The sequence below is a fragment of the Saprospiraceae bacterium genome (assembly GCA_016717265.1).
In the GTDB taxonomy this organism is placed as follows: domain Bacteria; phylum Bacteroidota; class Bacteroidia; order Chitinophagales; family Saprospiraceae; genus Vicinibacter.
The window spans coordinates 403,700-461,370 of record JADKFX010000001.1; the positions used below are offsets into that span (position 1 = coordinate 403,700).

Consider the following 57,671-nt stretch of genomic DNA (forward strand, 5'->3'; position numbering starts at 1 on the left):
CTGTAAAGTTTATGACATGACTTGCTGATGAGTTTCCTGTTGTACTAAACAAACAACTAGAAAACACGGTGCCCACACCATCATTCATACCTAAATAATGCTGTGTTATACATCCACAACAACCACCACAATCAGCGTTTCGTGTCGTATTTCTATTGAAAGTTAAACTTACTGCTGCACCCGGTTTTACAGTAGCATTGCTTGTACCAGTACCCGCAAGATTGATCGAACTAAATACAGAAGTTCTGCCTAATGCATTATAAATACTTGGATTGGCAGCACAAACACCTATAGAAGGCGGACCGTCTACAGAAACATTAAATGTGCAAGAAGCTGTATTTCCATTTAAGTCAGTTGCAGTAGCTGTTACCAGCGTATTTCCAATTTCTGAACAGCTGAATGTAGATTTAGATAAGCTAACAAATACAGAGTCACAATTATCACTTGATGTAGTAATGCCTCTCATGACTTCATCAAGGATAGCATATTTCCATGCGTAACCTGCAGAAATATTATTTCCAGCATCAATATAAGTTTGCATACCAACGATCACTTGTCCGTTTGGTGCTAATTGCTCAGCTTGAAGTGATCCACCAACACCACCAGCAATAGGCATAACAGTATTTGTAGAGTTTGGACTTAAAGCAAGTATGGAAGCAAGGGTTTTCGATCTACCGATCAAGCCATCTACTGCACAACCAATATAATTCCGGAAGCCTACTAATGCTTCCCCTGGATTTGCCATGACTGTAATATTAGAGGTTCCAGTAGCAGTCCCATTATAACAAGTTACGCTGGTAGCTGCACCAAAACTTCCATCTGGATTTACTGCGCGACAATGCAATCTGAATCTGCTATTTACATTTCCTCCATAACCATTTCCATAATCAGATTCATAACCCACAGCTACAGAACCTGCAGGACAATTACACATTGGGCCTGCGGTTGCTGGATTAGGACATACTCCCGGTGCAATGCTTTTCGTTTGAGGAGCTAATTCTTTTGGAGTTGGTGCTTTCGGCAATAAGGTAATGGAAGAACCTCCATACATAATCGTTACATCACGACAAACAATAATAGGTGGTGTCACTTCGGTACAACAAGCTGGTAAATCAAATGCTTCTGTGCCATCGGCAACGCTATTACTGCTTCCCTGAATTGCACTTACGCCCAAGCCTCTTTTTGCAAAAGCTTTCCAAATGATACATTTATTCATACCACCATATAAGGCGTCATCAGCAGCTAGGATTGCATTTCTTCCATCTACGAAACCAGGATTACAGGGTTGTATAGCCATTCCAAGGTTCACTAAATTCATAGCTTCATCAAATCCAGTAGTTGATCCGTGAGCAACTACTAATCCATTTACTAATTCCCATAACATGGTACACCAAACATAACCTACACCATGAGGTATTGCTGAAGTCTTAATCGTATTATAAGTAGACGGGTTAACACCCATGTTTGTAGAATATTTTGTAGGACGAATTCCAGTACCATTCGTTGGCTGATTTAATACATAGGTTCCAATGCCCCGATCACTTGCGGATCCAGTCCAGGTAGTCATTAAACCATAATAATCACTCCAACCTTCACCCATTTGTTCAGCGTTACCTAAACAACCGACACCAGTAAAGCGATTTGAAATACCATGTGCATATTCATGTGCAATAACACCATTATCAAAATCTCCATCTTTTAAAGGTGAAGCTGTTGTCCATAAAAACATTTGCATTCTTGGTCTTTGTCCATCTACAGGTGTAAAAAAATTTGCATTATTACTACCTCCACCATCTTGAGCTTCAGCTCTTACATCATCATTACCGATTCCACCGCGTCCATAATTATTTACCTGGAAATTTCCATTTGCCTCATCAAAACCATATTTGTAGGCAAAATCATGGATATAACTATTCCAATAAAATAAATTAGTCACAGCAGCTGGTACATAGGTATTGGGTTGTTGACTTAAGTCCACAGGAAAATCAAATACTAAACCTGCACCACCATCTGGTTCAGAACCAGCATCCGGAACATTATCTGCATTTACATCTGTATATGCATGGACATTATTTCCTCTCGTAATTGTATATTCTGGACCGGCAGCACCATTGGTATCATGCCATCCGAAAGGAGAAGCCACTAAATCATTCGGATCAGAAACTAAGGTTCTGCCACCATGATTCGGACTTTCAATAGGCTCCTTATATACTCGGTATTGGCTCAAAGGAGCAGCCATAAAAGCTGCTGAATGAGTAGCCTCTTGTTTATGCCCAATATGACTTTTATGTGTCTCAACCCCTTTACACGGAGCATCAAAATTGCAATGTAATACTAAATTGTTTTTATTTAGAATTGCACCCGTGATTGCATCTATTCTGGTAATCCAATTATTCTGAGCATTGCGTTCATAAATGTTTACTTCCCAGGATAAATGAATGCTACCATCTTCCATAGGCTGCCATATAAGTCTTACGGGTATGTTTTCTAATGAAAGTGTACCTTTATCATAAACTACTTCTTTCGCAGCACCCCCTTTGTTTTCCATCATTTTAAGGGTTCCAACAATTGGGTAACCATGATGTTGGGCTACTTTTGTCACAGCATTCCCTTGATTTAAAACCGGTACTGAACTTCCCACTTTAGATTCTGCCCTTTCACAAAAACGATTCGCCCAGCTTACCACTTGATTTCCTTTAATGTGTACGCTTAATACGGCATTATAAATTGGTATTCCAAGGTAATTTTGCTGAAAATACACATTTGTTAAATCTGCTTTCTTAAAATAAGTTTGTCGTAAAATGGTAGCTTCGGAAATATCCTTTGGTGTAAGCTTTAATTCAGTTGCTTTCTCTGATAAAAATTTACGCGCAATATCCACTTTGGTCTGAGCATGAATAAAATTCAAGGAAAATAATAGCAATATCAAAATGCAGTAAACATTCCGACCATGCCAGTAATTCGAATGAAACATCTTTACCAGATGCTTAAAGGTAGCTTTACAATTCATAAATAATTTATTAGTTAATTGAAATTAATAGACTTACACAGCTTGATTATAGAGCCTTATTTATACATATAAGAATTCTATTACCAGATCGGTTGATTTGAGGATCCGTAAAACTAAACCAATTGGTAAGAAGGAAAAAATTTTATCATATATATTTTTTACATATATATGTATTCTGTTATATATGAACTATTTTTGATATTTTCCTATATACTTTGGAACTTTGTTTACTGTTTAAACTTTCAAGAGCCGATCAATCTTAAATCCCTTTTCAATTGCTTAAAAACAATTGCTGAATGTTTACATTACTATTTGGTAAAACTGCCAAATGGTAGTGAGGCTATTGAAATGTTGGCCAATATTAATAATAACTTCATTTTAGGCGTAGCTTTTTGCTATCACAGTATTTCAAATAGTATTTACAAGCCCTCCGGTTTTATTTTAAAATGACCCAGTATAAATGGATCGTTTCAAGCTATCAATGCACGCATCATTATCATTGTGCAAGAACCCATGTTGCCAAAAATAGATGAAAGAAAATTTGACAGAGCTTAGGGTAAAACTACTTTCGAAATTAGGGTAAGAAAGCTTAATGAACTAAAACCCTGAGAAGAAGATCATAGGTTTCAAAGTTTATAAATTAATACGTTTGATTTTATTGCAAAAAAAAAATTGGAGCTCATTTATAACTCCAATTTTTTTCTTTTCTACTTATTTGTAAAATTCAATTCAACCCACTATTCCTTACAAATATTTAATTCGCAGTTTATTTTTTTATATCTAATGATCCTATTTTTCTATCATCAACTGTTCCGTTTTTTGTTTTGTTCCATCGGATACGCGGATCAAATAAATTCCTGAATGGACTTTTAATTTTTCGAAATCCAGGCCTAGATTATTTTGATTTGCAGATACTATTACTCTGAATACTAACTTTCCATTCAAATCAAACATCATTACTTCTTTTTTGACTTTTTCAAAACCTTGAATATACAATTCTGTAAAATCATTTGAAGGATTTGGTACAAATTGCAACTTTAATGGCATGATTTCTACTCCATTTAATTCAGTTTGATGGTTTTCAAATTGTCCATTTTCTTCTTTTAAATCTGTGATTTCCTTTCTTAAAGACCCTCCGGGCAATGTATGAAACCATCCGTTTACTGCAGTTGAAGTACTGGTTCCACAAATGGTTCTAATTTGATAGTGAAAGAAACGATCTGCATCTAATCCTGTAAAATTATGTTCTAAAGATGGACCTGTTTTATTTGCCCAAGCACTCCAAGTAGACCAAACTCCAGGAGATATTTCCCATCGAATTCGCAATTCATAAAGACCACCTGTGGAGCAGGTTCCCGTTTGTGCTTTCCACTTAATTTTTGCTGAATTTGTAGTTGTATCTCTATGATAAACCTGAATTGGATATTTACAGCTATTTGCAAAAACAGTCACTGTCATGGAACAGCTTGCGGTGTTTCCAGATGCATCTGTCGCTTCAAATATATTTATAGTTTGTCCGACAGGAAATGAAGCATTCTGTGCGAGGCCTGCGGTTTGAGTCAATTTTGCTCCTTCAATTTCAATAATTGAATAGCGAAGAGCCGAAGTATTTAAATCGTTCCAGCAGCCTCCAGTTTGAAATTCCAAGTGATTTTCACTAGTCCCTCCATTCGGTTCACCGACACAAAAATTACTATATGCATAAGCTTCACAATTATCCCATTTCCAAACACCATTTGTTACAAAATCATTCCCGCCAATCCAACTAAATCCTGCACCGCTTGATGCAATTGCAGCATTCTCAGCAGCTGAAGAAATAACCGCTAAATGAGCACCTGCAGTTTTCGCATTATTAAAAGCAGTTGAAAAATTAGTTAGGCCATTTGATTGATAATACCTACTATTTCCAAAACTTGCTTTATAAGTATAACCAACGGGTGTACTTGGTAAACAATTATCTGACATTACAGGACTTGCATAACAAACGATTGCTGAACATTGTCCTACGGTTGCCGTTGCACTTGCATTTGTACATGAAATGGTTGGCTTGTCAACCTCGTTTATTGTAATCGTAAATGAACAAGAATTTGTGTTACCATTTGCATCTGTAGCTTTATACGAAATCGTATTCACACCAATTGGAAAAACGGATCCGCTTACTAAACCCGCAATTTGCATTGTGGTAGCACTTCCGCAATTATCGGTTCCAATCGGAGCAATATAGTTTAATTTCTTCCCACAAGAATCCAATCCGTTGTTTGTAACAATATTCGCAGGACAAACAATTGTTGGAATTTGTGTATCATTAATGGTAATTGTAAAACTACAAGTTGCAGTATTATTACTTGCATCTGTAACTTTAAATGTATTTGTTGTTGTACCAATTGGAAATACAGATCCACTTGCTAATCCTGAAGTTTGACTTGTAGTTACACCTGCACAATTATCGGTTCCTATTGGCGCAAGAAAATTTAATTTCTTGGCGCAACTATCTGTTCCATTACTAAAATTTAAATTTCCTGGACAACTGATTACTGGATTTTGGGTATCATTAATCGTGATTGTAAAACTACAACTTGCAGTATTGCTATTTGCATCTGTAACTTTAAATGTATTTGTTGTTGTACCTACTGGAAATACAGATCCACTTGCTAATCCTGCTGTTTGAAGGTTAGTTGCACCCGCACAATTGTCGGTTCCGGTCGGAGTTACAAAATTTATTTTCTTCCCACAGGTATCTGTGCCATTATTAAAATTTAAATTTCCTGGACAACTGATTACTGGATTTTGGGTATCATTAATCGTGATTGTAAAACTACAGCTTGCAGTATTGCTGTTTGCATCTGTAACTTTAAATGTATTTGTTGTTGTACCTACTGGAAATACAGATCCACTTGCTAAACCTGTAGTTTGAATGTTTGTTGCACCCGCACAATTGTCGGTTCCGGTCGGAGTTACAAAATTTATTTTCTTCCCACAGGTATCTGTGCCATTATTAAAATTTAAATTTCCAGGACAACTTATAATTGGATTTTGAGTATCATTAATGGTGATTGTAAAACTGCATGTTGCAGTATTGCTATTTGCATCTGTAACTTTAAACGTATTTGTTGTTGTACCTACTGGAAATACAGATCCACTTGCTAATCCTGAAGTTTGAATGTTAGTTGCACCCGCACAATTGTCAGTTCCGGTCGGAGTTACAAAATTTATTTTCTTCCCGCAGGTATCCGTGCCATTATTAAAATTTAAATTTCCAGGACAACTTATAATTGGAAGTTGTGTATCATTAATGGTGATCGTAAAACTGCAAGTTGCAGTATTATTACTTGCATCTGTAACTTTAAATGTATTTGTTGTTGTACCTACTGGAAATACAGATCCACTTGCTAAACCTGTAGTTTGAATGTTAGTTGCACCTCCACAATTATCGGTTCCTATAGGAGTTACAAAATTTATTTTCTTCCCGCAGGTATCTGTGCCATTATTAAAATTTAAATTTCCCGGACAACTTATAATTGGAAGTTGAGTATCATTAATGGTAACTGTAAACATACAATCATCCATACCGGCAATATTTGTTGCAGTTGCAGTTACTGTAGTCACACCAACATTAAAATTAGACCCTGATGCTTGACTATAGGTAAATACTATAGGATCCGTTCCCGTTGCTGTTGCAACAAAACTTTGAGCAGCATAACATTGGTTAAGCTCATTGTTTGCAACTTTATTAGTCGGACAGGTAATTACCGGAGGAAATGCAAAACAATAGGATATTGTTTGAGGTACATTTACATTATCAATGGTCACAATATCTGCTTGTGAATTTGTTAGAATACAAACTCTTATCTGCAATTTATTTCCTGTAATACCTGTTTTAGTGACTGTGGTTGAACTTATTTGATCCACAGATGGAAATGCATATTGTATTGTTCCAACACCTCCTCCAAACACGTTAGGAATTACTACAAAAGAACCTCCATTAATGCTGTATTGCACAGAAATATAATCTTCATCATCGATTCCATTCCAAGCTATATCAACTGAAAACTGAACAGTACCTGAACTTGATATATTTAATTCAGGACTAATCCAACAAATTTCCTGATCGGTGTCACTTGTTTCTAATTTTCCACTTGCCGTTGTAGAAAAGGAATCCCCATTATCCCGGCCTATACCGGTTACCGGCTCATCTAAAGTCCAGGGAGACATCGTCCAATTTACTCCAAAAAAATTATTTATTTGGTTCGTTAAATATCCTTTATTAATAATGCTAAATGTTTCTGAATAAGGACCATCAGCACTTGTCCCAATTACATACGTTGCGGTAGAAGTACAAGCTGGACTAGATGCATCTGTTACGGTTACAGTATAAGTTCCAGCTAATTTGCTACTGATATCTTGTGTATTAGCGCCTCCGGTCCAGGTATAGGAATATGGTTGATTTCCGCCACTCGGAGTTAAATCGATTGCCCCATTTGCCAAGCCACAAGAAGCAGGATAAATAATCGCTGATTGTGTAATCGGAGCGCTTATGATGGAAGCAGCTGCAGTTTGAGAGCAACTCGCTGCGTCTGTAACTGTGACTGTATAGGTTCCAATAGCAAGTCCACTTAAATCCTGTGGATCGTTGTCTGGCATTTCTGCTCCATCGTTACTCCAATCATATGTGTAGCCAGGAGTTCCACCACTTACGCTTAAGTCAATAGAACCTGAATTAGGTCCATTACAAACGATATTCTTTACTGTTGTATTGAGTACTGGCTGAGTACAATTAAGGGTAACACCTGCCTCGGGTACTTCCACGTTATCAATGGTCACGAGTTCGGCATTGGCGTTGGTTAAAACACATACTTTTATTCTTAAAGTACCACCACCAGTGATTCCAACATGATTAATCATAACATTGTCATTAAATGGACCCGGAGGTCCGGAAAATGGATAAGCAACCGTTGCACATGGATTACCACCTTTTACATTGGGAACCAACGTATAAGCGCCTCCATTCACACTATAAAATACTTTTATATAATCACCAAAACAACCCCCGGCAGCAATATCAACATCAAATCCTACCCAACTGAGATCCATTTTTAGACTCACAGGATTAGCTGCAGCTGTATTAATGAGTGGACTTTCCCAACAAACTTCTTCATCTAAGTCAATGCACTCCAGCTTCCCTGCGGCAGTGGTATTGAAATAATCTGTAGGATCTCGAAGATCTGCGGTCTGACAAGTACCTGCGGTATTCCATGAGGTCAAGGTCCATATCATACCTCCAAAGTCATTGCTGCAATTAATTTTATATCCTTTGTCAGCAGTTCCAAAGCTTTCTGAATACTGTGCTTGCAAATTTGTGAAAATCAGGACAAAAAAGAGGAATAACAGGATGTTTTTCATTTTGATGTGTTTTTAAAAATAATTACAAATTAAGGTATGCAAACTTTTAAGCCTCAACTATCATATAAAATAAACTGAGCATAGTGTTTGAAACGTCAAATCTAGCTCAAAATCACCCAAATTGAATTGATCAATATTAAATTCATATTAAATTTTATCAAAGGACAGGCTGGATTTCAAGGTTACATATAAGTATTGAAGATCTAGCTGACCCCTTTTCTAGTGAAAATCTTTAGATCATTTTTGACAAAAAAAAATTGGGGCTGATTTAAAGCCCCAATTTTAATCTTTTCTTTTTAAGTGATTGAATTAAATTCAATCACATGATACTAAGTAATAAGTTCTTTGTACAACAGTATTTAATATAGATAGAACCTATTTTTCTATCATCAACTGTTCCGTTTTTTGTTTTGTTCCATCGGATACCCGAATTAAATAAATTCCAGTATGGACTCCTAATGTTTTTAAGTCTAATTCAATCAAATTGTGTTTAGCTTCTACTTTCAATTTGAAAACAATTTTACCATATAAATCTAACATCGTGATTTCTTTTACCCGCTGATCAAATCCTTCAATTTTAACAGTTGCAAGATCTCTTGCTGGATTTGGTACAATCTCTAAGGAAACCGGTCCATAATCGTATTCTTCATCCGGAATCGTAAGTTCGCGTATCCGGTTTTGCTGAGGACCAAAAGCTGGTAAAGTATGAAACCATCCATTTACACTAGCTGAATTCGTTGTACCGCATTTGCTTCTGATTTGATAATGATAAAATGAATTCTCATCAAGTCCAGTAAACTGATGTAATAAACCGGGCCCACTTGCTGTTACCCAGCCAGACCAAGGTCCCCATACACCAGGACTTAATTCTTTGCGAATTCTTAAATTATATGCGGTAGCACATTTTCCAGCTTTCCATTTGATTTTTGCTTTATCAAATGTTGTATCGGTATGGTAAACCTGAATTGGTTGACCACAAGTATATGCTACTACTGTCACTTGTTGATTGCATGTTGCTGTATTTCCACTTGAATCTGTAACCGTCCATTTCACAGTTGTAATTCCAACTGGGTATGTGGCCGGTGAGTTATTCGTTAATGGATATTTTATCGCGCAATTATCAGAAACTACAGGAGTGCCTAATGGCACAGATCCGGCCGGAACAGTGCACTGATTTGGCAGTGTAATCACCAATACATTTGGCGGACAAGCAATATGAGGTGGTTCATTATCAATAACCTGAACCGTAAAACTACAGATGGCTGTATTTCCTGCTGCATCTGTTGCTGTCCAGGTAATTGTTGTCGTACCTTTTTTCAAGAATAATCCATTTAAAGACCCACTTCCGCTACCAGTTGTTGATCCCGTCCATGTGAATGTTTTAGAAACTACACCACAATTGTCTGAAGCGGTTCCATCAAATTCGGTACCCGTTATTAAATATTTACATAAGCCTTCTGTGGTTCCTCTAGTTGTATTTGCTGGACAAGTCATCGTCGGTGGTGTGACATCTTTTCCGGTTAATACCGTAGTACAAGTTGATGAATTTCCATTTCCATCATTTACAGTTACGGTTATTGTATGCGTCATATTATGGGCAGATGATAAAATAGTAGCTACAGTTGGATTTTGACTCCAGGTAAAGCTGCTTGCGCAATTATCTGTTGCACTAACACCATCAATAAGGTTTGGAACGACCAATTGGCAACTTGCATTTAGATTTACGTTTTGTGCAGATTCACAAATTGGTGTTGGTGGTGTAACATCATTTCCAGTTAATATAACGGTACATGTTGAAGAATTTCCATTTCCATCATTTACTGTTACTGTAATCGTATGTGTTGTTCCTTCACCAGAGGCTAATAACGTACCAGCTGATGTACTCTGACTCCAGGTAAAGCTTGCAGAACAATTATCTGTTGCACTTGCGCCATCAATTAAATTCGGTACTGATAATTTGCAATTCGCATCCAAATTAATGGTTTGTGGTCCTTCGCAAATTGGTGTTGGTGGTGTCACATCATTTCCAGTTAATACAACGGTACATGTTGAAGAATTTCCATTTCCATCATTTACTGTTACTGTAATCGTATGTGTTGTTCCTTCACCAGAGGCTAGTAATGTTCCAGCAGATGTACTTTGACTCCAGGTAAAGCTTGCAGAACAATTATCTGTTGCACTTGCTCCATTTGTTAAATCTGGTACTAATAATTTACAAGTATTATCCAGATTAATGGTTTGTGGTCCTTCGCAAATTGGTGTTGGTGGTGTAACATCGTTTCCAGTCAATTCAACCACACAATAATCACTATTTCCATTTCCGTCAAAGGCCGTAACTGTAATGGTATGCGTTGTTCCTTCTCCAGAAGAAAGCAATGTTCCTGCAGTTGGATTCTGTGTCCATGTAAAACTTACAGAACAATTATCGAATGCAGTTGCTCCATCAATTAAATTCGGTACTGATAATTTACAATTCGCATCCAAATTAATGGTTTGTGGTCCTTCGCAAATTGGTGTTGGTGGTGTCACATCATTTCCAGTTAATATAACGGTACATGTTGAAGAATTTCCATTTCCATCATATGCTGTTACAGTAATCGTATGTGTTGTTCCTTCTCCAGAGGCTAGTAATGTTCCAGCTGATGTACTTTGACTCCAGGTAAAACTTGCTGAGCAATTATCAGTTGCACTTGCACCATTTGTTAAATCTGGTACTAATAATTTACAAGTATTATCCAGATTAATGGTTTGTGGTCCTTCGCAAATTGGTGTTGGTGGTGTAACATCATCTCCGGTTAATACAACAGTACATGTTGAAGAATTTCCATTGCCATCATTTACCGTTACGGTAATCGTATGTGTTGTTCCTTCTCCGGATGCTAGTAATGTTCCAGCCGATGTACTCTGACTCCAGGTGAAGCTCGATGAGCAGTTATCTGATGCACTTGCTCCATTTGTTAAATCCGGTACTAATAATTTACAGGTTGCATCTAAAGTAATTGTTTGTGGTCCTTCGCAGATTGGTGTTGGTGGTGTAACATCGTTTCCAGTCAATTCAACCACACAATAATCACTATTTCCATTTCCGTCAAAGGCGGTAACTGTAATGGTATGTGTTGTTCCTTCGCCAGAAGAAAGCAATGTTCCTGCGGTTGGATTCTGTGTCCATGTAAAACTTACAGAACAATTATCGAATGCAGTTGCTCCATCAATTAAATTCGGTACTGATAATTTACAATTCGCATCCAAATTAATGGTTTGTGGTCCTTCGCAAATTGGTGTTGGTGGTGTCACATCATTTCCAGTTAATACAACGGTACATGTTGAAGAATTTCCATTGCCATCATTTACAGTTACAGTAATCGTATGTGTAGTTCCTTCACCAGAGGCTAGTAATGTTCCAGCTGATGTACTTTGACTCCAGGTAAAGCTCGCTGAGCAATTATCCGATGCACTTGCACCATTTGTTAAATCTGGTACCAATAATTTACAAGTATTATCCAGATTAATGGTTTGTGGTCCTTCGCAAATTGGCGTTGGTGGTGTAACATCATCTCCAGTTAATACAACAGTACATGTTGAAGAATTTCCATTTCCATCATTTACCGTTACGGTAATCGTATGTGTTGTTCCTTCTCCAGAGGCTAGTAATGTTCCAGCAGTTGTACTCTGACTCCAACTAAAGTTTCCGAAACAATTATCAGTTGCACTTGCGCCATTTGTTAAATCCGGTACCAATAATTTACAGGTTGCATCTAAAGTAATTGTTTGTGGTCCTTCACAGATTGCAACAGGTGGTGTGGTATCATCTCCAGTTAATACAACGATACATGTTGAAGAATTTCCATTTCCATCATTTACCGTTACGGTAATCGTATGCGTTGTTCCTTCTCCGGATGCTAGTAATGTTCCAGCAGATGTACTCTGACTCCAGGTGAAGCTTGCAGAACAATTATCTGTTGCACTTGCTCCATTTGTTAAATCTGGTACTAGTAATTTACAGGTTGCATCTAATACAATTGTTTGCGGACCTTCACATGTTGCAACAGGTGGTGTAGTATCATCTCCAGTCAACACAACAGTGCATGTTGAAGAGTTTCCGTTCCCATCATTTACAGTTACTGTAATAGTATGCGTTGTTCCTTCTCCGGATGCTAGTAATGTTCCAGCAGATGTACTCTGACTCCAGGTAAAACTTGCAGAACAATTATCGGTTGCGCTTGCACCATTTGTTAAATCCGGTACTAATAATTTACAGGTTGCATCTAAAGAAATTGTTTGCGGACCTTCACAGCTTGCAACAGGAGGTGTGGTATCGTCTCCAGTTAATAATACTGAACAAGATGATGAATTTCCATTCCCATCATACGCAGTTACAGTTATTGTGTGTGTTATTCCTTCTCCGGATGCTAATAATGTTCCTGCATTCGTACTCTGACTCCAGGTAAAGCTTGAAGAACAATTATCTGTTGCACTTGCTCCATTTGTTAAATCTGGTACTAATAATTTACAGGTTGCATCTAAAGAAATTGTTTGCGGACCTTCACAGGTTGCAACAGGAGGTGTGGTATCGTCTCCAGTTAATAAAACGGTACATGTTGAAGAATTTCCATTTCCATCATTTACCGTTACGGTAATCGTATGTGTTGTTCCTTCACCAGATGCTAGTAATGTTCCAGTAGTTGTACTCTGACTCCAGGTAAAGCTTGCAGAACAATTATCGCTTGCACTTGCTCCATTTGTTAAATCTGGTACTAGTAATTTACATGTTGCATCTAATACTATTGTTTGTGGTCCTTCACAGGTTGCAACAGGTGGTGTTGTATCATCTCCAGTCAACACAACAGTGCATGTTGAAGAATTTCCATTGCCATCATTTACAGTGACTGTAATTGTATGCGTTGTTCCTTCTCCAGATGCTAGTAATGCTCCTGTTGCAGGATTTTGACTCCAGGTAAAGTTTCCGAAACAATTATCGGTTGCACTTGCCCCATTTGTTAAATCCGGTACTAATAATTTACAGGTTGCATCTAATACTATTGTTTGTGGACCTTCACAGCTTGCAACAGGTGGTGTAGTATCATCTCCAGTCAACACAACAGTGCATGTTGAAGAATTTCCATTGCCATCGTTTACCGTTACGGTAATCGTATGCGTTGTTCCTTCACCAGATGCTAGTAATGTTCCAGCAGATGTACTCTGACTCCAGGTGAAGCTTGCAGAACAATTATCTGTTGCACTTGCGCCATCAACTAAGTTTGGCACCAACAATTCACAAGCACTATTTAATACTATAGTTTGTGGTCCTTCGCAAATTGGTGTTGGTGGCGTTGCATCATCTCCAGTTAATACAACGGTGCATGTTGAAGAATTTCCATTTCCATCATTTACCGTTACGGTAATCGTATGTGTTGTTCCTTCTCCGGATGCTAATAATGTTCCTGCAGATGTACTCTGACTCCAGGTAAAACTTGAAGAACAATTATCTGTTGCACTTGCAGCATTTGTTAAATCTGGTACTAATAATTTACATGTTGCATCTAACACAATTGTTTGTGGTCCTTCACAAGTTGCAACAGGTGGTGTTGTATCATCTCCAGTCAACACAACGGTACATGTTGAACTGTTTCCATTTCCATCATTTACTGTTACGGTAATCGTATGCGTTGTTCCTTCTCCGGATGCTAATAATGTTCCTGCAGATGTACTCTGACTCCAGGTAAAACTTGAAGAACAATTATCTGTTGCACTTGTGCCATCAATTAAGTTTGGTACTAATAATTCACAAGCACTATTTAATACAATAGTTTGTGGTCCTTCGCAGATTGGTGTTGGTGGTGTGGCATCGTCTCCAGTTAATAACACTGAACAGGATGATGAATTTCCATTCCCGTCATATGCTGTAACAGTTATTGTGTGTGTTGTTCCTTCGCCGGATGCTAATAATGTTCCAGCATTCGTACTCTGACTCCAGGTAAAGCTTGCAGAACAATTATCTGTTGCACTTGCAGCATTTGTTAAATCTGGTACTAATAATTTACATGTTGCATCTAACACAATTATTTGTGGTCCTTCACAAGTTGCAACAGGTGGTGTAGTATCATCTCCAGTCAACACAACAGTGCATGTAGATGAATTTCCATTACCATCATTTACAGTTACTGTAATGGTATGTGTTGTTCCTTCTCCGGATGCTAGTAATGTTCCTGCAGTTGTACTCTGACTCCAAGTAAATGTTGTTGCACAATTATCTGTTGCACTTGTACCATTTGTTAAATTTGGTACTAATAATTTACATGTTGCATCTAATACAATTGTTTGTGGTCCTTCACAAATTGGTGTTGGTGGTGTAGCATCATCTCCAGTTAATACAACGGTGCATGTTGAACTGTTTCCATTTCCATCATCTACAGTTACTGTCACAGTATGCGTTGTTCCTTCTCCAGATGCTAATAATGTTCCAGCAGTAGGATTTTGACTCCAGGTAAAGGTCCCTAAACAATTACCGGTTGCGCTTGCTCCATCAGTTAAATCCGGTACTAATAATTTACATGTTGCATCTAACGCTATTGTTTGTGGTCCTTCACAAGTTGCAACAGGTGGTGTTGTATCATCTCCAGTCAACACAACGGTGCATGTTGAACTGTTTCCATTTCCATCATTTACCGTTACGGTAATCGTATGCGTTGTTCCTTCTCCGGATGCTAATAATGCTCCTGCTGCAGGATTTTGACTCCAGGTAAATGTGGTTGCACAATTGTCTGTTGCACTTGCATCATTTGTTAAGTCTGGAACCAATAATTCACAATTACTATTTAACACTATAGTTTGCGGTCCTTCACAGCTTGCAACAGGTGGTGTGGTATCATCTCCAGTCAACACAACAGTGCATATTGAACTGTTTCCATTTCCATCATTTACCGTTACGGTAATGGTATGTGTTGTTCCTTCACCAGATGCTAGTAATGTTCCAGTAGTTGTACTCTGACTCCAGGTGAAGCTTGCAGAACAATTATCGGTTGCGCTTGCGCCATTTGTTAAATCTGGTACTAATAATTCACAAGCACTATTTAAAACTATTGTTTGTGGTCCTTCACATATTGGTGTTGGTGGTGTGGTATCATCTCCAGTTAATACAACAGTACATGTTGAACTGTTTCCATTTCCATCATTTACCGTTACAGTAATGGTATGTGTTGTTCCTTCTCCGGATGCTAGTAATGCTCCTGCTGCAGGATTTTGACTCCAGGTAAATGTTGTCGCACAATTATCAGTTGCGCTTGCACCATTTGTTAAGTCTGGTACTAATAATTTACATGTTGCATCTAATACAATGGTTTGTGGTCCTTCACAGGTTGCAACAGGTGGTGTTGTATCATCTCCTGTCAACACAACGGTACATGTTGCACTATTTCCGTTTCCATCATTTGCAGTTACGGTAATGGTATGTGTTGTTCCTTCGCCAGAGGCTAGTAATGTTCCAGTAGAAGTACTTTGACTCCAGGTAAAACTTGCAGAACAATTATCTGTTGCACTTGCTCCATCAATTAAGTTTGGTACTAATAATTCACAAGCACTATTTAAAACTATTGTTTGTGGCCCTTCGCAAATTGGTGTTGGTGGTGTGGTATCATCTCCAGTTAATACAACGGTACATGTTGAACTGTTTCCATTTCCATCATTTACTGTTACAGTAATGGTATGTGTTGTTCCTTCGCCGGATGCTAATAATGCCCCTACTGTAGGATTTTGACTCCAGGTAAATGTTGTTGCACAATTATCTGTTGCACTTGCTCCATCTGTTAAATCTGGTACTAATAATTTACAAGTTGCATCTAATACAATGGTTTGTGGTAATTCACAGGTCGCAACCGGATTTTCAACATCGTTTACAGTTACTGTAAAACTACATGTTGAAACATTTGGTACTGCATCACTTGCTGTCCATGTTACAAGGGTAGTTCCTTCTTGATAGTTTCCACTAGCATTTGAAGTTCCATTAAAATCATTAGTATTTGAAATCACTCCACAATTATCAAATGCAGCTACATCAAAAATTAAAGATGCATAACAAACACCTGGAATCGTATTTACAGTTATGGAATTATTAGGTCCAAATGGAGTTCTAATCCAATCTGCATTTTCCATATTAACAAGCACACCATTTTGAGCAGTGCCTGCATTATCATTAGCTGTTGTTCCAGTTCCTTGTTCTAAATTATAATAAGCTACAAGTCCAGCTTCCGTTCCTAACAATGAAGTTGCAAGGTAAGTTTTAATTTGTGCTCCTGTTAATGCTGTATTGAAAACACCAACTTCATCCATTTTACCATTAAAGTAATCAATGTTTGCAGATGTTTTAAATGCCATTGTAAGTGGACTTCCGTTGTTTATAATATTTCCGGATATTGTTCCAGCGGCAGATCCCATTAAAGTACCATTGATATATATATTTACTTTTGAACCTGTGTAAACACCGGCCATATGTACCCATTGTCCTACCGGAATTGTATTTGTTCCGCCAGAGCCAACAGTTCCTGCTGTATACCAACCGTTATTTGTTGTAGCGACTACAAAATGATAAGTTCCATTATTTCCAATGATTAACCGGTAGGCGTTTTCTTTTGCAATTGGTGAATAATTCTGGACTGGTAATGCATCCATTTTAATCCAACCCATTACAGTCAACGCACCCATATTTTCAAGGACTGCATTATCTGCTACGGTTACATATTCATTGACTCCATCAAAATCCAATCCTGTTCCAACTTTACATAAGACCGTTGGAAATTCAGCATCATTTACCGTTACTGAAATTGAACATGTTGCAGTATTTCCGCAAGCATCTGTTGCAGTCCAAACGATTGCTGTAGTTCCAGTTGGTAATGTATCGTTAGCGAGTGTGTTTGTTAAATTAAAATTATTAATTAAGGTAACGGAACCTCCACAATTATCAGTTGCAGTTGCATTAAATTCTGTACCACTTACAATATATCCACAATAGCCCAAAGTGGTTGTTCTTGTAAATGGACTGCCCACTGCACAAACAATTGTTGGCGGTGTTAAATCCTTTCCGGTATTAGAATAACTTTGATTTGCTAAGATGTTATTGCAAATATCTTTTACACTAAAAGTGTAGGTCACTGTCCAATTACAATCTGTTCCAGTAACAACTGAATTTGTAAGCGTTGCAGTTACTGCTCCTAAACAATTATCAGTATATCCTTGAATTGCATTTGCTGCACTAAATGGTGCTGCTGTTTCAGCATTTGCCTTACATGCATTTATACCTGTAGTTCCAGCATATGCTGTTCCCGTTAAGCTCGGAGCTGTTTGATCACTACCAGTATTAGAATATGTCTGACCAATAAGTGGGTTATTACATTCATCAAAAATAGTGAATGTATAGCTTACAGTCCAGGCACAATCAGTTCCTGTAACACTCGTATTTGTTAAAGCTGCAGTTACCGGTGCAAGGCAATTATCCGTATATCCTTGAATTGCATTTGCTGCATTAAATGGTGCTGCCGTTTGTGCACTTGCCATACATGCATTTGTGCCCGTCGTACCTGCATAAGCAGTTCCTGTTAAGCTCGGAGCTGTTTGATCACTTCCAGTATTAGAATATGTTTGTCCGGTTAATAAATTACCACAAACATCACTTATTGTAAATGTGTAGCTTACTGTCCAATTGCAATCAGTTCCTGTAACACTTGTATTTGTTAAAGTTGCAGTTAAAACTCCGCCACAATTATCTGTATACCCTTGGATTGCATTTGCTGCACTAAATGGTGCTGCTGTTTCAGCATTTGCTTTACAAGCATTTGTGCCTGTCGTTCCAGCATATGCTGTTCCCGTTAAGCTTGGCAAGGTCTGGTCATCTACCGTAATTGTTTGAGAACATAATGCCGTATTTAAACATTCATCCGTTGCTTCATACGTTCTTGTAATGGTATATCTGTTGACACATGTTTGTGCACTTATTACATCTCCTTCAAATGTTACAGTCACGGTTCCACCACAATTATCACTTGTACTTCCACCTGCAAAATCAGAATTCGGTACTTCGCTTACACAACTTACGGTCGTCGGTTCTGGACAAGTAATTGTTGGTGCGGTGACGTCTTGTATAGTTATTACCTGGGATGTGTTTGTTGCATTTCCACAGCCATCTGTAATTACAAAAGTTCTGGTCAATGAACCTGGACAACCACTATCAAATACATCACTATATGAGAAATTAAGATCTACACAATTATCTGTTGCTGATCCACCTTCTGCAAAGTATTGAGATTCTGAAATCGTTGTAGAAGAAACGTTGTATGCAAGATTCACACCAAGTGTTCTAAAATTATCCCAATAGATATCATAAGTAACACCTGGAGTATCCGTATTGTGTCCTTGTAAAATAACATTACCTATGTAGGTTGTTGCAAATGCTTCTGTTTTAATTACGAGATCTCCAACTTTATAAATAAATTTATCACCTACTATTCTAATTACAAGGGTATACCAATTATCATAACTAAATCCTGTTGGTAAGCCCATATCTACCCAAAGTCCGGTATTATTATCCCAGCCTCTAAATCTAGGAACGCCACCATCCGAAGTAAACTCAATAATTGGAAAGGCACTTACTGCATTAGAAATATCAAATGCGGTACCCCATAATCCTGCCATTCTTTTACCTGTTGTCGCCCATGCATTGGGTACATATAAATCAATTGAAATACTATGCGCATTTGCAATATCATATTTTCTACCTTGTGTATTATAAAAAGTTGAATTAAATCCTCCTGGTCTGCAACTTTGACAATCTGAAGCATCAATGGAATGTTTAATTCTATCTGCTCCTAAGAAATTACTTAATGCAAATCCTTTTGGTGGATATCTGTCTGGATAATATGTTTTTGGTGCTTGTACTGGACCCACTGTGATCGCCTTTGTTTCTGGCAATGAAATAGTACCACATCCATCTATTGTAATATTCGCTGGTGCGGTTACTAAAGGTGCAATGTTATCATCTAATGTAATGGTTTGAGCACAGGTAATAAAATTACCACTAGCATCTGAAAGTTTCCATGTCCGCGTTATTGTTGTCGGACAATTTCCTGTTGCAACATCTTGATATTCTACTAAGGTAATAGCACAATTATCGGATGCTACACCATTATTTGTTCCGTCTGAAAATATAGCATAGGTTGTAGCTGTTAAGTTTGCATTATATGCCGGATTTGTAACATCTGCTGTATTGCAACCCGAAATTAATCTGGTTACCGGACAAACAGAGATAGACGGATTTTGTGAATCTGTTACGATTATTGTAAAACTACAGATTGTTGAATTACCACTTGCATCTGTTACCTTAAAGGTGTTCGTAGTTGTTCCGACTGGAAATGCTGATCCACTTGGTAAGCCTGTTGTTTGAATGGTTGTAGGACCAGGACAATTATCCGTTCCTACCGGTGTTGTATATGTAACCACTTTAGAACATAAACCAGGTTCTGCAGGTACATTTATATTTGATGGACAAGAGATTACTGGAAATTGATTATCAACGACGGTAACATTAAAAGTACATATACTTTCATTTCCACTTAAATCGGTTGCAGTATAAATAACTTGTGTAATACCGGTTGGGAAATTTGTTCCAGGAGGAAAATTAGATGTAAATATAACTCCCGGACAATTATCAGAAGCTGTAGGTGCTACCCAAGTTACAAAGGCCTGACAAACTCCAGGGTCTGTATTTTTATTAATATCAACAGGACAACCTGTAATCGTAGGATCTTGTGCGTCTATCACAATGACATTAAACATGCAGGTAGATTTATTTCCACATGCATCTGTAGCTTCATATTTCTGAAGGGTAGTACCCACCGGAAAGAAATCTCCTGATGTATAACTAGTTCCATCTACTTGTACTATTGAAATTGCACCAGCACAATTATCTGTTGCAGCAATAGCAGGATAGCTTACTGATTTACCACAATTATTTGGCACTGCATCAACTGTAATATTTACTGGACAATTCGTAAATGTAGGTGCTTGATTATCGATTTTTGTTGAATACATAACACTTGCAGGATTGCCACATGCATCTGTAACCGTTACGGTTACTGTTGCTGTACAAGTTCCAGAAGTAGATGCAGCATAAACTAGGGTACCACCACAATTGTCACTTGCAGTTGTTGCGGTAATTGCTGCTGCTTCAGCAGCTACATTTGTCGGATAACAAGCTGCTATACTGCCTTGTGTTAGCACAGGTGCCGTATTATCAATTACACTTACTGTCTTACTACAGCTTGAAATGCATCCGTTATTATCAGTGATTGTTAAAAATATATCAAAAAAAGTATTGCATCCAGAACCTGCCATTACGGTCACAGTTTGCAGATTCGTTGCACTTGTAATCGTACCACTTCCGGTAATTGTCCATGCATAACTTGCCATTCCAGCAGTTGCTGTATAATCATTAGATGTTGATGGACAAATTGGACTAGGACCACTTATTACACAACTAGGTAATGGATTAACTGTTATCGTTTGAACATCTGTAACCTGACAATCTGCGAATGTAACAGTTACTGTATAGGTCGTTGTGGAAGCAGGTGTAACTGAAATACTTGCGGTTGTTTCAGTAGTGGACCATAAATAACTTAATGCACCTGTTGTAGTAGCATCTAATGTTGCTGAAGCGCCATTACAAATAATTGCATCATTTGCTGTGCCACTTGTTTCAGTAACTAAAATTGTAATTATAGGTGAAGTTGGAGAACCTCCAGGTCCACCCAATTCTGTAGGTACATTGTCTAACCATGGACAGTATTCTACTAAGGCCGTTACCTGAGCTCCTGAACCACCAGCAATCGCTCCTGGTCCAGATGCATGATTCCAATAATTTAAAGTCGCGTCGATAATATTTGTTGCATGTAAATTTTCAACTCCAAAACTTGATCCTGCTAACCAGTTTTTGTCTGTAGCGATTATTAATCCAGCTGTTGAAGTTCCTTGTATATCTGTTCCATTTAATAAACCTGATTCATAAAATTTATTGGTCTTAACAGTACCATTACCATTATTGGTAAATCGCACTCCAATTCCATTATCGTAAATATGATTATTCTCAATTGTTGCAGAACCACCATCTACATCAATACCTATGGCAAAGCCATTTATGGATGCGTCGTTTCCATTTACAATCGCTGATGCATCAGCACCTCTAACATAAATACCTCTTCTGGTTTTATCTGTTCTTGTAATCTCGCAATCATTCTGTACGCTCACTGAAACCGTTGCAAGGTTAGTATTGGATGAACTATCCTGAACAAATACGCCAGCAACTGTTGGGTTGGTAATTGTAACACCACTCAAAATATAGGAACTACTAGCTGCATTACCATAATAATCAAAATTCGTAGCATAGGCTCCGTATGATGATTGCGTTACCGTGCCACCAGAAATTGTTGCTGTACTTGATGTCGGACAATTCCATAAGAAATATCCACTTTCAAATCCATCTATTGTATTGGATGCAACTGTAATTGCAACGTTCGTTTGAATACTCCATAAAGTAATCCCTCTACTATTTGCACTTTCTATTGAAGTATTTGTCATGGTATTATTAGAAACATCCCAGGTACTTGCATTTTGGTATAAATTATTTGCAAGAATTCCTCCAACATCTGTATACGGAGAAGAAGGATCTCCTGTGATTGTTTGTGTCTTTGTTGTTATCGTATTATTTTTAATCGTTGCGCTAGATCCCATTGGTTTTGGTAAAAAATAATTATCTACTTGTACGCCACGCCATGCATCTTCAATGCAATTGTTTTCTATAGCTGCATAATAATCATCATAGGTGAGAATACCTGCCCAATAAGGAACATTTTGAATTTTATTAAATTTCACTTGTCCATCTCTTGCAGTTCCACCAGTAGAACCCATGGAAACCCCAAACGTGTATATATTTTTTATGATGTTATTCTTAACTATTAAATTATTTCCAGCTGGAGCAGCATCTGTTGTAATTCCTAAATCCACATCAAAGTTTGCACCATTTGCAGAAAGCAGTCCCGTAATTGTAGTATTGTCGCCATCTAGTGTAAATCCATCAATGGTTACATTATCTACATCCACATCAATGATAGAACTACTTGAACTCCCGGTTGCAACACCGGTAGCAGGAATAATAATTGCTTCTCCTGTTCCTCTTGAACCATTACATCCATCAATACCTACTTTCGGACCATTGATTGTAAGCGATTTGTTTACAATTATATTTTCAACATAAGTTCCTGCAGCAACCGTAAGCGTATGTCCATTCAAAGTTTGTGGATCATCAATTGCTCCTTGTATGGTGCAGAAAGTTTCTGAGGTATTTGTATTTGTTACTAAATTATTACCTGGACAGATACAGGATCCAGCCGGTTGAAATCCAACTGCTCCACTTGCATCTACCCCGGTTGTAAGAACAGAAGCCAGTACGATGTCACCACTTCCAGCTTCAACAAAAGTTGCAAGTATCGTAGGTAAGTCTATCGTTCCATGCCAATTACACACTACATTAATGTCACTATTTATCCTACTGATTAGTGTTTTATGAGCGAATGCATGCGATAAATCATTTCCTTCAATTGTTACATTTGTTGGAGTCGCATTTATTTTACCGAATTCCCCAATACGAATACCATTCCGCGGACCTGTAATTTTATTATTTTTAATTATCACATTACTTAATGAAGCTGGTATTGTATTATATGAAGGAGCGTCATCTCTTGCTTTAATAGCAATGACTGCTGGATTTTGTGGGTCTGCGGCAACGCCTAATACACCCGAATTTGTGATATCACAATTTTGGATCGTTATGTTTGAATAACTACTGTATTTAAGATTTATATCAATGCCATTGTTGAATCCATAAGTTGCATCGGTTCCATTATTATCCATTGTTAAATTCTCAAATAATGCATTACTTAATTTTTCAAAGTACATCCCCTTTTGAAGATTATTACTAATGGTACTATTCCTAATTATAATGTCTTTAAATTCCCCCGGAGTAGTTGCCTGAAAATTTACAATTCCCTGCAAGGCATTGCCCATAATTGTACAATTATCAATCAGTAATCCTCTTACTTGATTAGCCGTACCAATACGCATTCCAATGGTACCTGCCAACAAAGAAGTTCGTTGGATATCTGTATTCGTGATTATTACATTTGTATTACTATTACCAAAATTCACCCCATACCTGCAATAATCAATCAATGCAAGATTGTTTAATGTTGGATCACTTACCCCACCTAATAAAATGGCATCCTGATAATTTGTAACATACATATTCTGAATTGTTACATTATAATTAGAAATTGTAATTCCTGCACCACTGCAAGCAATAGTTGGTGTCAACACAGTATTCGTGGCTGGATTACTTCCTTTGCCAACACCTGTTATTGTAAGCTGTTTATTTACAACAACATTTTCATTATAGGTACCTGCTCCAACAGTAATAGTATGCCCATCTAAAGTTTGTGGATCATTAATTGCATCTTGAATTGTACAAAATATTTCACTCGTATTTGTATTCACTACATTCCCTGAACATTTTGTAAGTACCACATCATTTCCATCACCACCAGCATAATTAATTTGAAATGTATAACCACCTGAGGTAATTGCAGACCCTTGGACAAACTGACCAACAACTGCATCGCCTCCATCATTTTCTATGATTGTAATTTGATCTCCATTAGAAGGTAGGTATCCTACTGTTAAAATTAAATTTGCATTTCCTAATGTTACCGTTCCATTGACTATAAATTTATCGTGTTCTGTGCATGGTATAATTCCATTTACTTCCATAGCCAATGCATCTCCACTTGTTAAAACTAAATTGCCATTTAAGGTAACACAACCAGGACTTGAGCCCGGTGCAAATGTTACTTCTTTTGTACTCGCATCTGCTCCTGATGCATATGTTCCGGTTTCAATATGGATAATATCTCCACTTACTGCCGCTGCTGCTATTGCATTGGGTATCGTCTCATCTGATAATCCAGTTCCCGGTGCGGATACATATAAATTAATTCCATCAAATCGAATTAATCCTGATGCACCATTATCCAATGCTCCATAAATGCGATCTGTCCGACGGAAATTATTTGCCTGATCAAATAGATCTGAACTAATATCTATGCCGGTTGAACTTAAATTTTCTACATAATAACTTTCTCCTCCAAACTGATTTCCATTCCCAGTCGTTACTACACTTCCCAATTGGATTTGTACATCCCGTGTATTATCGGTTGCATCATCAAAATCATTGGTAGTTAATAAAGCTTTTCCATTGGATTGTACTAAAATTCCGATATCATTTCCATTGATAGTATTACTACTTAATTGTACTGCCTGTTCTCCACTAAAATTACTTCCACTTATCCACTGAAATCCTATGTTTGCTCCTTTCACAGTATTTCCAGAATATAACACCGTACTCGATCCACTTGAATGTGATGTTACCCGAAATCCACGTTGCAAATTAAGCGCTGGATTATTCCCTCCTGCCAGATTTAAAAACTGATTATTACTAATTGTTATATCACTTGTATGTCCATGTGCATTCTCCCAGATTCCCAACACTACTTGTGGAAATGCAGATTGTGCATTTAATATATTTATGGTATTTGTTGAAATCAATAATCCATCATATACAGCACCTCCACTGGTATTGGATTGCATCACTACCGTACTTGAAAAATTAGCACCACTACTCACTCCATCTCCAGGTACATTAAATGTATTATTGGAAATTGTTTGATTCGTGCCAAATGAATAATGGATTCCGATGTTTTGGTTTACATCTGCAGGCGCAACAACCGTATTTAAATCCGTTGCTATATTAAATGTATTATTCGTAATCGTCAAATTATTATACGCATCTGATCCTCCCGCTCCATTAAACATTCCTATCGATAAGTCAAATTCCTTAAACTCCATATTGGATATTGTCCAGTTCTGATTATCGCCTCCATCAAATATTAATACACCTTCCAGATTTACACTTGCAAGATCACCAGGACCTGTTATAGATGCATTTCCTAATCCTTCGGGTGCAGTAAATGTCACTCCGTTAAGATTTGCCGGTACTAAAATAGAATAATCATCTGCTGCAGATACTACACCATCATTTCCTAATGACCAGGAGCTTGCTGCATTCGCTTCAACCCAGTCAAATGTTCCTTTTAAATTTATTGTCCAATTATTGGATGCAGCTTCAACACCGTTGACAATACGAGTATAGTCGTTATTAGTTGCTGATTGTGCGGCATTAATATCTGTAACATAATCATTACTTGCTTTTACAGTAACAAAACCAAGTGCTTTCCAATCAATTTTATGATTAATCTTATCTTCGATTGCAAATAATTGGGCTAAGCTTGCGGTAATTCCTGTTTGTCCATCAAAAGATACTGCAGTTGCATCGATATTGGTTGCAGGCGCATTGGTACCATTTGTTATTTGATCAATATAGGTAGTTTGATTTGTAAAAGAAGCTGGTGTAGCGCCCATAAAGGATGCACTTGCATCTCCACCTTGAATTAATATACCTTTTGTTGTATTATTTATTATTGTGTTTCCTTTTATGACAACAGAAACGGTTGAAGCATTGGTATTTGCTGATGTATCATTCACTTCAATTCCAGCTTGTGCTGATGTTTGAATACTTACACCATCTATAATATAATTACTTGAACTAGCATCTCCATTACTTGCACTATAATAATTTGTAGCATAGACACCAACTTCATTGCCTGTTAAAACTCCTCCAGTAATGGTAATCGGATTTGTTGTCGGACAATTCCATAATCCGATTCCGTAGGTGTTACCAGTAACATTGTTATTATTGATTGTTGCCCCTACATTAGATTGAATAGAGCTCACAAAAATTCCGTCGCTTATTGCAGCGCCAGGATAATTTGTAAAAATATTATTACTAATATTAAAATCCGCAGAATTTGTATAATGTAAATTGAAATAAATACCTCTGCGTTGTGATTCAATTGTATTTCCTGTTATATCATGACTTGTTCCTGCATCTGCATTATAAAAATTACCTGTTTGAATTCCTAAACGAACCCGGGTCATCACATTATCGGTAATATCTGTATAACAGTTATTATAAATTAATATACCAATACCGAATGATGTTGGTAAAATATTATCAAATTTATTGTTGCTAATACTATTCCCTGTTGTGGATGCACCACCATTATAAAAATTATAAAAATCAATACCAGCATAATTTAAGTTCTTGATAATATTATTGCTAATTGTTGTATTGGATAATCCATCATAAGCTCCAATAGCTTCAGCTGCATTAACATCGGCACCATTCATTGAAATACCACCACCAAGAATTGTGTTATCTCCATCCATTGTAAATCCGTCAAATGTGGTTCCACTTGCATTTGGATCGAGATAGATAAATGTCAAATTTACAGGATCTGAAGTTGCTTAGTTGAATAATAGATTCAGCAACCCGGATGCCGGTATTCGGATTGATACCATAATTTGCGCCCCGAATGGATAAGCTTTTATTTACTGTAATATCTTCACGATAAATACCTGCTGCAACAGTAATAATATGTCCGTTTAAAGTTAAAACATCATCAATTGCATCTTGAATGGTACAGAAAAGTTTCCCTGTATTTGTATTCAATACACCACCAGCACATTTTGATAAAACCACATCATTTCCATCGCCGCCAGTATAATCAATTTGGAATGTATATCCGCTTACTGTGATTGATAATCCTTGTGCAAATTGCCCAACAACTGGATCCACTCCGTCATTTACTATAAGTGTATATTGATCGCCGTTTCCTGGCACATATCCTACACTTAAACTTAAGGATGCCCCACCCAATGTTACGGTTCCGTTTACAATGAACTGGTCATATTGTGTGCAAGCTGTAGTGCCATTTACTTCCATGGCAAGTACATCTCCACTTGTTAAAACTAAATTGCCATTTAAGGTAACACAACCAGGACTTGAGCCCGGTGCAAATGTTAATTCTTTTGTACTCGCATCTGCTCCTGTTCCATACGTTCCAGTTTCAATATGGATAATATCTCCACTTACTGCCGCTGCTGCTATTGCATTGGGTATCGTCTCATCTGATAATCCAGTTCCCGGTGCGGATACATATAAATTAATTCCATCAAATCGTATCAATCCTGATGCACCATTATCCAATGCTCCATAAATGCGATCTGTCCGACGGAAATTATTTGCCTGATCAAATAGATCTGAACTAATATCAATGCCGGTTGAACTTAAATTTTCTACATAATAACTTTCTCCTCCAAACTGATTTCCATTCCCAGTCGTTACTACACTTCCCAATTGGATTTGTACATCCCGTGTATTATCGGTTGCATCATCAAAATCATTGGTAGTTAATAAAGCTTTTCCACTGGATTGTACTAAAATTCCGATATCATTTCCATTGATAGTATTACTACTTAATTGTACTGCCTGTTCTCCACTAAAATTACTTCCACTTATCCACTGAAATCCTATGTTTGCTCCTTTCACAGTATTTCCAGAATATAACACCGTACTCGATCCACTTGAATGTGATGTTACCCGGAATCCACGTTGCAAATTAAGCGCTGGATTATTCCCTCCTGCCAGATTTAAAAACTGATTATTACTAACTGTTATATCACTTGTATGTCCATGTGCATTCTCCCAGATTCCCAACACTACTTGTGGAAATGCAGATTGTGCATTTAATATATTTATGGTATTTGTTGAAATCAATAATCCATCATATACAGCGCCTCCACTGGTATTGGATTGCATCACTACCGTACTTGAAAAATTAGCACCACTGCTCACGCCATCTCCAGGTACATTAAATGTGTTATTGGAGATTGTTTGATTCGTTCCAAATGAATAATGGATTCCGATGTTTTGGTTTACATCTGCAGGCGCAACAACCGTATTTAAATCTGTTGCTATATTAAATGTATTATTCGTAATCGTCAAATTATTATACGCATCTGATCCTCCCGCTCCATTAAACATTCCTATCGATAAGTCAAATTCCTTAAACTCCATATTGGATATTGTCCAGTTCTGATTATCGCCTCCATCAAATATTAATACACCTTCCAGATTTACACTTGCAAGATCACCAGGACCTGTTATAGATGCATTTCCTAATCCTTCGGGTGCAGTAAATGTCACTCCGTTAAGATTTGCCGGTACTAAAATAGAATAATCATCTGCTGCAGATACTACGCCATCATTTCCTAATGACCAGGAGGCTGCTGCATTCGCTTCCGTCCAGTCAAATGTTCCTTTTAAATTTATAGTCCAATTATTGGATGCAGCTTCAACTGCATTTCGGATTCTGGTATAATCATTATTTACAGCTGTTGGACTTGACATGTCTGTAACAAATGCTTGATTGGTTTTTACGGTTACAAAACCTAAAGGTTTTTCATCGATATCATGTGTAATTTTATCTTCAAGAGCAAACAATTCAGCGTTTGTCATCACTGCTGGTAAAACTCCACCAAATTTATTATTTCGCGCATCCAAATCAACTGCCCAGGGTACTTTTGTAGTAACGGGTGCTGCGGTTGGTCCGGATTGATTGTCTAAAAAGATATAGGTCCCTATTCCGGATGCAAAATTATTTTCATTTCCAGAAGTACCGATGGTGAATGTTCCAAATATCGGACTGTCATTATCATGATTATTAAATACTAAACCGAAACCTCCGGCAGCACCTGAACCATTCAATGTATTATTTGTAAGCGTTGCATTGATATTGGGTTGATAAAATCCACTGGAAGAGCTAAACTCTTTTGTGTTTATAGTGATATGACTATAGCTTGTAGAAGCAGCCAGGGGTGTAAATGTATTCATATTTATAATTACATTCCTGTAGTTCTCTAAACTTAAGCCCCAATTATGTCCAGTGAATGTATTGTTACTAACAGTTGTTAGTTTGTTTTCGAAATTATTTTTTAATCGCAGGGAAGATGTATACGTACTTCCATTCGTACCATTAAATGTATTATTATCAATTAAAATATTTCCAGCTCCTGCATTCTGTTCCGTCAATTCTACGCCACCACCATTTATAGTATTGCCTGTAATGGTAATATCTCCGTTACTTCCAAAACGAACATGAATATCCTGACTTATAGATAAGAGGGTATTGTTAGTAAAGGTACCGCCTCCTTCATCTACTGCAACTCCGGATCTAAAATATCCGGCAGGTAATGTTCCATTTACAGTATTGTTATGAAAGGTAATACTATTTACGCCGCCAGTTGCAACTCGATAATTTGTAGCCCCGAAATAATTAATACTTACGGCATTTCGATCACCATAGGATCCTGCAGGCGTACCATATCCTAAAATGGTATTATTTTTAACTATAATATTATCTAAATCTAGTGCAGTCGCTATGATAGCAGATCTCAACTTTGATAAATCCACTTTAAAATTGATATTATCTATTGTTACGCCGTCCACAGAAACATCGAATAAGGTCGGTTTTCCAGAAACAATACCTGTAAAATCTACGATTGGTTGAGAAGCACCAACACCTTTAATGTTTAATGATTTATTGACAAGTACTTGTTCGTTATAGGTTCCAGGATATACTTCCAATGTATTTCCATTAACTGTATTGGCATCATTGATTGCAGATTGGATGGTACAGAAAGTTTCTCCGGAACTGGTATTTTTTACAAATCCTAAACCTCCAACGGAGCCTGTATTTCTTGGCTCTGCATTGTTTCCATTACCGCTTAAGGTATTACCACTAATTAAGTTACCACATGCAATTGGAGCATTTCCTCTACCAAAATAAGAATCGGCTAAATCAGATTGGTCACCATCTGTATTCGTATTTGCAACATAGGGTAAATGTCCAGCTTGTTGTTGAATTCCAACATCGTTACCTGTTACGGTATTACCGGTTACGGTATGATTTGTTCCTTCTACTACAATACCGAATCCTTCACTGGAGCTAGTGCCATTATCCTGGATATAACCACTTACGGTGTTGCCTGTTATACTTACACCTGTAGGAATATCCACATTGCCTGTTCCATAGGCTCTTCTAAAGGCTGCTATACCTGCTAGGTCGCGTTTTTCCGAAGGTCTTGAAGCTACGAAGCTACTTGTCCATTGGATCGTATTTCCTGCAACTGAAATATTTGAACCATTGCCATCAGGTAATTTTAACTCGATACCAAATCGGCCATTATTTGTCAATGTATTGTTGGTAATAGCATTTGAACCAGTATTTCCATTCAAGCCAAGAAGTCCAATACCATTATCCCAATTATCATGAATATTATTACCAGTCATAGTAACTCCGGAGGCAGTACCATCTTGAAGTTCAATCCCACAACAATTATTATTATAAACATGACAATTTGAAATGGTAATATTTTCTTTAAATCCATTCCAGATTACGATTCCTCTAGCACCTACAGTATGTCCGGTAGCTGTTACATTTGTGATGGTAACGTTATTGACTGGACCATTTGCATAAAACCCACTACCACCAAGATTATTTAAAATTGCTACATGATCGATAATCAAATTATTATTTCCTCCGATTGCATAAATTCCGGCATTTGCATTTCCTGATGCACCTGCATAATCTTGAACGGTTAATTTTTTTATAGTTACATTGGTAATCCCATTGTTTATTGTAATTCCATTACCATCACCTACTAAACCTGTTCCGTCAAGGATGCAGGTAATACTATCCGTTCCTTGCAATGTCAGTGACTTATCTATGGTAACGCGTTCATTATAAGTGGCCGGAGAACATTCAATGACATCGTTTGGATTGGCTGCATTCACAGCATCCTGAATCGTAAGGTGAAAGGTATTCTGTGTCAAATTATGTACAGGATCTACAAAGCTATTTGGGTGCATCCATTCAATGGTCTTGAATTTAGTCACGCTATTAACAGATGGAATATTCGCCATTAAGGAAACATTGCCAACAGCAAATGAACCGTGAATAGAGAAGAGTACACAAATTAAAAGTTTACTAAAATCTGAGAAATGCAAAGAATTTGGAGTACTAAGTGCTTTCATAAAAACATTTTTTAAATTAGAAAAGGATGTAATAGTTGATTTCATGTTTATTTAAATTATTGGGGATTCATCATGGCTTAACTAGTAAGTTTCTTTAAAATATAAGTTTGACTGAATATATATAAGATTAAAATTCAAAGGACTTATACAAATGGATTTTATAAATAAAACAATTGTCAACTGTTTAAAAGAAATTGACAAGTGGGCAAAATTGCTAACTATGAATTGAATACAAAATGCTAGACTAGAAAGCCTGCTATATTCTACGGATCTTGTAGACAGAAAGGTGTAAGTTAAATACATAAGGTTAGCGGTTATTGTCGCTGAAAGTAATTTCTTAAAATCGGTTAAAAATGTAAATAAGCACTATTGGGATTAATCAGAAAGCACTTATATACAAATTTAATATAAACTTTTGATTTATTTCAGTGAAATTTAAAAAATAATAATTTATTAATAAAATTTGGCTTTTCATATCAGCTGTTGCACAAAAGATTTAATTTCTAATGACATTCTAATATTTAGAATAAGCTATCCATAAATAGAATAAAAAAAATATATAACTCTTTGTCTTCTAATTCAATGTTTCTAAAAAATTCAAAAAAATAAAATACATTTTATTTACTATCTGATGAATAGTAAATCCAAAATGAACAAGCTCCTTCTCTAAAGATACGATATAAATCAACAAAAAGTTGCTACAATTTAAAATATAAGTCCAACAAATGTAAACTTCAATTTTATATTGAAATTTAGTTAAAATACAAAATACTATCGCTCATAATTAGCGTTATATTTTTAAAAATCAATTGCTGCATCAACAAATTCCTTGTTTTAAACCTCAAATCATCAAAACATTGCAGTTAAAGATTCTTTATTATTTCATTACATAGCCGGCGATGCATTCAATTAATTTTGGAATTACAAAAATGACTAAAACTATCTATTTAATAATTACACTTTTACAAAAAGAAATTACATAATTCTCATATAGTTTTTAAATTGAATATAAGAAAAGTAAATATGACATGGGTTCAGCGGATGGCCTTACAAGCTTAAATCAACAGTATATTTCAATGAAATGAAATGATCACCCTGCTTATAGGGTGATCATTTCAAATCAAGCTTATACTAGCTTTCGTCATGAAAAGTTGGTAATTGTTGAGAGTTTAGAAAACTCCATTTCAAAACAAAACTGAAAATTGATAAAATGTAATAATAATTATTCGAATTTATAAAATATGGTTGGAATATTTAAAATATGGTAATGGTAGATGTGAAGCGATCTATGTATTTGCCCCATGAATTTTCAAAAGAAGCTACTTAGGTTTGATTAAATACGTCTAAATGCAAAGTATCCTGAGTTTCTATCTCAATTACATTTTATCCTTCATACATTTTAGGAACAAACTAGGCTATGGCATTAACAAATAACTTTCCTGTAAATATATACTTTCGTATAAATTAAGTTTTGCTTCATTTGAATGTGATTAATCTCTACACCAATTTCTTATTTATACAGCAAATTTAAATCTTAGTTCTTAATGTCAAGTATTGGTGCATGAATTAAAACAGTTACCGTTGAGTCTCAACAAACCAAATAGTCAAATACAAATTTTATACACTAAAAATCGAATCAATTGGATCTAATAAAATCAAAATTTAAAATAAAACTTCAGATTTTTGCTTGAAATTTTAGTAGTTTTTTCCATGCTTTTTTATTTTTACGAAGGTTTGCGAGATCTTCACTACTATTCAGTACTTGAAAATCCAAAATATTATTTTCCAATGCTTTTTCCAAATACTTAAAAGCAATACTCACCTGACCTTGTGTACTTTTAAGGCAAGCAAGATAATAATAAGCCTCAGCGAGCGTAGAATCTAATTCTAAAGCTCTTATAAATTGGGTCTCTGCTTCTTCAAAATTTTTTAATTTCAAATAAATTTGACCTAATACATTCAGAGCCGGCGTAAAATTAGTATCCACTAGTAGAATTCTTTGAATTTGAATTTCAGCTCTATTGTAATTATTTAATTTTAGATATAATTGTCCAAGTCGCAATTGTATATATATAGAATTAGAATCAAGTTGCAATGCTTTGACAAACATTTCTTCGGCTTCTGCATAGCGATTTGTTGCCATAAAAGCCATTCCCATATAGTCATAATTATAAATAAAATTTGAATCGTACTCAATAGCTTTACTCAAATAGTGAATAACATTTTCATACTGTTTTAAAACTAAATAAGTACAAGCCAAATTATGCAATGTCATGGTTTGAGTTGAATCCTTATTTAAAACTTTAGTATATTGTAAAATAGCTTCTGAATATCGCTTTGTGTCTAAATAAACATTCCCAAGATTGTGGTATGCGTAAATAAAATTTGAATCTATCTCAATGGCTTTTTTTAACTTTTGTTCTGCAAGACTAAATTGTCCTATATTGCTATAATAATCTCCCCAACGATTAAGCACAAGAATAGAATTCGAATCTATGCTATCTGCATGTTCTATATATTTTAATGCCCTTTCCTTATTGCTAAATCGACTATATAAATGTTTAGATACATCAATAAGAGGCATAATCCAATTAGGATATAATGCTATTGCCTTATTAGCGTAAAATTCCATAGAATCTACTTGACGAAAATTACATGCAAATACATTACTCATTTGCCAATATGCTTGCGGAAAATCTTCTTGATATTGAATTGCGAGTCGAAAATGATTTACTGCTTTTTTCCCTAATTCCTTATCCGGATTCAAATTTGATAAAGCTAATAGGTAGCCTTCAAAATAGTGTCTTCTAGCTTTAATAGCATTATACATATAATGTGAATCTCCTAGAAGTTCTGCAGCTCTATCTAAATATTTTGGGAATTCTTTATACTTAAATATTTTTAACTTCTTAGATAAGGTCAATTCAGAAGCATCTCCTTTCATCCAGTGGTTCATAACTTGTTGGGCATCGTCTTGCAATGCTGCAGCAAAATTTCTTTTAATAAATCCTAGTAATTCTCCAAGCCCTTCTACTTTTGCAAGAGCCTCATACAAATCATTGGCACAATTTCCGGAGGGTCGAAAAAATTCCTTATTTTTTAATGCCAATTTAAAAGCCAAATATTGCTTAACAATATTTGAATCTAAACTAGCTAGAATTTGATCTTCAAATCCTCGAATAGAAGTCTCAGAAAAATCTTTTATGTTTCGAATTTTAACTTTTCCAATACTTGCCAAATAATTGGAGTCTAGCACTAACAAATACTCGGATTTGTTACCTAAAATTATCGGAGTTTGACTTTGTGGCTCTACTGCGCTATTAACATTATCTTCGAGGTATCTCCCTATCTCTAGAAGTGAAATTTTAAAATCCCCATTTTGGTCCGCAAAACCATTAAGACCCTCTATTAAAAAATAACTAAAAACGCCCCTACCTTCACCCCATTGTGCACCCTCTATACTTAATTCATTAGGTTGACAACTTAAGATTTTTATTTCGTTTGCATATTGTTTTGTTAGATTTGCAGATGTTATTTCTGCACCTCCAATTTGTCTACCTGCCAATTTTCCTGCATGACAAGCGTCTGTAATAAGTATAACTTTAACTTCTTTTTGAATGGAAAGTGTAGTAATAATTTCTTGTAAATTAGAAAGAGCATAAGTTCCTCCTCCCATATAAATTCTAGAAGGTGCATCCCAACAAAGTAAAAAACCCGGTTGTGAATATGTTTTTCTTTCAACATCTGCGTGCCCAGAAAAATAAATTACAACAACATCTCCTCTTATTGAAAGATCGAGCAAGCCATCAATAGCTGCGGCCACATTTCCCGCAGTAGCTTGCTGATTTATAATCAATTGCACATGGTTTGTATCCATTTTACCTCCAACGGGTGACACTAAATATTTAGCAAAAGCCTCTGCATCTTTATGGGCAAATTGAAGATCAGGAATGTCTTTGTCTTGATAATCTGAAATTCCAATCACAACGGCACGTGTAATGCCAATTGAAAATAGTGAATTAGGAGAATTTAGTTTGATTCCCTTTTTACTCAATTCCAAATCTTCCTGTGCGCTCGATAAAATGCTTAGAAATCCTAAAAACAGAATAAAAAATGTCAATTTAAAATAACGAAACCTTGAATTAATCACAGTTAATATTTCAATATAAAACAAGCTATTAATTGACATTGAATAGTTTCCATAACCTCATTAAATTATTTATAAAATTAACGAAAATAATGCGTTGCCTGTTCCCCATTCTGCCTGCCAAAAGTTCCTGAAACAATTTTATAATTATAAACTTTATAAGCTTTGTAAATTTTCTCAACTACAACGGTAGTGTTGAAATAAATCTTTGGCGTGCCTTTATGATCACTATTCGCTTCTGATATGTCTATAGTATAAGTCAACAAATAATCCAAACCATTTGGGACAGTTTTAACTTTTACAATTTCAACATATGCCTGATGTTCTGAATTCCATTTCCATAAATCACCTGAATTTGGCTCATAACTAGCATCAATTTTTTTAAATCTTGGATCCGTATAAGGTGGATTAGGAATTGTTCGCTTTTGCTCTCTTCTTCTTTTTGCGGCCCACCAAGTGGATTCGCCATATTGTTCGCCATTAATTGCAGGAGCCATTTTAAAATCATAGCTAACAGTTTGTGAATTTCTTCCAGCAGTTTTAATATAAATATGAGCATTCTTAGGTTCTGCTGCAGGGTGAACTTTAAACCTGATTTCAATTTTGTTATCCACCCAAGTATGCACTAAGACATTGTAATAGTTTGGTCCTGCTGCTAAGGTAACAATCCCTCGTGTCTCAGCTCTACCTTCTAATCCAAATCCACTCCCTTCTATAATAATACTATTTTCATATTCAGTATCACCAATGAAATAACCATTGAAAAAAAGTGCAGGATTATAGGAAGTTTGTTTTCCCATTCTACTGCAACTTACTTTTGTGATAATAGGGTTACTGATAATACTAATATGAACCCTATCCTCTTTAAATACTTTAATAACAGAGCAAATACCAACACTTTTTACCTGAATAATAATCACTAAAAGTATAAAAGTATGGATGGCTACTTCTCTTATTTTTCGCATACGACTCTATTTGAAATATTTTTAACGCTCATTAATTACCTACCAGAAATCAATTAATGTTTATCTATATATTCCCGAAGCAAATCCAAATTTTGAATTTGCAGATTGAATACCTGCTTTGACTAAAATTTTAGACGCATTCTTGTCCTTCCGTTTTACAAATATTTTTTCAGTTGTTTCAGCTGATTCGTCACAGTTATGATTTCTCTCACGCAAATTAAATGTATAAATAACTATACTATCATACTTTATTTTGTCTATGGTTACAGATTCAAACTTAGAAGTTTTAATTGGCTTTGATAATATTATGGAAGTATGTTTGTTTGTTCCAAAATGTACTAGATCCCCAATTTGAGGAACATAATCTTTATCAGGTTTTAAATTTAATGAGTATGCTGATGGAGAAATCTTCATATTAAGTTTCCTTCTCTGATACGATGCTTCCCATGTACATTGTCCAAATCCTCTACCATCTCCAATCATACCTATTACATCAATTTTAAAAGGATTACTCTGTTGACCCAAGGTATTTTTAACACTTATTGCTACATCTTTTTTACTATCTAAAGTATAACTAGATTCAACATTAATTTTAATCTCTGTATCGGACCAATTAATAATTTTAAACTTAATAGCTGAATGACTAATTGCTAAAATTCCATTACCTTTTAAATTCCCAAAATTTTTTCCTTTAATTAGCCAATAAATTGACATTGGAACATCGGTATTTATAACATAATCTCCAGAATAATTACTCATACAGTTTGAACCTGGAATATTCCCACTCCATTGGCCATTTGAATAAAAAACCCCAGAACTACTGCCTCCAATTGATTCAATTATGGGCCCCAATAATTCCAAACGGTTAAATTTAATGTCACAATTTTCTGAAGTATAATCTATTGGACTGTTTCGATTTTCAAATGATAAAAAAGATAGAAGTAACGAAATTAAAATAGTGATTTTCATTTAGATAAAAATTTAAATTTAATAATAAACAAAAATAAAACAATCACTACTTTAATCAATTTTAAATTAAAATTTGGCTATTCTAATTAAAATTTGGCATCACATTACTAATTTACTCAAAGGATTTCACTCACAATTTCTATTGATATTTATTAAATTTAAAGCAGTCAAGCAATCTGATCCTACCTTTAATGCTATTATAAAGATAAATATTTTGACTGAAATTTCATTTGCAAAAAAAAAAATAAAACATCTGCATATAGTATATTATTTAAAATAATAACATTAACTTAAAGCAAATATCCTTTGCAAGTCAATAATATATTCCTGTATTCAATATTGCAAAAATCAAAAATACATTTTAAGTTAATTACTTTTTTTTATGGAAAATAAAATAATTCATATCAATATTAGAAAACAAAAGCTCTGCACTCTATACATATATTGCAAAGCTTTTTACATACCTAAAATAAAAGTTCAAAACACCTTACCTTTGGGATTGAAAACAATAAATCACTACCTAATTACAGTTACATTTCCGGAAACATGAAACGAATTGCCATTGATGGAAGTACCTTCAATTAAATAAACATATACGCCAGGTAAGGAATACTCTCCTTTAAATTTTCCATCCCAGAACTTTAAAAAATTAGTTGACTCAAAAATAAGATTACCCCATCGATCAAAAATTTTCATTTGATATTGTTCTATGTTTATTCCTTGAGGAAAAAAACTATCATTTACATTATCCCCATTTGGACTAAATATGTTTGGAATAAAAATATCATTACAGGTCTCAAAATATATAAAAGAGCTTATGATACTATCACATCCTAAGCTTGTTTTAAAATAATCAATATATCTTCCATTCTTAGTGTAAATGTTATTTCCAATTTTATACTCATCTCCATTACATAACCTTAATTCAATTTCATTTTTAAAATTAGGCCTGACCAATAAATTTGTCACTACAATACTATCACATCCAAAAACTGTAGTCAGGGAATCATAATAAATGCCTGAAATAAAATAAGTTTTATTTCCAAACTTATATTTTTCTCCTTCACATAATTCAACATAATTATCGTTCATTGTGGTTGGCAATATAGTAAGATATAAAACTCTTAAAGTATCACATTCAAAATTGCTTCCAAGGGTGTCTATGTATATACCGGTGTCTTTATAGCCTAAATAACTTTGACCAAAACATATTGATTTGTGCTCAGTTTTATTAATAAGAGGTGTAACCAATAGATTTAAATTTCTAATAGTGTCGCATCCTTTTAAACTGCTTAAGGTATCTCTATAAATGCCAGAATTTTTATATCCAAGATAGTTTTGACCAATACATATTGATTCATATATATCTTTTATGATTAATGGATTCACTTTCAAATTTAGCATTCTAACTGTATCACATCCAAAGGGATACTTTAAAGTATCGACAAAAAGTCCAGAGGTATTGTAACCAAGGTAAGATTGGCCTTCACAAATTTCCAGGTTTATTAGAATATCATTTTGATTTGCTTTTGTAATAGTGATACTATCCTTACAATGGTTTGTTCCATCATTAATTGTACAATAATATTTTGATGACACGCTATTCGTTACAAAAATACTTTTACTTGTATCCCCTGTACTCCAATATACGATTGATTGATTTGATAAAGGAATGGCTGTCAAACTATACAATTGGCTTATTTCTGAATCCAGAAGTATCCGATTCCAATAACAAATCTCATCAATTTTTCCACTGAAGTATTGCGCTGTATCAGCCCCAGATGAATTGAAACCTGAACCAAAACCAGAATTACTATAATTAACTATTCTATTTGTATCATACCCTGTCGATAGAAAAATGTCTCTGGTTCCCGGAAATCCTTGCTTAATAAATTTGCCATCGATATAAAGATTTGGAACTTTATTTTTATACACTATGGTATACTGATGCCAGCCAAATAAAGGAGCTATATAGACCAAAGATGTTCTTATAAATTGACTGGAGTTTTCGATTAAGTACAGACCATTATTACCAATATACAATCCAGATCCAGCATTCTGGTTAGTATTTCCAAAATTTTGACCATGGACAGGATGTATGATGCATTGCCCGTCAGAGATTAGATCCATTTGATTTGAAGTAAATAAATTTACACCTTCAGGAGGAATTGTTTGAATGTTATTGGCTTTGACCCAAACAGAATAAGTAAAATCATTTGATACTGATGTTTCAATATAATTTGTTATGATATAAGAATGCAAGCTTGCACTAAACGCAAAAGCCCTATTAGAATTTCCAAATCTATCTGTTGTGAGAAACGCATTTTTAACAATTCCATGATGTGCATTTCCACTTACATCTCTCGCGTTCTGACAAAACGGATAAAAAGCCAAAATTCCACTTTGCAATTCATTCCCAAAGTATAAATGTGAACAACATGGATCACCTTCATTTGGTATATCTTTAACAATAACATTTAAAGGAAAACTATTGATTTTACAAACTGTTGTGTCGGTTTGGAGTACATCTATAGATTGTACAAATAAATTCAAAATTACTACACTATCGCAATTATTTATTGTCTTAAAAGTATCTCTATAAATACCAGTCTGTGAATACCCCCTAAAATCCTGTCCCTTACAAATTCTCATACAGATAGAATCAATACTTACAGGACATAAATCATTACATCCATTCGTATCAGAATACAATTCAACTATTTCATGAGAAGTTAAGGCTCTACTATAAATTTTAACTACGTCTAAATCTCCATCCAAATAATATGAAGGAGACGGACTATCTCTTCCAATTTCTAGTGGTTCAATAAATTCTGGTAATATTCTTCCAATCTCAATAACTGTAGAAAATAATATACCGTCCTTATAATATTTAACGAACTGTCCATCAAAAGTAACAGCAAGATGAAACCATTTATTAATCGGAATTGAAATTGAATCACTAAATATTTTAGTTCCAGGAAAGGTATTATTTTTATTATAGCCAAATAGAACTTTACTTGAATCCGTTATACCAAATCTATATTGAGGTGGAATTTGTCTTGTACTCGTATTCGATTTACAAACAATGGGTGCCAGACCATTGATACTATTTAATTTAACCCAGGAACAGATTGTTATAGCTGTGTCCGGTGAAACAATTGTAGGTGAAACTGGAACTAAAATAAATGAATTTTTAAAATTATAAGCTTTATTAATATTCCCAAATCTATCTGCTGTTGGTTTGGCTTCAAATCCAGGAAACATCTTTCCATCATTACTATTTCCACTGTAATCTTTTGTATCACCATTAAAAGGGTAACAAGCTATTAGTCTATCCACACAATCAATAATTTGAATATTGACCGTATCATAACTAACACTACAACCAAGACCTTCCACTTCCAAAATAAATTTTCCAGTATGTGATTTATTAACATTCTCTATAATCGGGTTTCTTTCTCTTGAACTATAACCATTAGGACCAATCCATGTATATTCAGCCGAAAATATAGAATCTGCAAATAGTTGAAATTGACTTCCAAGACAGGGCAACCTATTGCTAGCGGTTGCAGTGGCGTTAACACCAGAATAATCAGAGAAATAGCCAAAACTTACTCCATTAAAAAAACTACCTTGTAATACTCCAAGATGGAAAAAATGACTTGTATTTAAAACTGTTATAATGGAAGCTTTAGGAAACCTTATACTGTCTAATTTTACTTTAGCAGTATACCACATATTACGAGTTCCTTGTACTACCGTGAACTGGTTAACATTTATATTAGCCGCTTGTCCGTTAATAAAAAAATTATTCAAACCATCCTTCTGGACTACCAATGTAATATAAACATCTAAATCTGTACTTCTTACAAATGAAACGTTTGAGCTCCCTGAACATTTTATTTGTGGAAGGATTGCTGCTCCTAATTCACAACCGATACCAGATAATTGATATACATAAACTGGAAAATTTGCTTGGATATATGCATTCTCATTAAGAATTCCAAACTCATAACTTTGACCTGCATTCAAATTTGTTATAAATAAACCATCTATATAAATTGTAGTGTTATTTCTTGTAGCAGTTATATACAATTTGTCAAATGGTTGATTTAATAAACCTTTCACAGCAATATATTCTGTTCCAATATTATTAACTGGAATTGTTTGGTCTCCTATCAAATCTGCACATCCTCCATATATTTTAGTTGCGTCCAAAATGTCATCACAAAGTGTAATAGCAATGGGGTTGTCACTCGTAATATGAGTTCCTTGCAAATGGTTAATTGCCAGATTACCGATTGCTCTACCAACATAACATTGTCCCTTGTGCAGTGTTATTGAGAATGTTGAATTGGCTAAATGTCCTATTATATCTGTTGATGGTGTAATATTAATTATTGTAAAATCATTAATTGCAACAATATTAAATGACGAGAACGATGGCGAAAATAAATTCGAATTGTCAAGTTTGTTTTGAGATGATATCCAAAAATCAAAACCCAAACTATTCCTTCCTTTTAATACAAATAATTCTGGACTCCCAATAGAAGAGTTTTCATAATATACTGAAATTGGTACCGTGGACGAAATTTTTATTCCTTTATTAAGAGCCATATCTGCTCCACTGCATTCGATTTCATCAATCTCATTGCTAAGATCTACTATTAAAGTTGAATTGGCAAGTACAGAAACAACTCTGGTTATCATGTTTCCGGAAGGTTGTGAAATAGTAACAATTGCATCTAAATTGTAACTAGAAATATTAAATGAAATTGGTGTTCGAAACGAATTATTGTTCGCTGTTGTTATAGCTGGAGCAGCAAACCAGAAAATTGTATCAATTTGTGCATACAGTGGATTTGTTAGTATATTAATAAGTTTTAAAACAATAATACAAATCCAATGTTTGGTACACATAACGAATTTAGCTTGGAATTTTAAGAATACGTATCCATTTCTTGGATTTTGCAAAGTAGAATTATAATTAAACTTTAAAATTACAATTGATAGTTGTAAAGTGTAAAAAATCTATAATTCGGCAAAAATGTTAAAAATATGGTATTTGTATTACTCACCACACAACCATCGCTTTAAATCTTCACCACCTCTTCGGGAAGCCACTAAGGGTTCTGACCATTGATGAAGAAATAAATTTTTATTATGATTGGTATATGATTTTAAGTAATTTAAATTTACTAAAATACTTTGACTAATTGCAAAAAATTGTTTATAGTCTGCTAACAACTCTTTGAAATAACCAAGGTGCTTAGAAGCAGAGATTGGCATTGGATTGTTTACTAAAAATAGTTTCGTTACCTGCCCTTCATGAAATGATTGAAGAAATAAAATATGCTCCAATTCAACTAATTCCACTTCACCTCTAATTTTTGGGATTCGCAATTTACTGATCTGGAATGGTCGTAAAGCTATACGATTCTGTTCATTACCGGTACCCAGATTAAACTGATGTATTGCCTGGTCTATACTGATCTGCAATTTTTTACGGTCAATAGGCTTGGTAATATATCGCAATGGGAAATATTCAAACGCTTTTAGTATATGATCTGAATCAACATAGGCAGAAATAAAAATAATCAATCCCAATTTTCCATTCATTTTTTGTTGTAGTACATCTAATAATTCAAATGCATCATGTCCACCAAGATTTATATCAAGTAATAATAAATCTGGCTTAAGCCTTGGAATTTGTTCCATTGCATAAACATATCGATCAGCATATCCAACCATTGTCAATTGCGGAAAATCTTCCACCAAATATTTTTGAATGAGTTCTCTTGCATCCATTTGATCTTCTACTATAAAATAATTCATACCTTTATCTTTGGATAAATCAACAATACTTCCGTACCATTCAAATTGCTTTGTATTTCCATTTTGATTTCAAAACCCAAGGTTTTTAACAATGCTATTCTTTGCTTGACAATTTGTGCTCCCGATTCTTCAACTTTTCGTTCTTTGTATAGCTTCTGTTTTTGACTGTGTTCTATCCCAACTCCATCATCTATAATTTGAATTCTAAGAGTGCTTAAAGTCTCCTTGATAATTACATTTACATTACCCGTTTTTGTATCTTTATAGTCAATTCCCCAAACCACTGCATTTTCAATATATGGCTGAAGTATCAATGGTGGGACCAACCATTCGGTTGGATCAAAATCAGCATGCATCTCTATGTTCCAGGTAATAAGTCCATTATGCAATACATTTTGCATGTCTAAAAAAATGCGAATAATTTCTAACTCATCATTTAATTGAATTAAACCACCTTTTTGTTTACTATTTAAACTTCCTAAAAATTTTCTTAAAAAATTAGCAACTTGCAATAATTTTCTATTTGCTTTTTCAGTATCCTGAAAATTTACAGAATTTTGAATGCTGGTTAAAAAATTACTCATGAAATGTGGATTCAATTGAGCTGTCAGCATTCTTGCCTGATGATATTTTGATTCCTGCTCTAGTTGTCTGATTTTTTTGCGACTATTCCGCAATTTATATATATACCACCCAAGACCTCCCAAAATGCACAAACTAACAATCGATAGGAAACTATTGAACCAGGGTTCCATAAAAATTTTCTGCTTAACTTGGATGTTTAATATAGCACTACTTGCCTTATTAAGATTCCCATTCAGAACCCCTTCTAATTCCAATTCGATCTGATACCTACCGGAGCTAAGTTCTGGTAATATAACATGTTGAAAACTAAACCATTCAGACCAGGATGTTTCATCAAGGATGCGGTATCGAAATTTTTGTTCGATCAGTCTTAAATTACCAATTACGTCAAACTCAAAGGATATCGATTTTCCTGAAGTACTTAAAGCAAATGCTTGGCTATAAGTCAACTGTTTCCCGTTGAGTTTTGTAAATTGGATTCTAAGGGGTTCTTCATTGTGCCATAATAAGTTCGCTTTAATCACACACAATCGATCCATACCACTCACCCAATAATTATCCTGTGAATCGAGATACGCAGCATTTTGATCGGGTACAATTCCTGGAAATCCATTGTAAAAATTAAATTCCCTGAAGGATTCTTGTCCGCGGAACAACTCTTGTAGTTTAATGGTAGTAAGTCCTTTGTTATGCCCGCAGATTAATAAACTGTCTTTAAAGCAAAGTATGCTCAATACAGGGTGTTTTAAATTTGATTTCAGAATTTGGGTAGCCACCTGTTTTTTAATATCAAATTTCCACAAACCATTATTGGATCCTAAGAAAAATAAAGAATCTCCCATCGGGTATATGGCGATTACCCCTTCAAATTTAAATTTCTCATTTGTATAATACGTTTCCGTTTTTTTGTGTGGATTATAACGAACTAATCCTTTATAAGATCCACACCATAAATTACCTTGTTTATCTTCGTCAATTGACAAGACATAAAGTGTTTTAAAATCTCCATCAGTCCAGCGGATTTTTTCAACATTACCCAGTTCAGGATCATAAATCCAAATTCCACCTCTTTGACTACAAATTAATTTTTTTAGTGTGGGTGACCAAAACAAATACAAACAAGCTGTAAAGCCAGCATTAAGATTTGACAATTCTGGAATCAATTTCAAACTACCATTCTCAAGTTGATAAACTTCAGTTTCTTTATATAAATAAATGCGCCCCTTTTCATCTTTACAAGGATGAAAATACCATCTTGATTCCTTACTAATATTTTTGATAGAATGCTCTTGAGAAATGCTGTATAGTCCATTCAAAAAATCCGCGATGATGATATTATGGTCTGAGTCTTCAATGATTCCCCAAGGAAATGAAATGCTGTCTTTATTAAAATAAAAAAATCCAGCTTTAGGAATTTGAACTAAACCTAGCTCGGTTCCCAACCAGTAATTGTAAGAATCCACCAAAACAGTTGTTATATTTGGTTTGTTTCTTGATTTTTTAAAAAATGAATGCAAGGTAGAATTCCTGGTTATCAATCCATCCAAAGCATTCCAAAGAAGCGGATTATTGTTTTCAACTTTAGTGTAATTGACTTCGCCAACTGCTTTGTTAATTGCAACCCGATCCATTAATCGGTCATTTAAATCATAAATGAAAACAGTATCTTCTTTAAAAACACGCCAAACAAATGTTCTTTCATCTGTATACAGTCCGATTTCTTCTTCATTGAAAGCTTTGAAGAATTTTATGGTATCATTTAAAAGAATACCCAGGCTGGGGTTTTCATCAAAAAGAACATAACATTTATCAGTAAGTCGACAATACAACAAATTGCGGGGTGTTAATCCAGTGGAGTTAATGTACGATTTTGAATTAAAAGTAGTATTCGCAAAATACCATAATTTTCTGTCACAGTCAAAAAAGAACAGCGTATCCTGTTTGAGACCCATTGCTCTTACATCCTTCATAATTCCGGGCGTGCGAAACAAGGACCATGAACTTCCATCATAGATTGCTATTCCAAATTTATTAATTGCCCAAATATGTTTATTAGTATCTTCATGAAACTGATGAATTCCAGTAATAACATTCATTTCACCGGGAATGAAATTTTCAAATGTTTTTCCGTTGAAACGGGATACACCTCCTTTGGTGCCAATCCACAAATAGTTTCTTGAATCTTTAAACAGTGCCGTGATCTGCGGGTGAATCAACCCATCATGTGTGGTATAAGTTTTGGAATATGGCTCTTGTGCAGAAATTGGAATTAGAAATAGCAAATTCACAATAAAAAATAATGTCAGTATGAAGTATATTTTACCAATAGAATATTGTATTGTATTCAATGCTAGGTTTATATTAAAAATGCATGAAATTTACTGCATCCGCTATTATAAAATTAAATATCTTACATCCATCAATATTTTAAGAACTGTTAATTACAGTCTTAAATATAAAACTATATACTGGATTACAGCATAATATATGGAACCCATTCAATTTTATATATCCAATATGCATATACTTTAGTACACAATTCCGAATTCTATTTAATAATTATAATCTAAAATTTATCACTCCTTAATTAGCTTTTTAATTATCAGTAGGTTTCCAGTTTGGAATTTAATGAAGTACACACCGCTCGTATAAAGGGAAGTAGGAATTTGAATACGCGATTTTAATACCCCTTCATAGATAACTTGGCCCATACCGTTGATAATTTGAAATGGAATTTTCAAAGGATTTCCACTCGCTTCCAAAATCAATATATCGTCAACCGGATTTGGATAGACCTTAATAATTTGGCTGGCATCCTGGTTATCAATATCACTCAGGATAACTTGTATCCTGTTTGAAGTATCAGAACTGCATCCATTGGAGCTTATTACAACATAATAAATGCCATTTGCTATAGGTACAAATTCTTGTTGGTTGGCCCCTATAACCGGTCCATTCTGATCATGCCATTGATTGCCGTTTGCGGAATCAGAATGAAGCTTTATTCCATTGAAACTGATCACTGGAGTTAGCGGTTTTGGACTTATAATAAATGATTGCTCAGGAGCATAAACACTTGCACTTTGTGCCTGGTCTATAGCTTTGACACTCCAGTAATAAGTACCGGGTTTTAAATTGTTAATTACAAAATGTGTATTGCGAATGTTATAGGTATTGACTTCAGATAAAACATCAGACTTTCCCGGAGAGCTACCAATGTAAATTTCATAGATGATAGATTGTGTGGGTGTGTGATCATCCTGAGCTGGGCCCCAGTTTAATTGGACTTTATTACAATCAGGAATAGAATATAGATCTTTAGGTACATTTGGTGGAAAATTCTTTACCAAAGTTAAATTTCTATAGATCGAACTGCCATATGCTCCTGTTCCTTCTCTTAATAGATCTAAATTACCATCATTATTATAGTCTCCAAATGCGATATAGCTACAAGCAAATCCATGATCGACTCCTTCAATAATTGTTCCATTATCAAGTTTTTCAAGAAAACTTGGTATGTCTGCAAAAATATTATTAAAAGTATGATCCTGAAAGTTTCGAAGAATAGACACCCTACTAGGATACGTAATTGGAACTTTGCCTCCTCCAATTGAAATACTCTCATAACTCAATCTAGGGACGCCAGCTATTGCCAAATCTATATATCCATCGTTGTCATAGTCTCCCCAATCCAATTCGCTTAATGCATAGTGTTTAAATTTATCAAATACTATATAGTGATTAAATGAATCGGTTAAAATCTGCCTGTAAACCCCAGCAAATACAACTTTACTAAAACTAACTTTTAGCCCTTCCCCTCCGTTAAAATATTCAATCCCAATACTATCTTTTGCGCCGGTAATTGCAAAATCCAGTAAACCATCATTATCATAATCTCCCCAATCTACCGAACCATGCTCTATATCAATAAATTTACTAGACATTAAAACAAATTGGCCGTTATCGTTTTTATACAAAAGTGTCCTTCTATTAGTGCCATCATTACCTAAAATCAAAAGATCAGGTAAGCCATCCTTATTGTAATCTCCAAATGAACCGTTGCTGTTTTTAAGACTTAAAATGTTCGTATTGAATTCTATGGGTTCTGCTTTTGTGAATTCAGAGTAAACTTTTGTTGTAGCCTGTTTATTATTGTCCTCTCCTGAAAGTAGGAGCTCAAGAATACCATCATTATTTTGATCAAACCATTTTACAAATCCATTTTTAACACCAGGTAAATTAATATTTAGTTTAACAAAGGAATCATTTCCAATATTCTGATAAACTTCTGTAATGCAAATAGAATCTGCTAACCCACAAACAGCAAAATCTAGCAATTTGTCATTATTGAAATCACCCCAATCACATCCACTCAAAGTTATTTTTGGAAATTGTAGCGGGATAATATTAAATGAATCAATTCCTACATTTTTATAAATTTCAAAATGCAAACCACCTGTCATTAATATATCTAACAAGCCGTCGTTATTATAATCTCCCCAATCAAATGCACCCAGATGGATATGAGGTAATTTTAAATTTAAGTTTTCAAATAATTTCACTCTAAAATAATCTGACTGAGCTATATCGTTTGCACAATTACTGCTGGAATTTTTGACAGAAATCTTATTGTAGCCACCAAAATTGTAATTAATTTCGTAAGGTCCTTTACCTGATCCAGAAATAATTTTCCCATATCCGAAATCCCAAATGTAATTGTCCGTTTCTTTTCCTTCGCCGGTATATATTACATGGACATTGGTTAAGTTTCCTTGAACGGGAAGAATTTTTATATCATATATTTCTTCATTCGGTAAGAGTTGAAATTGAAAGTTATAATTATTATTTACTTTGAGGTTCAACTTTCGTATTGGATGAACTCTTCTATATTTATCATATTTATTTACTTCAAGTACTTGTTTGCCTAAGGTCGAATAGGCCCATGCCAGGTTTTTATTGGATTCCGTTGAAGACCAATAGTAAAATTCTGAAGTTAATCCATGTCCTTGATCGTATAACGATTCAATCATTAGTTGTAATTCATTTATGGATGGTAAAAACCAATCTGTAAATCCATTTAATGTTAAAGTATCAGCCTGATATGCCGCTATACCTAGTTCTTTACATTGATCAATAATACTCTGGGTATTCTCTTCTCCATCTCCGATTCCAGAACTATCTGCCCCATTTATCTCTATACCCTCACATCCCCAACTGGTGCGATTTTGATCTGTTGGAGCTGCTAATAATGCAAATGTATTGGTATGATAAAAGTATAAACCTCCTGCTAAAAAATCTCCAAGTTTTAAATTTGAAATGCTTTCAATTATTTTAAAATTGATTTCCGAAGAGAAGGAGTTACAATTCGATGGAGGAAATACAATTTTTGCCCGGTAATATTTAATTTTATCTTTAGCCAATGGAACAATGAATAGATATGGATTCGTAGTTGCACCTACAATATCATTCCAGATTGTGAGTGTATCTTCTCTTTCTTGCCATTGAATACTTCCACCTAAAGTTTCATTCAATTCAAATACAATAGTATCGCCTGTTAACACGATTTCAGAATATTGTGATTTTACAATACATCCTGACAAGATTAGTGGAATGCTCATTAATAAATGTTTTATTTCTTTCTTCATTTTAATAAAAGATAAATTGAAATTAATATTTTATTTATTTATGTTATGATTTAGTTTTTAATAATTTTTCTGAAAACATAGGAATTTTGAATATTAAACCTAATAAAATACATTCCAACTTTCAAACTTGATGTTGAAATTTTTGTTTTTTCTTTAAAGGAATTATGGTACACCTTTTGTCCCATTGCGTTGATGATTTCAAAACTCACTTGTTCAGCGAATCCATCAATTTCAATATACAGCTCAGTGCTAACAGGATTGGGATAGGTTTTTATTTTAAAGTTGCGATTTAAATCCGATGAACCAGTTAAAACTACTTGTAATTTATTTGAAGTATCAGAACTGCATCCATTGGAGCTTATTACAACATAATAAATGCCATTTGCTATAGGTAAAAACTCCTGTTGTGTAGCCCCTATAACCGGTCCATTCTGATCATACCATTGATTGCCATCAGCAGCATCAGAGTGAAGCTTTATTCCATTGAAACTGATCCTTGGTGTTGCTGGTTTTGGACTTATGGTAAATGACTGTTCGGGAGCATAGGCACTTGCACTTTGTGCCTGGTCTATGGCTTTGACGCTCCAGTAATAAGTGCCGGGTTTTAAATTGTTAATTACAAAATGTGTATTGCGAATGTTATAGGTATTGACTTCAGATAAAACATCAGACTTTCCCGGAGAGCTACCAATGTAAATTTCATAGATGATAGATTGTGTGGGTGTGTGATCATCCTGAGCTGGGCCCCAGTTTAATTGGACTTTATTACAATCAGGAATAGAATAAAGATTTTTAGGCGCATTTGGTGGAAAATTCTTTGTTGAAGTTAAATTTTTATAGATCGAACTGCCAATAGCTCCTGCCCCTTCTCTAAGTATATCTAAATTTCCATCGTTATTATAGTCTCCAAATGCAACATAACTGCAAGCAAAATCATGACTTGGCCCATCAATTATATTCCCATTATCAAGTATTTCAAGAAAATTAGGTATATTCACAAAAATATTATTAAAAGTATGATCTTGATAGTTTCGAAAAATGGATACTAAACTAGGATAAGTAATTGGTACTTTGCCTCCACCAATACCTGTACTCACATAACTCAGCCTAGGGACGCCAGCAATTGCCAGATCAATAAACCCATCATTGTCGTAGTCACCCCAATTCAATTCACTTAATGCATAGTTATAATATTTATTAAATACTATTTTGTGATTAAATGAATCGGTTGAGATCTGCCGATATATCCCAGCAAATACAACTTCACTAAAGCTAACTTTTAGCCCGCCCCCACCATTAAAATATTCAATCCCAATACTATCTTTTGCGCCAGTTATTGCAAAATCTAATGCACCATCATTATCATAATCTCCCCAATCTACCGAACCGTATTCTATATCAATAAAATGGGTAGGTATTAATACAAATTGGCCATTTTCATTTTTATACAACAGTGTCCTTCTATTGGTGCCATCATTGCCTAAAATCAAAAGATCAGAAAAGCCGTCGTTATTATAATCTCCAAATGAACCGTTGCTATTTTTAAGATTTAAAATGTTCGTATTGAATTCTATGGGTTCTGCTTTTGCGAATCCAGAATATATTTTTGTTAGCGCTTGATTATTATTGTCCTCTCCTGAAAGTAGGAGCTCAAGAATACCATCATTATTTTGATCAAACCATTTTACAAATCCATTTTTAACACCAGGTAAATTAATATTTAGTTTAACAAAGGAATCATTTCCAATATTCTGATAAACTTCTGTAATGCAAATAGAATCTGCTAACCCACAAACAGCAAAATCTAGCAATTTGTCATTATTGAAATCACCCCAATCACATCCACTCAAAGTTATTTTTGGAAATTGTAGCGGGATAATATTAAATGAATCAATTCCTACATTTTTATAAATTTCAAAATGCAAACCACCTGTCATTAATATATCTAACAAGCCGTCGTTATTATAATCTCCCCAATCAAATGCACCCAGATGGATATGAGGTAATTTTAAATTTAAGTTTTCAAATAATTTCACTCTAAAATAATCTGACTGAGCTATATCGTTTGCACAATTACTGCTGGAATTTTTGACAGAAATCTTATTGTAGCCACCAAAATTGTAATTAATTTCGTAAGGTCCTCTTCCTGACCCGGAAATTACTAATCCTTTTCCAAAATCCCATTCATAATGATCCGTATCATTGCCAACTCCTATAAATTTTACAATAACATTCGCAGGAATACTATCTATTTTTTTTACAACTACATCATATATTAAACCAGAATTCAATAATATTGTAGAGCACTCAAATGTCAATACACTTGATCTGAAAAATTGCCTAATTGCACGCACCCTAAGTTCCTTAATCTTATCAGGTGCAACTCTTAATGGATAACCAGATGAAGTTATACCAGCAATTCCCCAGGATGAATTACTACTATGCTCAGTTGACGACCAATGTGTGTCCAATCCTGAATTAACGACAGTTGAAAAAAACGGTACTAGATTATTAATGTGAAGATCAAATAATAGCCATAGCTCGTCCACTGAAGGCAAAAACCAATCATCAAATCCATTTAGTTTTAGTGTGTCACACATGAATGCCGCAATTCCAGGATTATTACAATCAAGTAAAATATCGCGATTATTCTCTCTCCCATAACCTATCCCACTACTGTCTGCTCCTGCAATATTTACTCCGAAACAACCCCAAGGCGCAAATCCCTGGTCACCATATAAGGGCTCCACATTATTATAAGGAGCTACTACCAATCCCAATGAATCTTGTTTATAAAAAACCAAGCCTCCTGCATAAAAATCACCGTCTTGTATATCAGATACTTTCTGCACAATACGTTGCCTAATTACAGATGAATATGAAAAACAAGGATCTCCTGATTTTAATACTTTGGCCCTGTAAAATTTTGAATTTGAATTTGTTTTTTCTACCAATGACTTATAACGATTGATTATTGCACCAGGAATGTCTTTCCACACATCAAAATCATCATCCCGTTCCTGCCATTGAATACTCCCAGAACTAAAGTCGTTAATTGTTAAGATTACCGTATCACCAGGAATTGCAGCATAATAATAATCTTGTGAACTTAAAATATTAATTTTAATAAAAATTATTAATAGAAAAAAACCTTTTGCTAAACTATTTTTCATACATTATATTATTAATAAAAATCTGATTAAAAAATTTAAATAAAACAAGCGTAAAAAGTATTAAAAATATACTAATAATTAAGTCTAAATTTCTTGAAATGAACTGTTAAGTTAGATCGCTTTTTAACTCCGGTTTATGCATTTCAAAATTTGGTATCTATCAATAAAATTTGGAAAATAATTCATCGCTCGTTAACTTCCCTCCCTCAAAATTTGAAGTCTGTTTTTAGTTCTTATAGCAACTCCATCCTAAAAAAATTTGAATAAATGTTATTTTTCACTTACTTTTGCCATACCTTAAATTGTCATAAGACCCTATCAAGCACTATTTATTGGCCTCCAGGCTATTTTTAAACATTTCTTATTTTAATTCTATTTACTATGAAAAGTACACGATTTTTCACTCTATTGAGTTTTATATTGATTTTTACATGCAGACTTATGAGTCAGCATACCCTTGTATTATATCCTTTGGCAGATGTTCATTACCTAAGTCAAACTGGTGGTCAAGGCAATAAAACTGCCTTAAAATTTAATATTTCCAGCTTGCCTTCCGGCATCAAATTAAAAAATGCCATTCTGGATGTTCATGTGAAATCTGTCCAAAATAACTGGGATGGTGATCTTAATTTCTATAATATAAATAATCAAAGCTGGAATGAATCCGTAACTTCTGATACCCTAGAATCGTTTACAAAAACAGATTCTAGCTTTCAAACTTCAGGATTTGCATTGGCCCCTGGTTTAAGTTCTTCCATAAATTTATCGGAAATTGTATATCGGGATTATGACTTTGGAAATGCATTTTGCTCTATTATGCTTCATGATCCAGATGATACTACCCATTTAAATAATTCTGGTATTCTTGTTAAAAATCTGGACAGCTTGGTTTGTGGTGATAGCGATCAAAATGCTACCTTCTCTTTCTGGGCAAGTGAAAGTAATGATCCAAATTTGCAGCCTCAATTAACCATTACATATTGTTACCCAACGGATACGTTCTTAACTTTTACTGTTTGCGATAGCCTAGGTTATTAATAATGAGGTGTTGGATACGAGCGGACTCTATGCACAAATTTTAGTAAATGCTGAAAATTGTGATTCTATCGTCTGGATTGATCTTACCGTGCTCTATAGTGTAGTAGACACCATCACTGCAAGTGCATGTGATAGTATCGTATTTGGAAATATAAGCTATTACAATACCGGGATATATCAACAACACTATACTGGTTCAAATACTTGCGATTCAAGTTTTATCCTGAACTTTACAATAAATAAAAGTTCTTCAGATACCATCCAACAAACTGTTTGCAATTTCATTTTGATAAACAATAAGTTATATAGTGAATCTGGGATTTACCATCAATTTCTTATAAACTCTCTTGGATGTGATTCCATTCTTGTGATAGAACTTATCGTACATTATTCATCTACTGAAACCATTACACAAACTGCGTGTGATAGTATTATTATTAATAACCAAAAATATACGAGTTCCAACACTTACATTCAAGTATTATCAAATTCCGAAAATTGTGATTCGGTACTTGTATTAGAACTTACTATAAACCAGAGTTCCTCAGATACTATTAAACAAACTGCTTGTGACAGTATCATTGTAAATAATGAAGTTTATAAAACAACAGGAACCTACTTTCAACTATTTACGAACACTGAAAATTGTGATTCTATAATAGTCCTGGAACTCACTATTAATCATAGTACAAACGAAACCTTACTACTTACTGCTTGCGATAGTGCCATCATCAACAATCAAACGTTTAAAGCCACAGGAACATATACACAATTATTATCCAATACCAATAACTGCGATTCTACTTTACGAATTGAACTTACGATCAATCAAAGTTCAAGAGATACGATTCAACTTACTGCTTGCGATAGTGCCGTTATCAACAATCAAACATTTAAGTCTAGCGGTACTTATACACAAATACTTTCAAATACTAACAACTGTGATTCTACTTTACAAATCGAACTTATCATTCATCAAAGTTCAAGGGATACGATTCAACTTACAGCCTGCGATAGTGTTATCATCAACAATCAAACATTTAAATCCAGTGGAACGTATTCGCAATCATTTACGAATGCGAATAGCTGTGATTCTACTTTAATAATTGAACTTACGATTAATCAAAGTTCTTCAAATACAATTCAGCTAACTTCCTGCGATACGATTGTAATCAATAATCAAACATATTCCGAAAGTGGTATGTATATCCAATTTTTATCCAATTCAGAAAATTGTGATTCGATTCTTATAATAAAACTTTCAATTATTAATATTGATACGTCTATCAGTCAGAATGGAATTAATTTAACTGCAAATCAATCGGCTGCTTCATACCAATGGATAGATTGTACCACGGGACTTCCAATAGCCAATGAAACAAATCAAAACTTTACGGCCACTGCTAATGGTTTGTACGCTGTTATTATTAGTTCCAATACTTGCATAGATACCTCCTCCTGTTATCAGATTACTTTGGTATCTACCCATTCGACGCAAATAGAAAATACGATTACATTATTTCCAAATCCAACTTACGGTTACCTAAGCATTCTAAGTAAGGAAAATTTAAAGGATGCGACGATTCGAATTCTAAACACAAATGGTGTTATACAACAAATATGGACCAAGCAAAATGGAAAGCAGTTTTCTTATGATATTAGCCAATTAACAAGCGGTATTCATTTTGTCGAAATACAAAATAATGTATCTGTGAAACGAATTAAACTTCTTAAGATTTAATAAAATAAGAAATATACCCTAAACAGTTGTTAGGTATTCATCTGAAATTGTTTAGGGTTTGTTTCCTCTGTTCTCTTTTATTGTTTGAATCCATATTTTCGTTTTCTTTCATTAAAAGATATTTCAAACACTCATATTAATAAAGTGGGGTTAAGAATTGAATGATCGAATTTTTAATCGATGAAGTCGCTTGAAATACAAAGCGTGGTGAGTATTTTTGAATACCTAAGCTAATTCCACACTAATTTTCCAACTTCATTTCGCATTCCAAGAGGCCGTAACCATCCATCTTTAATATTGCAGTTTCCGATCTCAAAACCTCCTTTTTCTTAAATTTTAGTTAAAGTACGAAATATTTCGTACAATGTCAAAGAGACCCCTATCTTTATCCTGCTTTTAGCTAAATAGATATGTTTAGCAATGTTGCCGTAATTTAATTTTAACTCAAATTAATTCGATCCAATGAAAACTGCATTGACAATTTTACTTTTACTAAATTTTACCTTGTTACCTGCTCAATCTGCCAGTATAAAGGGTAAACTAATGGATTCTGAAGGTTCTGCGGTCATTTTTGCGAATGTTGCTCTGTTTTCTTCAAAAGATAGCAGTCTTACTAAAGTTGCATCCAGCGATGCATCCGGATCCTTTGAATTGCAAAGTTTGCCAGCCGGTAATTACTTTTTAAAGTCGAATTATGTTGGAATGCAGGATTACCAGAATCCTAATATTCAATTAACGTCTGATCAGCATTTGGATTTAGGGATCTTACGCTTAGAAACAGCAGCTATTAATTTAACAGAAGCAACCGTCACTGCACAACGGAGTATCCTTGAAGTAAAACCAGACAGACTTATTTTTAATGTAGAAGGAACCATCAATAGTATTGGTTCTGATGCCATTTCGCTTTTGCGAAAAGCACCTAGTGTTACCATTGACAATAATGATAATATAAGCTTATTGGGGCGTTCCGGGGTTCTGGTCTATTTAGATGGAAAACGCCTACCATTAAGTGGACAAGATCTCAGTAACTATCTTCAAAATCTTCCTGCAGAACAAATTGATCGGATTGAAATTATTACCAATCCAGGTGCGAAGTATGAAGCGCAAGGCAATGCAGGCATCATTGACATTCGCTTAAAAAAAGATAAAAATCTTGGTACCAATGGTTCCGTAAATACCAGTTATATTCAGGGAAAATATCCAAAATCAAATATCTCTGGAAACGGAAATTATAGAAACAAAAAAATGAATCTTTTTGGTACTCTTGGACTCGGTCAATGGCAAGGATATCATAGAATGGAATTCCAAAGTTATCAGAATAATTTCTACTTAGATGAAACGAATGAAAATCGTCACGATCGGAAAAATTTAAATTATCGCATTGGAACCGATTATTTTTTATCACCTAAGCATACGATCGGCTTTTTATATACTGGCTTTTTCAGTGATGGAACAAGTTGGGGTCAAAATCGCATTGACCTTGCTTCTGAAAATTCACCAACACTTATTGATAGTATTTTAATCGCAAATACAAATAGTGATAATCCAAAAAAGAACCAAAGTTTTAATTTAAATTATCGATTTGATACTAAAAAAGATCGCAATTTAAATATTGATTTAGATTATGCATTTTATAATAATACCAATACAAGACAACAGGACAATGATTATTTTGATGCAAGTGGTCAACAACAATTGTCAGAATTTTTATATTATTTTGATACTCCTTCTGATATTGATATTCTAACATTCAAATTAGATTATGAGCATACCGGTTTAGGTGGGAAATTAAGTTACGGTACGAAATTAAGTCGGGTCGTAACCGACAATTTTTATCAGGTTTATGATGGATCAAAAGAAAATGGTGTTTTAAATCTCCAACGATCCAATCGATTTAAATATGATGAAAACGTATATGGAGTCTATGTAAATTACGCTCGTAGTATATCTAAAAATTGGAATCTAAATGCTGGGCTTAGAGCAGAGCAAACAGATGCAAGAGGTGATCTACAAGCGTATT

At 34.7% G+C, this 57,671-nt stretch carries 15 protein-coding genes (2 of these 15 running past the window's edge); 3 read left to right on the forward strand and 12 right to left on the reverse strand.

The genetic code is table 11. The features are described 5' to 3' along the window. The 12 genes from IPO86_01745 to IPO86_01800 all read right to left on the reverse strand — a co-directional run. On the reverse strand, nt 1-3,010 hold the 5' portion of the coding sequence (locus IPO86_01745; protein ID MBK9726819.1) for a M36 family metallopeptidase. It extends 1,010 nt beyond the left edge of the window; the window shows 3,010 of its 4,020 coding nt (coding positions 1-3,010); the start codon lies at nt 3,008-3,010; the stop codon falls past the left edge of the window. 789 nt (nt 3,011-3,799) lie between these two features. Next, nucleotides 3,800-8,410 (reverse strand): HYR domain-containing protein, encoded by a 4,611-nt coding sequence (locus IPO86_01750; protein MBK9726820.1) that lies wholly within the window; start codon nt 8,408-8,410, stop codon nt 3,800-3,802. Between the two features lie 375 nt (nt 8,411-8,785). Beyond that, nucleotides 8,786-26,902, reverse strand: a complete 18,117-nt coding sequence (locus tag IPO86_01755; GenBank protein ID MBK9726821.1) for an HYR domain-containing protein — start codon at nt 26,900-26,902, stop codon at nt 8,786-8,788. After that, nucleotides 26,856-31,598, reverse strand: a complete 4,743-nt coding sequence (locus tag IPO86_01760) for a right-handed parallel beta-helix repeat-containing protein (protein MBK9726822.1) — start codon at nt 31,596-31,598, stop codon at nt 26,856-26,858. The genes IPO86_01755 and IPO86_01760 overlap by 47 nt, the downstream gene beginning before the upstream one ends. A 1,630-nt stretch (nt 31,599-33,228) precedes the next feature. After that, nucleotides 33,229-35,742: a tetratricopeptide repeat protein gene (locus tag IPO86_01765; protein ID MBK9726823.1), complete on the reverse strand. Its 2,514-nt coding sequence runs from the start codon at nt 35,740-35,742 to the stop codon at nt 33,229-33,231. A gap of 38 nt (nt 35,743-35,780) precedes the next feature. Continuing rightward, nucleotides 35,781-36,665, reverse strand: a complete 885-nt coding sequence (locus IPO86_01770) for a hypothetical protein (GenBank protein MBK9726824.1) — start codon at nt 36,663-36,665, stop codon at nt 35,781-35,783. Between the two features lie 60 nt (nt 36,666-36,725). Then, nucleotides 36,726-37,634, reverse strand: a complete 909-nt coding sequence (locus tag IPO86_01775) for a hypothetical protein (protein ID MBK9726825.1) — start codon at nt 37,632-37,634, stop codon at nt 36,726-36,728. Between the two features lie 516 nt (nt 37,635-38,150). Continuing rightward, a complete protein-coding gene (locus tag IPO86_01780; GenBank protein MBK9726826.1) occupies nt 38,151-42,554 on the reverse strand; it encodes a gliding motility-associated C-terminal domain-containing protein in 4,404 nt (1,467 codons plus the stop codon). Between the two features lie 150 nt (nt 42,555-42,704). After that, on the reverse strand, nt 42,705-43,469 hold the full coding sequence (locus IPO86_01785; protein MBK9726827.1) for a response regulator: 765 nt from the start codon (nt 43,467-43,469) through the stop codon (nt 42,705-42,707). Further along, nucleotides 43,466-46,402 carry a histidine kinase gene (locus IPO86_01790; protein MBK9726828.1) on the reverse strand — a complete coding sequence of 979 codons (2,937 nt, stop codon included), beginning with the start codon at nt 46,400-46,402 and terminating at the stop codon, nt 43,466-43,468. Before IPO86_01790 ends, IPO86_01785 begins: the two co-directional genes overlap by 4 nt. A gap of 228 nt (nt 46,403-46,630) precedes the next feature. Continuing rightward, nucleotides 46,631-49,672 (reverse strand): VCBS repeat-containing protein, encoded by a 3,042-nt coding sequence (locus IPO86_01795; GenBank protein ID MBK9726829.1) that lies wholly within the window; start codon nt 49,670-49,672, stop codon nt 46,631-46,633. Between the two features lie 77 nt (nt 49,673-49,749). Then, nucleotides 49,750-52,872 (reverse strand): VCBS repeat-containing protein, encoded by a 3,123-nt coding sequence (locus IPO86_01800; GenBank protein MBK9726830.1) that lies wholly within the window; start codon nt 52,870-52,872, stop codon nt 49,750-49,752. A gap of 441 nt (nt 52,873-53,313) precedes the next feature. On the opposite strand from IPO86_01800, the gene IPO86_01805 reads away from it, so the two are divergent. The 3 genes from IPO86_01805 to IPO86_01815 form a co-directional block, all read left to right on the forward strand. Then, nucleotides 53,314-53,910, forward strand: coding sequence for a hypothetical protein (locus IPO86_01805; GenBank protein ID MBK9726831.1), 597 nt, complete (start codon nt 53,314-53,316; stop codon nt 53,908-53,910). A gap of 10 nt (nt 53,911-53,920) precedes the next feature. Continuing rightward, nucleotides 53,921-55,651, forward strand: a complete 1,731-nt coding sequence (locus tag IPO86_01810) for a T9SS type A sorting domain-containing protein (GenBank protein ID MBK9726832.1) — start codon at nt 53,921-53,923, stop codon at nt 55,649-55,651. A gap of 462 nt (nt 55,652-56,113) precedes the next feature. Continuing rightward, a protein-coding gene (locus IPO86_01815; protein MBK9726833.1) for a TonB-dependent receptor crosses the window boundary here: on the forward strand, nt 56,114-57,671 show its 5' portion. Its footprint extends 875 nt past the window's final position; only the first 1,558 of its 2,433 coding nucleotides appear in the window; its start codon is at nt 56,114-56,116; its stop codon lies off the right edge, out of view.

Excerpts from the sequence above, each read along its gene's own strand:
- IPO86_01750 (MBK9726820.1), bottom strand. The coding sequence starts at position 8,410 with ATGAAAAACATCCTGTTATTCCTCTTTTTTGTCCTGATTTTCACAAAT.
- IPO86_01760 (MBK9726822.1), bottom strand. The coding sequence starts at position 31,598 with ATGAAATCAACTATTACATCCTTTTCTAATTTAAAAAATGTTTTTATG.
- IPO86_01765 (MBK9726823.1), bottom strand. The coding sequence starts at position 35,742 with ATGTCAATTAATAGCTTGTTTTATATTGAAATATTAACTGTGATTAAT.
- IPO86_01770 (MBK9726824.1), bottom strand. The coding sequence starts at position 36,665 with ATGCGAAAAATAAGAGAAGTAGCCATCCATACTTTTATACTTTTAGTG.
- IPO86_01775 (MBK9726825.1), bottom strand. The coding sequence starts at position 37,634 with ATGAAAATCACTATTTTAATTTCGTTACTTCTATCTTTTTTATCATTT.
- IPO86_01780 (MBK9726826.1), bottom strand. The coding sequence starts at position 42,554 with ATGTGTACCAAACATTGGATTTGTATTATTGTTTTAAAACTTATTAAT.
- IPO86_01785 (MBK9726827.1), bottom strand. The coding sequence starts at position 43,469 with ATGAATTATTTTATAGTAGAAGATCAAATGGATGCAAGAGAACTCATT.
- IPO86_01795 (MBK9726829.1), bottom strand. The coding sequence starts at position 49,672 with ATGAGCATTCCACTAATCTTGTCAGGATGTATTGTAAAATCACAATAT.
- IPO86_01800 (MBK9726830.1), bottom strand. The coding sequence starts at position 52,872 with ATGAAAAATAGTTTAGCAAAAGGTTTTTTTCTATTAATAATTTTTATT.
- IPO86_01805 (MBK9726831.1), top strand. The coding sequence starts at position 53,314 with ATGAGTCAGCATACCCTTGTATTATATCCTTTGGCAGATGTTCATTAC.